Here is a 44,018-nt window from a genome sequence, read left to right on the forward strand (position 1 = left end):
TGAAATCGGTTGCGCCGAGCTCCAGTGCAACCACTTTTTCCGCCTCATCAAGCCGGTCGCCGCTGATCACTATGATAGGAACATCTGATTTTGTCGCCAGATTGCGGACGATCGCAAGTCCATCCTCCCGGCCTAGGTTAAGGTCAACAACCACGAGATCGACTGGCTCACGTGAAAGAACATAGTCAAACTGCTTGCTATCGTGGACTGCGGTTACCTTCAGGGCATGCATCGTGAGATACTCGGCGATGAGGCGCCGCATTGCGGCATCATCGTCAATGACAAGAACATGTTTCAACGGCACACCTTCAATCTTGAATCCCCTTGTCTAAACCTGTTGCCGAGCAACCCTGGGGCACCGACCCAGAACAGCTGCTCCTTGATACCACTCGCCGTTGCGTGCGGCCAATGTGAGGCCGTGCTCGTCCTGTTCTTTTCATCCCCAGCGAATTGACCGCACCAAGGCAGCCCGTGGCCACCAGACAGGTCCCAGCGCCGACATGACCCTGCCGTGTGGTCCTTCGCTTTTTCGCTTCGAGCTCCCCCGTTGGTGCAGGCCTGCCAATATCACTCAAGTTCGACCTCATGGATGCCAAGTTTCCTGCTATGCCCTTGCATCCTGGTCATCCTGGAGTTTGCGGACCTGGATCATCTCGATATCATCCGGCTCGTGGATCCAGCTCGGACATGGTTGAGCAGCGCGGCGTTTGGCTTGATCGGAGAGGCGGTCGGCGGAAGAAGACCGTGATTCGCTGCAGCGGCCTTGTGCAAAATAGTGTGTCTCCTGCCAAGCCGGCTTCGTCCAAGGTGGCCGGCGGCCTCAAATGCTGTTCGGCGACCGGCAGGTCGCCGGTTGCGGTGAACGTCCGGGCTAACATTTCTCAGTTACTGCAACTCCTCCATCTTGAGCGTGTCACTATGCTTGTCCATTGCGCCGTCGGACTGCGTCAATGACGTGCGGTTATCTGCCGATGGGACTGTGCATGATCCACCCTTTGGCGGCGGCGGCCGAACAGCTGAACGAGGCTCGCACCAGGATGGGCTGCGCCGCCACGTCTTCCCAGTTGACCCTCGCCGCCGCGGATTTGCGCCTTCGAGCCAGCTTCGCGGACGAGCTCGCGTCTCAAGCAATGATCTGAGTATGCAGGGCCGCGCATGGCTGCTCTTTAAGGACCGGCAGCATACCGGCAAAGTTGGGCCGCTTTATCGCCTTAGTCGATTCCCCACGGTGATCCCGAGCCTGAACAAGCCCGCCAAGCTCCCCATTTTGTCCTTGGCTTGGCGCTGACAGAAGTACCGTCCATGACGCCAAAGTCGCGGCCCACACTCCAGGAGCAACGGACGGCCGGGACGAGCAATCCTGTAAAGGAGTCATTGTACCAAGATGCTCCGGATGTCGCTGGCTGATCGGGCCCGCGCCACCCACGCATGCGCAAGATGCTCACCCACGCTGATACGAACACGGTCTTTGCTTCAATTGAAACCGAAAAGCTGAACTTGAACATCACACAGTAACAAACCTCCCCGATAAGCGCGTGCCGGACAGGGCCAGAACCCGTCCGGCGGCTTGGAAAGGTAGGTGATAGGGAATGTTTATTGCAGCTTGGCCGCTGGCCATCGTCCTGATGACATCCATGTCACTCCCAGCCGAGCCCGCGCCACTTTCTCCGCGTGAGTTCCGCAGCCTGTCGCGCAAATGCGCCCCCTGGGTTGCGCCGTCCACCCTGGCCGCGATTGCCAAGATTGAAAGTGGCTTTGAAACGCTGGTGGCTCATGACAACACCACAGGTGAGCAGCTTCGCTGGATAGACCACCTGGAAGCCACGCGGGGCATCAAGGAACGCCTCGAAGCACAACATTCTGTCGATGTTGGATTGATGCAGATAAACAGCAAGAACTTTGCCATGCTCAATCTCACGCCGGAAAGGGCTTTCGAGCCCTGCGCCTCGCTTTCGGCTGCCGCCCACCTGCTTGAAAGCCGGTATGCCGGCGGCACCACTGCTGTGGCACAGCAACTGGCGCTTCGCCGTGCCATCTCGGCCTATAACACGGGCGACGTCACGCATGGCTTCGCCAACGGTTATGTACGCAAGGTCGAGTCGGCCGCAAAGGACATCTCAAGTCTCCTTGAGAGAACGCTGGAGCCGACTGCTCGAGATGTGCCGCACCTTGAGGCACCCGGTCGGAAAGCCGTGCCGCCTCTGCTCCAGCAGAGCCAACAGGCCAATAGAAAGAAGCAGCCCAACCAAGATTCTTGGGACATCTGGGGCTCGTATCAGCCAGACCGCTCCGGGGCCGATCCCTCCGATCCGACAGGCAGCCAGGCTGCGAAAGCACGGGAACCCTCGAACCCGAACAAACTCGTATTCGATTGAAACATGGAGATGCAATGATGACGCCACTCAAGATACTTCGTGCGCTTAAAACGCGTGTTCCTTCGCCTTTTTCCATGCTGCGCATGGCGGCTGAATATGTACCGGCCGCTGCTGCAGGCGCGGCGTGGACGGTCTTCTACAGCGGGCCAGCCGCGGCTCAGGTGACCGGAGGGACGGATCCTGCCAAGATGGTCCAGAATATCTGCACGTTCATACTTGGCCCCTTTGGACAATCACTGGCCGTGCTCGGGCTCGTAGCCATCGGTATCTCTTGGATGTTCGGTCGTGCTTCACTTGGCCTGGTTGCGGGTGTCGTTGGAGGGATCGTCATCATGTTCGGGGCCAGCTTCCTGGGCAAGGCGCTCATAGGCGGCGGCTGATGAGCGACCGGTTGGAAGTGAGCACCCTCTATGTGGCGGCGACGCGCCCCGCACTGTTTCTGGGGGTGCCGCTGACGCTGGCCGGATTGCTCATGATGTTGGCTGGGCTTGTTATCATTATCCTTCAGAACCCGCTCTACGAAATCGTTCTCGTGCCACTCTGGTTCGGAGCACGGCTGGTTGTTGAGCGTGACTATAACGCGGCAAGCGTCGTGCTGCTCTATTTGCAGACGGCCGGCAGAAGCGTGGACGGGCCGGTCTGGGGAGGCGCAAGCGTCAGCGCCAATCCGATCAGAGTGCCGAAACGCGGAAGAGGAATGGTGTAATGTTCGGCGCCAGCGGCCGGACCGAGAGGTCTGGCGAGATCTACCTTCCGTATGTTGGTCACGTAAGCGATCAGGTTGTCCTTCTGGAAGACGGATCGATCATGGCCATGGCACATGTGAACGGTGTGCCCTTTGATTTGGAAGACGCTGAGATGCGCAACTCGCGCTGCCGCGCGTTCAACACTCTCTTGCGCAACATCGCCGATGACAATGTCTCGATATACGCTCATCTTGTGAGACACAACGATGTGCCGGCGCCGGCGCCGCGCCAGTTTCAAAGTGCATTCGCTGGCAGTCTGAGCGAGGCCTACGAGCGTCGTGTGCTGTCGGGAAAGCTCTTTCGCAACGATCACTTCCTCACTTTGATCGTGTCCCCCCGCACCGCAATCGGCAAGATCGGCTTGCGGATTGCCAAGTCCCGCAGACGGAATGAGCACGATCTAGCCACCCAAATGCGGAGCCTGGAAGACCTCTGGCACATCACTGCTGGCGCACTCGGCGGTTACGGTCTGCGCCGGTTGGGCATTCGTGAGAAAGGCAACGTGCTCTTCACGGAAATCGGCGAGGCGCTTCGGCTCATGATGACTTGCCGGTTTCTTCCGGTTCCGATGGTTACCGGCTCACTTGGCGCCTCGATCTACACTGACCAGGTCATCTGCGGGAAGCGGGCGCTTGAGATTCGAAGGCCCGGGGATAGCTCCGTCGGATCATTGTTTTCGTTCCGTGAATATCCGGCGACGACGCGGCCGGGCATGCTAAATTCCTTGCTGTCCGCCAACTTCCCGCTTGTCCTGAGCCAGAGCTTTTCCTTCCTCACTCGCCCACAAGCTCATGCCAAACTAAGCCTTAAGTCCAGCCAGATGACGAGTGCCGGCGACAAGGCTCTCACCCAGATCAATGAACTTGCCGAGGCAGAGGACGCACTGGCAAGCAACGAATTCGTGATGGGTTCGCATCATCTGAGCCTGTGCGTCTATGCCGACAGCCTCAATAGCCTTGCAGATCGCGCAGCAAGTGCCCGCGCACGGCTGGCCGACGCGGGCGCCGTTATCGTCCAAGAGGGCATCGGCATGGAGGCCGCATATTGGTCCCAACTTCCGGGGAACAACAGGTGGCGCACGCGCCCGGGGGCGATCACCTCACACAATTTTGCCGGGCTCGTCTCATTTGAGAACTTCCCAAGCGGTTCCAGTTCCGGCCACTGGGGCAATGCTGTTGCGCGCTTTCGCACAAACGGTGGAACTTCTTTCGACTACATCCCCCATGAGAATGACGTCGGCATGACGGCAATATTCGGGCCCGTTGGCAAAGGCAAGACGACGCTGATGACCTTTGTCCTCGCGATGCTTGAGCAAAGCTTGGTCGATCGCAATGGTGCGATCGTCTTCTTCGACAAGGATCGGGGTGGTGAACTGCTGGTGCGAGCCACGGGAGGGACATATCTTGCGTTGCGCAGAGGCGCTCCGAGCGGCTTGGCCCCTCTGCGTGGACTGGACAACACCTCCGCCTCCCGGGACTTTCTGCGCGAGTGGTTGATGGCCCTGATCGAGAGTGACGGCCGTGGTCCGATCTCGCCGGAGGAAAGCCGTCGGCTGGAACGCGGCATTGTTCGTCAGCTTTCGTTCGAACCCCCTATGCGCTCACTTGCGGGCCTGCGCGAGTTCCTATTGCACAGCCCCTCCGAGGGCGCAGGAGCACGGCTGCAGCGGTGGTGTAGAGGGGGGGCGCTTGGATGGGCCTTTGACGGCGACGTGGACGAAGTAAGGCTGGATGCCTCCATTACGGGCTTCGACATGACGCAGCTCCTGGAATATGAGGAGGTCTGTGCACCGGCCGCCGCATACCTTCTGCATCGAGTGGGCGCTATCGTCGATGGTCGTCGGTTCGTCATGAGCTGCGACGAATTTCGATTCTATCTACTCAACCCCCAATTCTCGGCCGTTATCGACAAGTTCTTGCTCACGGTCCGCAAAAACAACGGCATGTTGATACTCGCAACGCAGCAGCCTGAACACGTTCTGGAATCGCCTCTCGGAGCTAGTCTCGTTGCGCAATGTATGACGAAAATTTTCTACCCATCACCGACGGCGGACCGCTCTGCGTATGTCGATGGCTTGAAGTGCACTGCGCAGGAGTTCGAGGCAATCCGCCAGGGAATGGCAATCGGCAGCCGCAAGTTTTTGCTCAAGCGCGATAGCGGGAGTATTGTTTGCGAATTCGATCTTGGGCAGATGCGCGAGTACGTAGCCGTACTCTCGGGGCGGGCCAACACAGTGCGCTTTGCCGACCAGCTTCGTAACCAGCACGGAGACGCCCCAAGTGGGTGGCTCGACAAGTTCATGGCCCGGTACCACGAAGTTCAAGACTGACGGAGGAATATTCATGAAATTTGCCAAACTTGCAGTAACGACCCTTGCTGCTTCCCTTCTGCTTCACGGACAGGCCCGTTCGCAATTTATCGTCAGCGACCCTGTAACAGAAACACAAGCGACCTTAACAGCGCTTTCCAATGCGGCGATCCTTGAGAGGTCAATCGAGACGCTCGCTACCACGATTGAAATGGTGACAATTCTAACGTCGTCATTCGCTGTCACGGGACTGCTAAGCTCACTTAACCAAGGAAATCACTACCCGTCGAGCAATAAGCTGGAGGAGCAGATGTTTGATGCTCGGGCGCCAGCTTCGATTATGGCCCGTAACATTGCGAAGGACCCAAATCGGATAGTCAACGGCACCGATTCAGAAGCGAAACTGTTACAGGGACAAATCGCCGGGGCCGCCAATGCCGCAGCTATTGCAGCCGACACTTTGGGCATGATGGACAAGCGCCTTAAGGATAACGCCGGCACGCTTGGTCAGCTTTCCCGCTCGGGAAATATTATGCAGGCCACCGTGACCAACGGTCTGGTCCTCAAGCAGATTCACGATGCGATGATCCAAAATGTCCAGGCCACGAGTCTGCTGACAATGGCCACTGCACAAGGGAGCCTTCACGCCGTGGAGGAGGCCGCCACGCAGCGTCGCGAACATCAGGACACCGCTAATATGTTTAGCATCCTCCCGTAAACCACACAGAGTTCATCAGGCTCAGCTGCGCTGATCAGGGACACATCAGGCTCACGCCATGAATTTCAAAATTCCCGCGCCATTCACGACTATACACACGATCTTTCATGGGGCCTTCACGTCCGGGCTGCACAAAGTGCTTGAAAACGTCCAAGCGGCGGTCAGTGCGCCTCTGGTTGCGTGTGTCACGCTCTGGATAATAATCCAAGGCTGTCTGGTCATGCGTGGTCAAGTCGATGCGCGCGGGGGTATCTCGCGCGTAATCATGGTGTCGATTGTCGTCGCCCTTATCTTAGGGCAGGCCAACTATCAGCAGTACATTGAAGCGCTCTTCGACGACACGATTCCGAGGTTGGCTCACGACATCAGTGGCAGCGACTTGCCCTTCATCGGAATCCCCCAGAAGCTCGATCTCATGTTTGCTTCAAGCCAGTATGTCTTTCAGCTGATTGCTTCCGAAATTGGGCCTATGAACGGCCAGGACATACTTGCTTTCGAGGGAGCGCAATGGATTTTCTACGGCGCGCTGTGGACAGCGTTCGAGATCTACGATGCCGTTGGAATTCTGACGAAGGTGCTCTTGACGATCGGCCCCCTGGTCCTTGTAGGCTACCTTTTTGATCACACTCGAGACATAGCCACCAGATGGATCGGCCAACTGCTCTCGTACGGGCTGCTGCTTCTCCTCCTCAACATCGTTGCAACGATAGTAATCGCTGCCGAAGCAGTCTCGCTGGCAGCCATGCTTTTGATGATCAAATTCTCGGGCACGACAGCAGCCAAGATCATCGGGCTTTACGAGCTCGACATGCTTTTCCTAGCTGGTGACGCTCTGATCGTCGCGCTTCCGACGATCGCCAGCAGCATCGCCGGCGGCTCTTGGGGAGGTGCGAACCGACCTCTTAACAGCCTCAATCGCCACTTTGCCAAAACGGCGGGTGCTTAATCAATCGACAAGCTCGGTGCCAAAAACATGAAATATTGCCTACTTCTGTCAATCCTCGCTTTGGCCGCCTGCAAGACGAGCCATGGGCTTGCGACATGCGCGGGTGCCCCATTCCAACTGAACGTGGGACAATGGGAAACCACCCCTGAGGATCTTCGGGTCGAATGCGCGGAAGAGCCAAAGTGAAAGTTCCTGAACATGCCCTTCTGGTGGAGAGAGAAACGCTAGCCGCCCACTATAAGAAGGTGGAAGCGTTTCAAACTTCACGAGCGAAGTCTGCGCGGCGCCTGTCAAAGGCCCTGATAGCCTTTGCCGCAGCGGCGGTCCTAGGAAATGTTGCACAGGCATTTACCATTGCTGCCATGGTCCCGTTGGCCAAGCTCGTACCTGTGTTCCTCTGGGTCCGGCCGGATGGGACCGTCGACAGCGAAGTGTCAGTCTCTCGACTGCCGGCAACCCAAGACCGAGCCGTCATAAATGCTTCGCTGTGGGAATATGTACGCCTGCGCGAGGGGTACACAGCAGATACAGCCCAATACGCCTATGACCTCGTATCCAGTTTCAGCGCGCCGGCTGTGCGACAGCAATATCAAGATTTCTTCAACTATCCGAATCCCACCTCGCCGCAAGTCACGGTCGGCAAACGCGGCAAGCTCGAGGTCGGGCATATTTCTTCAAACGACATCAGTCCGGACGTTCAACAGATCCGTTACAAACGTACGCTTGTTGTCGATGGGCAGATGCCGATAGTGACCACCTGGACAGCTACCATCCGCTACGAGCGCTTGACGGGTCTGCCTGGGCAATCGAGGCTCACCAATCCGGGAGGTCTACTCGTCGCTTCCTATCAAAGCTCGGAAGATAGCGTATCGAACCTGGGCTATGTGCAGCCATGACAAAAAGAGCGTTTCTCGCGCTGGTCTGTTCACTCTTCTTAACGATGGAAGCGTCCGCGGAAGACACACCACTTGCCGGCAAGCATGATGCGCGCATGCGCTACCTGGCTTACCGTCCTGACGAAGTGGTGCGCCTGTCTACCGCAGTGGGGGCAACGCTGGTTGTCACATTCGCGGCCAACGAGACAGTCGCAGCCGTGGCCGTTTCCAATAGCAAAGACCTGGCTGCGCTCCCGCGCGCCAACTATCTCTTTTTTAAGGCTAGCCGGATGCTCCCGCCGCAGCCCGTCATTGTGCTGGCCGAGAGTGAGTCCGGTACACGGAGATACGTCTTCAGTATTTCAACGAGAGCGATGCCAAAACTCGATGAGAAGCAACCTGACCTATACTACAGTGTGCAGTTCACCTATCCTGCTGATGACGCTGCTGCTCAGAGAAAGGACGCAGAAAGGCGCTCGATTCTTGGTCAGGCCCGGGCGAAAGTGCTGCGCGACGAGAGAGTTCAGGATTTGTTGAATCGGCCCGCCGCAACTACCAGTCCGGACGAAAGCAATTTTCACTACGTCGCAAAGGGCGATCGATCGCTGGCGCCGCTGGAAGTTTTCGATAATGGCTTTACCACCGTATTTGGCTTCGCAAGCAATTCCCGCATACCCTCCCTCTACATTATCAATCCCGACGGCAAGGAAGCCGCTGCCAATTACACGGTCAAAGGAGACTATGTTGAAGTATCCGCAGTCGCCCGGGAATGGCGTCTGAGAGATGGCAATACGGTCTTGTCCATTTTCAACAGGGCTTATGACCCTGTGGGACGAGCGCCAGGGACCGGTACAGTGACACCCGACGTGTGGCGCGTTTTGAAAGGCCCGGCCGATGAATGAAACCGGCCCACAGTCGGGACATGATGTCCATGCCTCAGGATCGATGGTCTCGGAGCCGGCCCGCCGGCATGTTTCGGGATTGCAGAAGTTGGCCATCGCTGCACTTGTTCTCATCTCATCTCTATCGCTCATCTGGCTCGGCGGTCGTCCCAGCACACAAGACGAGCCAACTCAGCCAAAACCTGCAATTGTCGCCGACGCCGAGCCATTCCGCCCCGTGCCGATTGAGATTGCTCCCGAAGCTCCAGCACCCGTACAGGCGGCGCAGGCAGGAGATCCTGCGCCATCCATGCCGCCTCCGGCGCCAGCTGATCCGCCGCCGGAGGAAACACCAATTTTCGCCTACAGTGGCAGCGGTCAAATGCCCAACGACGGTCAGCGGAGCGAAGACAACCATAGGGATGCTCCCGCGACCTCGCATGAGATTTCAGAGGCTGGCGATCTGACGAGGCGATTGAAGCCAGATATACAGGAGCCAAGCCGGGCCACACTTTTGCCGCACCCTGATCTCGTGATTACCCAAGGAACGATAATACCCTGCATTTTGCAAACGGCAGTCGACACAAATTTACCGGGTTATGTGAAGTGCGTCTTACCTAAAGACGTCCGCGGCGCCACCAACAACGTGGTGCTTTTGGATCGCGGGACGACCGTGATTGGCGAGATCCAGCGTGGTCTCCAACAGGGGGATGCGCGTGTCTTCGTGCTGTGGACGCGCATCGAAACGCCTGACCATGCCCTCGTTTCGCTAGCGTCGCCGGGCGCTGACGAGCTCGGCCGCTCCGGAATGCCTGGCACGGTGGATAATCACTTCTGGCAGCGCTTTGGTGGAGCAATGCTCATGAGCGTCATTCAAGGCGCGTTTCAGGCCGCCGGTCAATACGCTGGCAGCTCAGGTGGAGGAAGCGGCATCAACAGCTTCCAGAGCAACGCCGGACAAGCCGTTGACACGACCCTTAGAGCAACGATCAACGTTCCGCCAACTCTGAAGAAAAACCAGGGAGATGCTGTATCGATCTTTGTGGCTCGGGACCTCGATTTCTCAGATGTATACGATCTTAGACCGATCGCCGTGGCGCCAGCCCCCCAACATCGCCAACGCCGGAGAGACAACAATGCGACCGGAGGCTGACCCTCAATTGCGTTTGCTTCTCAACCCTGTCTTGAAATGGCTTGAGGAGCCAAGGACCGAAGAGGTCGCTATCAACCGGCCTGGGGAAGCCTTTGTCCGACAGGCCGGCGTTTTCACGAAACATCCGCTACCGCTATCTTATGACGATCTGGAGGACATCGCGATCCTCGCTGGAGCGCTGCGCAAGCAAGATGTCGGACCGCAAAGCCCCCTCTGTGCGACTGAGCTGCCGAACGGAGAGCGGCTGCAGATCTGTTTGCCGCCCGCTGTTCCCTCAGGAACAATAAGCCTGACGATACGGCGTCCCTCAAGTCGTGTGACCGAACTCAAGGAAGTTTCTTCTCGCTACGAATACTCGCGTTGGAATCAATGGCGGTCACGAAAGGAGCGCCAAGAGCGGCAGGACGAAACGATTCTTCAGCACTACGACCATGGTGACTTGGAGCAATTTTTGCGAGCATGCGTTTGCGGGCGGCTCACGATGCTGCTTTGCGGACCTACTGGAAGCGGCAAAACGACAATGAGCAAGACTTTGATCAACGCTATACCCCCGCAAGAGAGGCTGATAAGTATCGAGGACACGCTCGAACTTGCAATCCCGCACGAGAACCATGTCCGATTACTCTATCCGAAGGACCGAGCAAGCGTAGGTGCGGTGACAGCCGAGCAACTGTTGCAAGCCAGCTTGCGCATGCGCCCTGATCGAATATTGCTTGGCGAGATGCGCGATGATGCTGCTTGGGCCTACCTTAGCGAAGTCGTCTCCGGCCATGCGGGATCAATATCAACGATTCATGGGGCGGATCCGGTCCAAGGCTTTAAAAAGCTCTTTTCACTCGTCAAGAGCAGCCCGCAAGGAGCTGCTGTGGAAGACCACACGCTTCTTGACCTGCTGTCGGCTGCCATTGACGTCATTGTGCCGTTCAGTACCCACGGCGACGTGTATGAGGTGGGGGAGGTGTGGCTCGCCGCCGATGCCCGGCGACGCGGAGAGACAGTAGCCGACCTTCTTAACAAGCACTAAGGCTAGAGCACGTCGGGGAACGGTAAGTCGTTTGTGATACGATGGCGTAATTTGTTCAGATTGAACCTCCACTTTGATTTGAGGGAGGTGGATAATGGGAGGAGGACTGGGCGTAGACCTTCGGTCACAAGTCTGAAGTCTTCGGGCGCCCTGTCGGCGCGGCAAGTCGCGGCACGATTCGACTGGGTGTATCGAGCGCGTCCGCTGAATTGCGCGGGCGACGCTCACCGAGCTGGTGCCGATGCCTGCTTCAAAAGCGGCACCGACACCCGGCAGGTCGTACCCTTGATTTACCTAGCCGCGCTCAATGAATGTCTTCAAAGACGCCGAACGTGGTTCGGAATGACCGGTGGTAAATCGGGAAGTGCCATATAGGGAATCCTCCTGGTATTGCCTCCAGGGGGTCCTCTCAATGAACAAAGCCGCAACCTGCCCTTGCGACCTCAGCTGGAGTTTGCGACGCAACCCATAGGAGGATCGATGCGCAGAGAAATCGCAGGCAGAGTCGGTGGCATTGTGGGCTGGCCGACCGACGGTTTCAGCCCGTCAACAGGTCTTCACGTGTTCCATCCCCGACTATTGCAGGCGTGCGGCTTGCATGCTCCCGCGATCACCCATCGGAAAGAGCGTTACGAACACTACGAAGAGTTGCGCGACTTCCGCTGTCGCCCCGGTCTTACAGCGGACGGTGACCTGTCCGACCTTGATAGGACGTGAAATGCGAACGCTGCTCATTGATCATCATGTGGATCTTACGCGCGCTGTGCGAGTTGCGCTCGGGGATAGCGGTTTTGCCGTTGATGTAGTTGGCAACCTGGAACAGGCGTCGAGGGCATTTTGTTGCGCAACCTATGAAATTCTCCTGCTGGAGTTGGCTCTGCCAGATGGCGATGGCTTGGGCTGGCTGAGACAGCTAAGGAGCAACGGGCATTCAGTTCCAACCCTCATTATGAGTAGCATCAACGATCTCGAGAAGCGGATTGCAATTTTCAACGGTGGCGCGGACGACTTTCTGCTCAAGCCCGTCTCTTTCGATGAGCTCATCGCCAGAATGAGAGCCATTCTGCGCCGGTCGACACAGGTGACCGACCCCATCGTTGTATTTGGCAATCTCAATTTCGATCCGATCGGCCGACAGGTTTCCGTCTCGGGTCATCCTCTGAAGATCGCACGCCGCGAACTATGTATTTTAGAGCATCTGCTTATCCGTGCAGGCCGCATCGTGCCTCGTGCGCAGTTGGAAGATCACCTCTATTCGTTCAACGACGAGGTATCTGCCAACGCGCTTGAAGTCGGAATCTATCGCTTACGTGGACACCTGAGTAGGTCAGGTGCAACGCCACGTATCACGACCATGCGCGGCATTGGTTACATTCTTGAATTGACTGAGGCGGCATCCGCATAGTTGGTCTAAATTGAAAGAACAGACTGCCTGCCGTCGTCAGGTTGAGCTTGTGGCCATAATGGACACCGCGGCCGCCCTTGACGATGGTGTCGGCATGCGGTTCGAACGGCTCTGTCGCAAACCTTTTTGTAAGCGAGCATGGCAAGAAAAACGCCTCAGCTGTGGAGGAGCACGTGATGTTCAAGGGCCGCCATTTCGACCAGTCGGTGATCCTGCTGTGCGTGCGCTGGTACCTGGCCTACACTCTGAGCCTGCGCGATCTGGAAGAGATGATGGCCGAACGCGTTGGAGGTCGACCACTCCACTGTGCATCGCTGGGTCGCCCACTTCTCGCCGCAGCTGCTGGAGCGCTTCAACCGGCGCAAGCGTGTGGTCGGCAGCAAACGAGACGTACATCAAGGTCCGCGGCGGTATCTCTACCGCGCTATCGACATCCTCCGCGATACGGTCGAGTTCTTCTTTAGCGAAAACCGTAACCAGGTGGCGGCCCAACGCTTCCTCCGCAAGGCGCTGACGCGCCATGGCCGGCCGGAGCGCATCGTCATCGACGGCAGCCAGACCAATTACGAAGCAATCCTTTCCTGCGACGCTGAAAGCCGGCTGCGGCAGCGATCGCGGCGACCGCTGAAGCCGATCCGCTCCGCAATAGCCGGCATCTCAACAATCGGATCGAACAGGATCACCGGCGTATCAAGCCGCATTCGATCCATGCTCGGCTTCAAGTCGCATGCGAACGACGTGGTTATCCTCTCCGGCATCGAGATGATCCACATGATGGGCAAGCGACAGGCGAGGTATGCCTACAAGTCTGTCGATCGCTGTTTCGATCTCCTCGCTGCCTGACGGACAGGCCGAAATGGCCGTTCACAACCCCATTTCCAGGTTTGCGACAGAGCCTCTTGTCGGCGTTGCCGGCTTCGAAGGGCCGGTGCGCGCCGAGCGGATCAAGATCACCCCCGGCCACCTTGCTGCGGCCACTCGCCGAGTACGGAGCGGTGGCCGGAGGGAGCTGGTGATGACGACCCTAGATCATGACCTGCTGATCGCAATCCTGGATCGGCTGAAGTTGACGGCGATCCGCGACCAGCTCGACACGCTCATGTCGAGCAAGATCGCGCAGTTCCCGTTTGTCCGCGAACTCGACGGCTTCGGCTTCGACGCGCAGCCATCGGTCTGCTTCAGCCAAACGTATTCATAGGTATGGGACAGGCTGCTATGTCCGCCACCCACGCCTGCTCCGAGGCCCTCCAGGGCAATGGTCTTCGGCGAGGAGGATGAGACGCCGCTGGAGCTCGGGTGCAAGCGCTGCCACGCCCGCTCCGAGGCCCCACAAGGCCGAAGCGCAGTCGTCGGGGTCACGAGGCCCCTCGGCCACGACGACGAGACGTTGCTGGAGCCCGGTGCAAGGGCTGCCACAGATGGCCTGAACCTGAATCCGCCTTTCTTGAGGCGTTGCGACTATCATCGCGGCGACACGCAGCTCTTGATTTGTGTGCGAAATCCTCAGCAGATCCATCGGGCTGAGCCGCTCAGCAATATCAACGAGAATGTCCAGCGGCAGATCAAGGATACTCAGAGGAGGAAACGCTCTTGAGGCTCAGAGCGCGTCTGCTCCACTATAGATCAGGATGATTCACCGGGTCCTTCAACGCCAGCCGCCGGTTCCGATGAGAGAATTGTCCCTGATATCACGCTCGATGGAGTTAAATGCCGAGATGGGCGCCTTGCCACGCTCCTCAATGCCCCTCATGATTCACCGCCTATAGCTACCAACTGAATGAATCATCGTGATTGTCGCGCAGCGGAATCCTCAAGGATCGGGCAGTTCGTAGGGGGCGCCGGTTTGACCAGGTTGAGCCCGCGAATTGCTCGATCAGACAAGATCCTAATTCTCGACCATGCGGTGAGGCTCGAACGAGATCCTCGGGACGCACTCCAAGGTTTCGATCATGTTCGGCACACAAGGAAAGGGCGGCATTGCTGCCGCCCTGTCCGCTGTAAGTTGATAGGGGCTGGATTAAAAATCCATACCGCCCATGCCGCCCATGCCGCCCATGCCGCCGCCGCCCATGCCGCCAGGCATGCCGCCGCCGGCCGACTCCTTCTTGGGAGCCTCCGCGATCATGGCTTCGGTGGTGACGAGCAGGCCGGCGACCGAGGCCGCGTCCTGGAGAGCGGTGCGAACGACCTTGACCGGGTCGACGATGCCCATGGCGATCATGTCGCCATACTCGCCGGTCTGGGCGTTGTAGCCGTAGGTCGCGCCCTTGTTGTCGAGGATCTTGCCGGCAACGATCGAAGCTTCAGCACCTGCGTTCGAAGCGATCTGACGGGCCGGAGCCTGCAGTGCACGGCGAACGATGTTGATTCCGGCAGCCTGGTCGGCATTGACGCCGGTGACCTTGATGTTGGCCGAAGCGCGCAGGAGAGCGACGCCGCCGCCTGCAACGATGCCTTCTTCCACGGCCGCACGGGTCGCGTTGAGGGCGTCGTCGACGCGGTCCTTCTTTTCCTTGACTTCGACTTCCGTCGCGCCGCCGACGCGGATCACCGCGACGCCGCCCGCGAGCTTCGCCAGACGTTCCTGCAGCTTCTCCTTGTCGTAGTCCGACGTGGTCTCTTCGATCTGCTGCTTGATCTGGGCAACGCGGCCCTGGATCTCGTCCTTCTTGCCGGCGCCGTCGACAATGGTGGTGTTCTCCTTGGAGATCGACACCTTCTTGGCGCGGCCGAGCATGTTGAGGCCGACATTCTCGAGCTTGATGCCGAGGTCTTCCGAAATGACCTGGCCACCGGTGAGGATGGCGATGTCTTCCAGCATGGCCTTGCGGCGATCACCGAAGCCCGGCGCCTTGACGGCGGCGATCTTCAGGCCACCGCGCAGCTTGTTGACGACCAGCGTGGCCAGAGCCTCGCCTTCGACGTCTTCCGAGATGATGAGCAGCGGCTTGGAGGTCTGCACGACGGCTTCGAGAACCGGCAGCATGGCCTGGAGGTTGGACAGCTTCTTCTCGTGCAGGAGGATGTAGACGTCCTCGAGCTCGGCAACCATCTTGTCGGCGTTGGTGACGAAGTAGGGCGAGAGATAGCCGCGGTCGAACTGCATGCCTTCGACGACTTCCAGCTCGGTCTCGGCGGTCTTGGCTTCTTCAACCGTGATGACGCCTTCATTGCCGACCTTCTGCATCGCTTCGGCGATCATCTTGCCGACCGACTCGTCGCCATTGCCGGCGATCGTGCCGACCTGGGCAACTTCCTCGGAGGTCTTGATCTTCTTGGCAGCGTTGCCGAGAGCCGCGACCACTTCGGTCACGGCCAGGTCGATGCCGCGCTTCAGGTCCATCGGGTTCATGCCGGCGGCAACGGCCTTGTTACCTTCCTGGACGATCGACTGCGCCAGGACGGTCGCGGTCGTGGTGCCATCACCGGCGATGTCGTTGGTCTTCGAAGCAACTTCGCGGATCATCTGCGCGCCCATGTTTTCGAACTTGTCGGAAAGTTCGATTTCCTTGGCGACGGTGACGCCGTCCTTGGTGATGCGCGGTGCGCCGAACGACTTGTCGATGACGACGTTGCGGCCCTTGGGACCGAGGGTCACCTTCACCGCGTCGGCGAGGATGTTGATGCCGTGAAGCATGCGCTCGCGGGCGTCGCGGGAGAATTTTACGTCTTTGGCAGCCATTTTTTAGCTCCTGGCAGGGGCTTGCGATCAAGCCCGAAATTCAGTTGACGGTGAGGCCGATAATCAGCCGATGATGCCCATAATGTCGGATTCCTTCATGATCAGAAGGTCTTCGCCATTGAGCTTGACTTCGGTGCCCGACCACTTGCCGAACAGGATGCGATCGCCGGCCTTGACGTCCAGCGGGACCAGCTTGCCGGCTTCGTCGCGAGCGCCGGAGCCGACGGCGATGATCTCGCCTTCCTGCGGCTTTTCCTTCGCCGTATCCGGGATGATGATCCCGCCGGCGGTCTTGGATTCGGATTCGACCCGGCGTACGACCACGCGGTCATGCAGCGGCCGGAAATTCGACTTTGCCATTTTTGGATTTCCTTGGTGCGGATGTTGAACGGTGCTCCGTTGCCGGAGCATGCCTAGCACTCAGCCGAAGCGAGTGCTAACGCGGCAATGAGATAAGCCGCAGGCTCCTGCTAGTCAAGACGGAAGAGCAAAGAGCAAAGAGAAAAGAGAAGACAGCAAAGAGCAGGCAGCAAAGAGCGTGTAAGCATCGAGCCTTTTATGTGAACAATGTCGGGTATCCGACATATATGGGGCGGCTCACCCTTTGTAATTGAGCTTTATTCAGATGGTAAGATTGGTGCAACGGGTGTTGCATTTGAACTCATCCAGAGGCTCGCACGGGTCGTGCTGCGTCAGCTTGGTCATGTCGAGCTTCAGAAGGCCATTTTTTGGCATTGGTTCTGTTGCTCCTATTGCCGTTCATGACCAATCCTGCGCGCGTGAGCCGGCCGGCTAGATTCCAACCACGAGAGCGCCGCCGCTGAGACCCGCACCCGCCGCCGCCAGAAGGATTTTCTCTCCTGGCTGGAATGGCTTCATCTGGTTGGCGAGCGAGAGCGACAGCGGGACCGTCGCGGCCGAAGAGTTGCCGTATTCGGCAATCGTCTTGACAATTGCTTGGTCCGCAATGCCGAGGTTTCTTCCGACCGCGCCGAAAATCCGAGTATTGGCCTGATGCGGCACAAACCGGCCGACATTGTGTGGCCGCACTCCCGCAGTGGCTAGCGCGGCTGTCGAGCAATCGGTCATCATCTCGACGGCTTTTGCGAACACTTCGGGCCCGTCGGTCATCGTCATCCGGGTCTGCCCGAGGTCGAGGTCGCCATGGAACGGCGTGTTGCTTCCTCCTGCGGGAATCTGGATCAGCCCGTAGCGCGAGCCGTCCGAAGCCACCGAGGCACCGAGAATGCCCCGATCAGCATCATCGCACTGACCGATCACCAGGGCGCCGGCGGCATCGGCGAACAAGACTGAGCTCGCGCGCTCGGCTGGATTGATGCGGCGGCTGAGGATGTTGGCGGCGATGACCAGCGCTGGTTTGCCATGCAGGCGGGTGAACCCGTCCGCAAACATGAGCGCATAGATGAAGCCGGCGCAGGCGCCGGTCAGATCGACCGCGCCTGCGCGGCCAAGGCCAAGCTTGTGTGCGACCAGCGGCGCGCTTGGCGGCAGAAGATGGTCGGGCGTCGAGGTGGCAAGCAACAGCAGACCGATGTCGTGGCGCGCAATACCGGCGTTCACCAGCGCCATGTCGCCAGCCCGGGTGGCAAGACCCGACAGCGTGTCTTCGTCCGTTGCCCAGAAGCGCGAACGGATTCCGGTACGCCTTTCGATCCAGCCCGGCTCGAGGCCGAGATTGCTCTCGATCTCGGCATTGGCCACCTTGCGCCCAGGCACGTGATGGCCAAGTCCGAGAATGCGCGACGACTTGCTCATGGCCTTGACCCGAAGCGTTCCCCGGCCTCCTCGATGGCGTCATAGAGTCGTTCGAGCTCGTCGCCTGCGATGCAATAGGGTGGCAGAAGGTAGAGGACATTGCCGAGCGGGCGCACAAGCAGGCCGCGCTCGAGGAAGAAAGCGCGCAGCTTCGGACCAATCTCGGCGAGATAACCTGCTGAACCGGTTCGCAGGTCGAGCGCCGCGATCGTTCCCGTGGCTCGACAGTCGGCAAAATATGGATTGTCCCGAAAGCGTTGCAGCCCGACGGCCTGCATCACGCTCAAGGCCGTGATCCGCCCGGCCACTGGCTCGTCGCGCCAGATCTCGACATTGGCGAGTGCTGCCGCACAGGCAATCGGATTGGCGGTGTAGGAGCTCGAATGGAAAAACGTCTTCTTCCGGTCCTCGGAATAGTGCGCCCGGAAGATGGCATCGGTGACAAGCGTTACGGCCAGCGGGATGGTGCCGCCAGTCAAGCCTTTGGAGGTGCACAGGATATCTGGAGAAATCGATGCCTGCTCGCAGGCGAACATGGTTCCGGTGCGTCCCCAGCCGGTCATCACCTCGTCGGCGATCAGCAGCGAGCCGGAGGCCTCAGTGATCTTCTTCAATTCGGCCAGAACCGATGCTGGATACATCAGCATGCCGCCGGCGCCCAGCACCAGCGGCTCGACGATCAAGGCTGCGGCTCGTCGATCGCGGGTCACAGCCTCGAAACGATCCAGCGTCTCCTGCTCGTGCCCCGCGGCCGGAAAGGGGATGATGTCGACCTCGAACAGCAAGGGTTCATAGGCGGCGTTGAACACGCCACGCGCACCGACGCTCATCGTTCCAATCGTGTCACCATGATAGCTGTGCTCCATGACGACGATGCGCGAGCGCGGCGCGCCGATGTTGCGGAAATAACCGAGCGCCATCTTCAGCGCGACTTCGACTGAGGTCGAGCCACTGTCGGAATAGAACACCCAGTCGAGTCCAGCGGGAGCGAGGCCGACAAGCGCCTTGGCCAAGCGCTCTGCCGGCTCGTGCGTGAAGCCCGCAAAGATAATCTGGTCGAGGCTCGACGCGGTTGTCTCGATTGCCTTCATGATGCGGGGATGGCGGTGGCCATGTGTGACGACCCACCAGGAGGAGATGGCGTCCAGGATGCGGGCGCCGTCGGCCCTGTGGAGATAGGCGCCCTCAGTCAGGACGATTTCTGGGATCGCAGGCTCGAGTGCGTGCTGGGTGAAGGGATGCCACACATGAGACTGCGACATCAGTCACCTCCAGTAATCGAGGCGAAGGCGAAGCCGGCAACCATTGCGTCCCTCAGTGTTTTGCCCGTCAGCACATCGAGGTGCGGCAGCCTGCCGAGCTGCGGGGCACCGCTGAATTCCACGATGGTCCGTTGCGTATCGGCCATCTCATCGCCGATGAAAGCGATGCCCGCCAACGGGATGGAGCGGGCGCGGAGCGCCTCGACCGATAGCAAGGTGTGGTTGATGGTGCCGAGTGTGGTGCGGGCGCACAGAATAACGGGCAGCCGCCATTCAGCGAAGATGTCGATTAACCTTGTGCGCCGGTTGAGCGGCACCATTAGGCCGCCGGAGCCTTCGATGACGAGCGGCGTCGGTAGGACGGGAAAAGCAAGATCGGCAGCCTTGATCGCCACGCCGTCGATCTCGGCCGAACGATGCGGCGACAGCGGGCTCCGCAAGCGGTAGGCTTCCGGCAGCACGCGCTCTGAGGGCAAGCCGGCAAGCCGCGCGACAACCTCGCTGTCGGTCTCGCCGTCGAGGCCCGATTGCACCGGTTTCCAGTAAAAGCCGTCCAGCAAACCGGCGAGCCCAGCCGCAAACACGGTCTTGCCAACTCCGGTATCCGTTCCGGTGATGACGATGCGCTGGGTCATATCGCCTCCGGTGATGTTTCGGCGAACACCTCGACCAGCGCCTCGACCATGGCGGAAATGTCGGCTTCGCCAATATTGAGCGTCAGTGAGATGCGCAGCCGCGACGTGCCCTCGGGCACGGTCGGAGGACGAACGCCGCGTATGTCGAAGCCGCGGGCCTGCAGGCGCGCCGCCACTGCCATGGTGCGCCTTACATCGCCGATTACTAAGGGCTGGATCTGAGAGCCACTTGGTGTCACACCCCAGCGATTGACCAACCGGCCGGCGCTGGCGACGCGTTCATGCAGCTGAACACGCCGCATAGGCTCGTCGGCGAGCATTGCGAGTGCCTCGCGCGCCACGACCGCCATCAGTGGCGATGGCGCGGTTGCGTAGATGAATGGACGGCAACGGTTGATCAGATATTCGCACAGTGCCCTCGGCCCGGTGACGAGCCCACCAGATGCGCCGAGCGCCTTGCCGCAGGTGTGGAGCGCTATGATGTTGTCGCGGCCCTCGAAAGCGGCGGCAAGCCCCCGGCCATCCGGTCCCCAGACGCCGGTGGCATGCGCCTCATCAATGACGATGAATGCGCCGTGCCGATCGGCAAGTGCGACCAGGCTCTCCAAAGGCGCGCAGTCGCCATCCATGCTGTAAAGGCTTTCCACCGCGATCCAGACGCATCCCATGCCGCCTGCGACGCGCCAACGTGTAATCGCATCCTCGACAGCGGTGGCGTCGTTGTGCGCGGCCAGCACGAACTGTGCGCGCCCGGCCTGCGCACCCTCATGCATGCTGGCATGGGCGAGCTCATCGACAACCAAAAGATCGCCCTTCTGCGGCAGGGCGCTCAGCAGAGCGAAGTTGGCGATGTAGCCGCTGCCGAAGAACAGCGCGCGGTCGGCTCCAAAGAATGCCGCCGCGTCTGCCTCGAGCTGCTCGTGTTCCGGTGCATTGCCGCGCAACAGCCGCGACCCGGTGGCGCCAACCGGCGTGCCCCGCGCAATCGCCGCCACAACCGCATCGCCAAGTCTTCTGGACGCGGCCAGCCCGAGATAGTCGTTCGACGAGAAGTCCAGCCCGGCGCGGGGCGAAAGCGTCCGCAGCCGGTCCTTGCGCGCTAGCCCCTGCAAGGTCGCATCATAACGGGCAAGCGGCGCCCCGTTCATTGCGCCTCGAGTTCCATCGGATCGATGCCAAGGCGCCGGAACAGCAGGGTATCCTTGTCCTCACCGGGATTGTCCGCCGTCAGCAGCGTGTCGCCGAAGAAGATCGAGTTGGCGCCGGCAAAAAAGCACAGCGCCTGCATCTCGTCAGTCATCGCGGTGCGGCCGGCGGACAGACGGACATGCGATTTCGGCATCATGATGCGCGCCAGCGCGATCACGCGCACGAATTCGATCGGCTCAATGGGCTTGGCGTCTGCAAGCGGCGTACCGGCGATCGGGATCAGCATGTTGATCGGAACGCTTTGCGGATGTTCCGGCAGATTGGCCAGCGTCACCAGCATGTCGATCCGGTCCACCGGCTCCTCGCCCATGCCGACAATGCCTCCACAGCAGACCTTGATGCCGGATTTGCGAACGTGGTCAAGCGTCTCGAGCCGCTCGGCAAAGCTCCGCGTACCGATGATCTCGCTATAGTAGCGTTCTGACGTATCGATGTTGTGGTTGTAGTAGTCGAGGCCCGCCTGCTTCAGTCGAGCGGCTTGCTCAAGATCGAGCATGCCGAGTGTCATGCAGGTCTCCAGGCCCAGCGCCTTGACGCCTTCGACCATCGCCACCACCGCATCCATGTCGCGCGCCTTGGGGTTTCGCCAGGCCGCGCCCATGCAATAACGGGTGGCGCCGGCATGACGCGCCTTGGTCGCTTCGGCGATGACGCGCCTGACATCCATCAGCTTGGACGCCTCCAACCCGGTTTCGTGACGCGCCGACTGGCTGCAATAGCCACAATCCTCCGGGCATCCTCCGGTCTTGATGCTGAGCAGCCGGCTGAGCTGGACCTTGTTTGGATCGAAATTCTGGCGGTGCACCGTTTGCGCCAGGAAGAGGAGATTGTTGAAGGGGGCATGGTAAAGTGCCTGAGCCTTCTCCAAGGTCCACGCTCCAGGGTCAGGGGGGTCAAGAGATTTGGCCTGTGGCGATGTCTGCGTTGAACTTGCCGTTTGCATCTCCATGCTGTTCCTCCGGTCTGTCTTGCGGGTCTTTGCTATCTGACTATGATGATCGGAAAGGACAGTTGACCCAATCCTGTTCGTTACTCAGACAATCATGAGCCCCGATGGTCGAGGCCGATATCCAGGATCGGCGCGCTGTGGATGAGTCGGCCGACCGAAATCAGATCAACGCCGGTCGCGGCAACCGCTCGCGCTGTATGGGACGTGATCCCGCCAGAAGCCTCGGTGATAGCGCGGCCACCGACCATTGCGACGGCGCGGCGAAGATCGGGGAGGGACATGTTGTCGAGCAGAACCGCATCGGGAGCGAAGCCAAGTACCTCCTCCAACTGGGCCAGAGTATCGACCTCGACTTCGATCTTGACGAGATGACCGGCCGCTCTTCGTGCTCGCTCGAGCGCTGGCCGGACGCCGCCTGCGATGGCGATGTGGTTGTCCTTGATCAAAATTGCATCGTCCAGGCCGAAGCGGTGATTGGACCCGCCACCTGCGCGCACGGCATACTTTTCGACTGCCCGCAATCCGGGCGTCGTCTTGCGGGTGCAGACGATCTTCGCGCCATATCCACGAACCGCAGCGACCATCGATGCCGTTGCTGTGGCGATGCCGCTCAGATGGCACAAAAAATTGAGTGCCGTCCTTTCGGCTGTGAGAATGGCCCGGGCCGGGCCAACCACTGATGCAATGACCTCTCCATCCACGACATTGCAGCCGTCTGCCCGCTCCACGGAGATTTCGACACCAGGATCAATCAAGCCGAAAGCGAGCATCGCCAGATCGATGCCGGCGACAACTCCGGACTGTCGCGCCACCAACACGGTTCCCGCTTGGCATTCCTTCGGGACGATGGCGTCCGTGGTCAAGTCGCCGGCTCTGCCAAGGTCTTCAAGAAGAGATGCCCGTACAAGCGGCTCAAGCAGGACCGTGGGGAGCGGTGAGAGCATCATCCCTTTGCACCTTCGGAGCTTGGCGAGTGTCCGAGTTCCCGCGCGGCCGCCAAGGCGGCTTCGAGCGTGATTTCGGACCGTCGGGCGGCAGTCGCATGATGAGGAAAATCTGTCCGGTAATGAGCGCCGCGGCTTTCTTCGCGCAACAAGGCGGCAACAGCAATCATTAGCCCGACAGCCGCCGGATCCGAGGCCGCATCCTTGCTTTCGGCGAGCGGCAATAAGGCACGCGCGGCTGCTTTCAACGCTTGACCATCCCGGACGATGCCGAGTGCGCGCGACAGAAAAACGCGCACGGCTATCGGAGCGGGCGGTGGGTAAACGTTCGCAAACGCAGGCCTTGTTCTGCGCGCAGGCGTTCCGGCGACGCTTTCAGCGACCCAGCGGGCGCACACGATTGCCTCCGTCAAGGAATTGCTGGCGAGCCTGTTGGCGCCATGCAGTCCTGTCGAAGCGACTTCGCCGCAGGCCCACAGCCCCTTGACGGAGGTCCTGCCCGAGCTGTCCACGGCAACGCCACCCATGTGGTAGTGTTGGGCCGGACGAATGGGGATGAGATCGCGCGCGGGATTGATGCCCGCTCCAAGGCAGGCTGATGCGATTGTCGGGAAATGTCGAGCGAATGCCGGGCCTGGCCGTTGTCGGGCATCGAGAAAAACATGGTGGCCGTCCGCAAGATGGTTCCACACGGCGCGGGCCAAGACATCGCGAGGCGCAAGTTCCGCCCCGGGCACGCTCTGGAGAAAAGCCTGGCCGGTTTCATCGATCAGGGCAGCACCTTCGCCTCGCACAGCCTCGCTGACCAGCGCCATAGGGCGTTCTGGGCCGTCAAGCGCGGTCGGGTGGAACTGAATGAATTCGAGGTCGGCTAGGACAGCTCCAGCGCGGGCCGCAAGCGCAAGGCCTTGTCCGCAACTGCCCCAAGGGTTCGTGGTGTCGAGAAACAGTCCCCCGATGCCACCGGTGGCGAGGACGACCCGCCGTGAGCCGAAGAAGAAAGGTGCGATCGAACAGCTCGCCCAGACGCCTCGGATCGCATTCTCTCGCACGGCGAGCCGGCGCGCTTCCACGCCCTCCACGACAACTATCGACGGAGTGGAACGCACAGCCGCGATCAGCGCACGCATGATCTCACGCCCGGTGCCGTCCCCATGCGCATGAACGATGCGACGTCGGCTGTGTGCGGCCTCCAATCCGAGGCACAGTGATCCTTCCGGCGTGCGGTCAAAGCGAACCCCAAAGCCCGCAAGCCCCTCTATGGCCTTAGGCGCGGCTTGGAGGATGCGGCTCGCCACGTCTCTGTCGCAGAGACCATCCCCGGCGGCAACCGTATCGGCCAGGTGCATTGCCGGATCGTCGTCTTCGCCGAAACTTGCAGCCAGGCCCCCCTGGGCCCAGGTGCTCGAGTTGTCAGCTCCCAGCAGCGACCTTGACAGAAGAAGCACCGGCTCCGGCGACAGTTGAAGCGCGGTCATCAGTCCGGCGATGCCGCCGCCGATGATGATGGGCCGCCCGAAGAAGCTGCGGGGGTCGGCGCTCAAACTGCCAGCATCCGTTCGACCGCTAGCCGCGCGCGCCCGGCGATCCCGGGTTCGACGGTTACGACATGGTGGTTCTGCTCGAGCGCCGTGCGGATGTTGGCAAGCGTGATCCGCTTCATATGCGGGCACAAATTGCAGGGCCGGATGAACTCGACCTCTGGGTGGGCTAACGCGACGTTGTCGCTCATTGAGCATTCCGTCATCAGCACGACTCGTGGCGGCCTTTGCCTTTCGACATAGTCGGACATGGCAGCCGTCGAGCCGGAAAAATCTGCTTCAGCCACGACGTCGGGCGGGCATTCGGGATGGGCGAGCACGACCACGCCGGGATGGCTTTCGCGCAACTCGCGGATGTCGGCCGGTGTAAAGCGCTCATGCACCTCGCAACGCCCTTTCCAGGCGATGATCTGCACATCTGTCTGAGCGGCGATATTCTGGGCCAGATATTCGTCCGGCAACATGATCACCCGGAGAACCCCAAGGGATTCGACGACCGCCTTGGCGTTGCCGGATGTACAGCAGATATCCGACTCGGCCTTCACTTCGGCGGACGTATTTACATAAGTGATGATCGGAACGCCGGGATAACGCTGGCGCATCAAGCGCACGTCTTCTGCCGTGATTGAGTCCGCCAACGAGCAACCGGCGCTGAGATCCGGAATGAGCACGGTCTTGCCCGGATTGAGGAGCTTGGCCGTTTCGGCCATGAAATGGACGCCGGCCAGCACGATGACTTGCGCCTCGACCGTCGCAGCCGTGCGGGCTAGTGCCAAGCTGTCGCCGACGATGTCGGCCACGCAGTGGAAGATCTCGGGCGTCTGATAATTGTGCGCCAGGATGATCGCGTTGCGCTCGCGCTTCAGCGCAAGGATCGCCTCGATATCCTCGGCGAAAGCCGGCCATTCAATCGGCGGGATCACTCGTCGGACGCGCTCGTAGAGCAACGCGGCCCTAGGCAGCATGGCGCCCATCGACCCCCTCCCGCTTATACTCTAACTGACAATAACCAGCATATACTTGCTGTGAGTATAAGGGATGTCAACCCCGTGCCAGCGGCAATTTTGTCCCGGCGATGAGCCTATCGTCGAGAACGGCGTGGCGGAAACGGAAAAGCTTCGCTGGCCGGCCGCCGGTCTCAGTGGTGGCCTCTCCGGTCTCCTCGACCAGCTCCTGCTGTTCGATGAGTCGGCGAAAGTTCGGCTTGTGGATGAGCCTGCCGGCGAGCGCCTCCACGGTTCGCTGCAGCTGCAAAAGCGTGAAGACCGGCGGCATCAGCTCAAAGACGACTGGGCGGTATTTGATCTTGGAGCGCAGCCGCGCAATGCCGGTCGCCACGATGCGGCGATGATCGGCGACCATGGACTTGCTGGGCACCAGCGGCGGGGGTCCTGCGTCCCGCCCTCTTACGGCCTCTTGGACCAGGCCTGCTTCGTAGACTAACTCATAGCGTTGAAGCGTGAGTTCCTCGTTCCAAAGGCGGTCGTCGAAGCCAAAGGCTATCGTCGCCCGCTGCCAGCGTTCACGTCGCGTGGCCGAATCGCCAACCCCGTTTGCCCATTCGATCAGGCGCGGCCGCAGAACGTCCAGCACGACCGCAGGCGTGCCGGAGCGGTGGTCCTCCCATGGAAAATATTCATACCAACTCTGCCATCCGCACTTGGGCGAGCCCGCTGCCTGTTCCTTGCGCGTCAATGCCAGATAGCTGATGGAGATGACGCGCTGCTGGCGCTCGGCGCCGATGCGATCCCGATCCGCGAACGTGTAGAGTTGCTCAATGTACCCCAGCCGATGGCCGGTTTGCTGCTCGACCCACCCCCTCAAGCCGGATTGCAGCGATCGGTGCTCAAGCGCAAAGGGACCGGAGGGCAAGGTGTCCGCCTGGCCGATGGTGAGGACACAGGGTTGACTGCCGTTTACGGCGACCACAAAGGCGATCAAGTCCACTTTGACGTTGTCGGCCTTGCCGGCGGCTCTGTCTTTCCTGAGTCCTATTGCCTGATCGTCCATTATTTGGCCAACTCGGGGGCACCTTAATCGATTTAGTGTAAGCGTGCCAATTGGCACGTCAACACCCCGCAGCTGCATGGCCATTTTTTTGCTCTTCGCACCTGCACAAAAATGTGCCAAAGGCGACAGCCGCAGCTGGTAACGTAGGGGAAGGAGGGTCCCATGAGCGCTTATGGTGACACCAGGGCGATCACACCGCCGGATATTCGTTCGCGCAAAGGTGGGACGCCGCTCGTCTGCCTTACCGCCTACACCACCCCAGTCGCCCGGCTTGTCGATCCCCATTGTGATGTGGTGCTCGTCGGCGACAGCGTCGGCATGGTTCTCCACGGCCTGCCCTCGACGCTCGGTGTCACGCTGGAGATGATGATCACGCACGGCCAGGCGGTGCGCCGTGGCATCAAGCAGGCGCTGATGGTGGTCGACCTGCCGTTCGGTTCCTACGAGGAAAGCCCAGAGCAGGCTTTCCGCAATGCCGCGCGCGTCATGGCCGAGACCGGCTGCACGGCCGTCAAGCTCGAAGGCGGCGAAGCGATGGCAGAGACGATCGGCTTCCTCGCCGCACGCGGCGTGCCCGTCATGGCCCATGTCGGATTGACGCCGCAGGCCATCAACACCATCGGTGGCTACCGCGTACAGGGCAGGGGCGGGGATGCCGAGCGCATCAGGCGCGACGCAATTGCGGTGGGCGAAGCGGGCGCCTTTGCGGTCGTCCTGGAGAAGGTTCCTGAGGCGCTCGCCCGCCGGATCACCAAGGAGGTGGCGACCCCGACCATTGGCATCGGTGCCTCGGCAGCCTGTGACGGCCAGATTCTCGTCGTCGACGACATGCTGGGCCTCTTCGGCGACTTCCGGCCCAAGTTCGTCAAGCGCTATGCTGAACTCCGGGAGGCGGCTGCGGATGCGATCGCTTCCTATGCGCGCGAGGTGAAGGAGCGCCAGTTTCCCGCCGCAGAGCACGTGTTTGCCGATGCGCCCAAGCCCGCCGACACGGACGCCACCAAGAGCGGAGAAGCAGCGTGAGCGTGCCGATCGTCAGGAGCGTTGACCAGCTTCGCGAAAGCGTCGCCGCATGGCGCTGCGAAGGTGTGAGGATAGCCCTGGTGCCAACGATGGGCGTCCTGCATGAGGGCCATCTCAGCCTGGTGCGCGCTGCACTCGAGAAGGCAGACCGTGTGATAGTGACGCTCTTCGTCAACCCGAAGCAATTCAACAGCCAGGCCGATCTTGCCGCGTATCCCCGCACCGAGGACGAGGATGCCGCCAAACTGGCACCGGTTGGCGCGCACCTGCTTTATGCGCCAGATGCAGAGGAGATGTATCCGGCGGGCTTCGCCACCACCGTTTCGGTTTGCGGTGTCAGCGAAGGCCTGTGCGGTACATTCCGGCCGGGGCATTTCGACGGCGTGGCGACCGTCGTCGCCAAGCTCTTCCTGCAGACCAGCGCTGACTTCGGCTTCTTTGGCGAAAAGGACTTTCAGCAAATTCACCTGGTCAGGCGCATGGCCCGGGATCTGGATATTCCAATCACCATTGTTGCCTGTCCGACAGTCCGTGAAGCCGACGGTCTTGCGCTATCATCGCGCAATGTGCGGCTCTCGCCAGCGGAACGCGCTGTTGCTCCCAAGCTATCATCGGTCCTGCTCAAGACGGCTGAGCGGCTTGAGCGCGGCTCACCCATCCTGCCAACGCTTGCAGAATCTCGCGCAGCAATTCTGGCTGCAGGCTATCGCGAGGTCGAATACCTGGAACTTCGCGATGAGGCAGATCTGCACCCGATAACAAGCCTCGATCGACCGGCACGGTTGCTTGCCGCCGCCTGGCTCGGCGGCACACGGCTCATAGACAACGTCAGACTATTTCGGATTGGTTCAACAGATTAGCCACGTTCTCGGCACGCGCCGTATTCGTCCGGGATCATCTAAAACAAGGTCTCTGCCTGGCATTGAGCGTTACGGAGGTTACGCACAGGACACATGCATCGCGTGTTTGAGAACTTCGTCGAGCAACTGTCTGCAAGTGTTGATGCTGCCGATCTCGGTGAGGCAATGGCCTCCGCTGCAGCCGGCTTCGACTTCCCGCTATTCGCCTATTTCACCTACCCGTCAGCCTCCGGCGACGCCCCCCAATTAATTTCAAACTATCCTTCATCCTGGACGTCACGTTATCTGCAACAGCGGTACCACAGTCTCGATCCGGTCATCCTGCGCGGGCTGCAAGGCTGGGATACATTCGATTGGGGTGTGGATCGCGCTCGGCACGGTCTGCCGAATTCGCAGCAACAAATTCTAGAGAGTGCGGCTGAGTTTGGCATCTGCGGCGGCCTGACGATGTCCATGCATGATCATCTCGGCCGGTTTGCTGCCCTGACCTTTGCTTCCGACGAGTCCCGTCCGCCTCTGTTGCGGTCACTGGCACGTTACGAAAAAGCATTGCAGCTGGTGGCCATCAACTTTCATATCCATGTCCGGCGAAGGCTCGCCGATCATCGCGTGGTGGATGGTGTAACGCTGACCCCGCGGGAGTTCGAGTGTCTGAAATGGGCGGCGCGCGGCAAGTCGGCTTGGGATACTAGCCAGCTTCTCGGCGTCTCAAAGCGCACCGTGACCTTTCATCTGGAAAACGCCAAGGCAAAGTTTGGCGTTCGAACGATCAACCAAGCCGTTGCACGAATGGCTGCCTCCGGCCTGACGAGATCCTGATTCTCAGCCACGATACCTGTAAACCTCTACAGGCTGCATCGCTGTCAGCTTTGCCCTTCGATGGCGGGAACACATCCCACATGGAGGCGACCATGATGCAACTGATAGCACCAGACTTTTACAGTGATTTTGCAGGCGAGCTCAAAGAGATGCACGGGCTCAGGTTTCGGGTGTTCAAGGAAAGGCTCGATTGGGAAGTTGATACCGAAGACCAGATGGAATCCGATCCGTTTGATGCTCTCAAGCCTGTCTATCTGCTCCTCAAAGGATCCGACTGGCGAATTCGCGGTTGCGTACGTCTTTTGCCCAGCACCGGACCCACAATGTTGCGCGACACCTTCCCGGTGCTGCTGGGTGCTGACGTCGTGCCCTCGACCACCGACATATGGGAGAGCAGTCGTTTCGCGCTCGATCTTCCTCCGTCGGCGCCCAAGGCAGCGGGCGGGCTGGCTCAGGCGACCTACGAGCTCTTCGCGGGCATGATCGAGTTCGGCTTGGCCAAGGATCTGACCCGGATCGTAACGGTGACGGACACGCGCATGGAGCGGATCCTCCGCCTTGCTACGTGGCCATTGTCGCGCATCGGAGAACCCAAGTGCGTCGGCAAAACGGAGGCGGTGGCTGGGTTTCTCGAGATTTCCCACGCGAGCCTTTTGCGCATCCGCAGCAGGGGACGTCTGAGCGGACCGGTACTGTGGCAACCGGTTCTAGGCCCGTCAGCATAGCGCCATTGTGGACACCTGTGCCATGAAGGATGCTGGTTTGCCCAAGGAAGCGACGGTCGGCCTTGTATGCTGGCCGGACTGGCGTCGCCAGGACGCTTACCACTACGCCAGACGATTGCCACGCACTGGCTGGGCCTGGGAGTTTCTTCGGCGCAATCCACAATTCCAGCGCGACCACGCCAAAATGGCACCGTCCGCCTGCTTCGTCGGAACCCAGGCCGACATGAAGATAATCGAGTTGACGACAGAATCAGCTTTCCTAAGACAATGGAGCCTCCTTTTTCGCGGACGCGCCACAGTCGGACGCTACATCGGCGAGGGTCTTTTGGGATCCGCGCGATTGCGCCTGTATTCTACGAGCGGCCGCGGAGCCGCTGGGGCTCGACCACGATTTTGAACCGCTTCACCTTTCTTCGCTCTCATGCTGCAAGGACATCCTGCTGACAGCTGCGGGCATGCAGCACGTGCTGCTGAGGGAGAACTGCCGGAGTCTGCAGATCGCCGTTTCCGGTGCGTCCGTCCTCCGCCCGTTGCGGCTATATGTCGACGCAATCCTTCAGCCGCAGCACCTCAAGTTCCATGTCGCTGCCCTTCAGTTCCTGAACGACATCAATGATTGCCGCCGCGTGTCAGCTGCTTGCTTTCCGCCGGAACACCGCGGAGCGCGTCTGCGTATTGTACTGCAGGCTTTGGATGGCTCGCTGGCGGGAGCATCTCATCAGGAGGTCGCCATTGCCTTGTTCGGGAGACGCCGTGTCGAAGAAGATTGGCGTCATCCAGGCGGCCATCTTCGCGATCAGGTACGTCGCGCCATCCAACGCGGCCGCTACCTGATGGGCGGCGGCTACAGACAGTTCCTGAGGTAATTGGAGTGGTTGCGATTGTCTTATACGAACGCGCAACCTCCATTTTCTCACTGCAATGGTGCGTTGCACAAAACGTGGCAAGCGCCTAGTTCTTCCGCGGCGAATCGGGTTTCGGCGAAACACCGGGACCCAACTTCGTCGATAAGTGCATTCATGACCTGAGGACCCCGATGACCGTTATGAACTCCGACAAAGCCGGCGCTGCAAGCCTTGAGACAATCGCGCGAAACGGCAGCATGCTGCGTCGCATAGCCGTACGCATTCCGACCTACCTGTCGGATATTCGCGAGAACCCGGCGTGGCTGCCCATGTTCATGTTGGCGCGCACCATGCCGGCACGGAGAATGCACTGGCGTGGTGCAAAGCCGGTCCGAAGGCCGCAAAGAGCCCAGGACACGATGTTTGCCGGTGTCAATTGCCACGACGTTGTCGACGCGCTGCGGATGGATGGGCTTTTTCCCGGCCTTGTCCTGCCTGCAATGGTGGCTGAAGATGTAGCCGCATTCGCCAGGTGCACACCTTGTTTCGGCAATTTCGATCGCCGACTCGAGTTCATGCCGGCGGAGCATGCGGAGGCTGAGGCGCGATTTGGCCGTCCGTTGCTCAGCGGCCATTATTTCGAGCGCATTCTGGGCTGTAAGTCGGCCGTTGCCATCCAAAACGATCCGCTGCTCATGGATATCGCGGCGCACTATCTCGGCGGCCAGGCGACGCTGATCACGACGCGCGTCTGGTGGAGCTTCCCGACCGGCCAGGCGTCGGACGCGGACAAGAACCTGGCTTCGCTCGGCAAATACCACTTCGACCTGGACGACTGGCGGATGCTGAAGTTCTTTTTCTATCTGGTGCCCGTCGACGAGGGGACCGGCCCGCATATCTATGTTCGCGGCAGCCATGATCGCCGCGCCCTCAAGCACCAATTTACGCTTGTCGTCGGCCATCCAGCGCAAGAGATTCTGGACGTCTACGGCAAGCAGAGTCCGGTCACGCTGACCGGCATGGCCGGTTTCGGTTTCGTCGAGGATCCGTTCGGGTTCCATATGGGCACCGTGCCGTCGCACAGGCCACGGCTGATGATGGAAGTTGGCTTCGGCGTTTCTCCTCCATCGCGCCGCCGCTTCCATGGCGAGCCTGTGATCCGCTGATTTCGAAAAGTCCCGAAACAGCCTTCCCGTTGTGAGGGAAAGATAAGGCTATGCCGCCAATCGATCTGTTCCGGGCCAAAAGCGGTTGTCTGCACATGCCCTGAACTTGGCTGGTGCAATGAGTCTCGCCATTGCTCCAGCCAGCGCATCAGTGCCTGTTTAATCGAGGTTAGATGGCAGTGCGCCCAAGAGATCCTCCTCGATATCGCCTGCCGCGCGAAGCCTCAGATGCTCTTCGAAAACCTCCTTTACGGACCAAGTCGTCTCGGGTCTCCTTTGAGTGGCCGGAAGGTGGTGCACAGCCGTATCGTGCTTCGGGATCCTGAACGAAGGCGAGGGGCGGTTTGTTCCCTCGCGCGGCGCATGCAGCGGTGCCGGCATGACAGCTTCGTCTTGGATCCCGATGCTCGGCAACGTCGGCGGTGAAGGCTCTGTCTAGGCGGCTTACGTGACTCCAATGCAGGAGATCGACCATCTCCTGTCGAGCACATTCGTTGGCGATCACCGTCGCGGCGCTACGGACGCCGCGGCGCCTGCGATCAATGCAGTTTGCCGACTAGCCGAGCGTATTCGGCTTCAGCCCTGCCATATGACCCATCTGCCAGCGCAATTAGACGCGCGCGATCAAGAATGACTACCTCTCCTCGCATTGAGCGTATCAGACCTTGGCCCTCCAAGGTTTGCAGCGCTATGGTGACGCCGGGCCGCCTGACACCGAGCATAACTGATAAGAACTCGTGCGTAATCGCAAAGCTGTTCCCGTCGACGCGATCATCACACATCACCAGCCATCTTGAGAGCCTGTCGACTATGTTCATCCGGGCATTGCTGAGCGCGGTGAAGCTTGCCTGGAGGTGAAAGTAGTGAACGTAGCGGAGCAGAAAGGTTCGCAAGGTTGGGCTTGTCAGAAGCGCCTTGGTGAAGAGGCCCGCGTCGATAACAAAGGCTCGGGCTTCTAATTGGACGTAACAATCGTGCGTTGACCGGTCATCGCCCATGATAAGCGCTGAGCCGGTCATGCCCTCACAACCAATGATTCCGATCTCAGCTTCGATACCAGGCCGCAGCTCGCCCACCACTGACCCGAGACCGCTCTCGAAGAAGTACACGGTGCTGATTGGTGACCCCGCCACTTCGAGATGCGTCTTCAGCCCAAGGGAGACGCTTTCGAAATGAGGTTGCAGCAATGCCAAATCTGCCGAGCACATTCGTAGCAGCAGCGAATTGCGATAGATCGAATTTTGGCCGGTGTCGCGTTGCGCGGCAGTGTGAGTTTGTGAACTGGAGTCTGTCATAGCTCCCTCTCCCTATTGGGGCGGAAGCATGTTGATCGCTCACAGCCGACGGACGCCCTTAGAGTTGCCGTCGATGGCACACTGTATGCCTGCCGACCGCGGATGTCCCATTTTTTAATCAATTATGTTAATCGGCCCGAGCCAAGCTTTGGCGCACCCGCTCTAACGCGGCATTCAGATGCTCCAGAAATTCGTCATCGCTTTTGGTCGCCAAGCCGACTTGTCGAGCGCGAGTTACAATGCGCTCCTGGAGTGAAACCGCTGTCTCATAGTGGTCCACGATCATCTGAAATGAAGCGCTCATTGGGGCGGATTGAAAGGGCTGTGCCATAGCACAACCCTAGCTCCACGAGGATGAGAGTTCGATGCCGGCCGCCGCTTGGGTAACAATCGTACAATATACCCAAGACTGACCGCGCTCTTTGGTTATCCTCCCAGAAATCCGGTAGCCTTGCGTGGCGCAGCTTCTCTTCCCTCTTCGACCTCCTGACCCGGCCGACCAGTCCCGGCTTCAGCCATTCCGCCTTGTCCTTCTTATGCTCCTTCGGGACCGGGACGCCGACCTCGCCCTGCACACGATCCCACAGCGTTTGCCTTTTGTCGGCCTTGACGGCTAACATCGCCCGCCCTTGTAGGACCGCTTTCAGCCATGATCACCTCGGGGGGCTGAACGAAGCGCGTGGTTGTCGACTCTGTCGGTCGTCGCAGACGCTTACGGAGGCCTCACCGCAGAGGGAGATGCGCACTCCGGCTCGACGACGGCTGTCGAAAATCAGACTGATGTGGATGCACTACCATCGATCGGCACTAAGATTCTCGACCTCGGCAATAAGCTCCTCTGTACAGCAAGCGACCTTCCTGCCTCGCAATATCAAAAGTCAAACCCCGCCGCAGATGCATATGCCTGGCAGCACGCGTCGGTCTTTGGCCGCGCATCTGCCAAACCGAAATCAAGTAGCCCGCCATCGCGCGACCCTCAACGCGATCTTGATCATTGCAGTGGGGCAATAACTTATCTCTTTGGAGCTTGGTGGTGATATATAGGCGCCCAAGCCAGCGCTAATATTGCATGGAGCTAAAATGCCCGCTAAGATTTCTTGGGTGTTGGCTGGCGGGTGTTTGATGCGGTTTCATCGTCTAGGCGCGGTCGCTCTGGGTCTGGCGTCCTTCATCAGCAGCGCTCATGGCCAAGAATCCTGCGACCCTAACTACACAGGCGCCTGTGTTCCAATCGCCAGCGATGTCGACTGTTCCTCCCGAAAGGGCAATGGTCCCGCATACGTACACGGGCCGGTCTCTGTCGTAGGCACCGATATCTATGATCTTGACCGAGACGGCGACGGAATAGGTTGCGAAAACGGCTAGAGGAGGCAAGTCGCCCTCCAACTGATGACGGCACCAGCCCATCCGCTGTTGATGGTAACGGTCACCTCCGAGTTGAGGGTGAGCAACGTTCCCAGCCATTTGCATCAAATATTAGGGCCTCGTAAATGCGACTTATGGCGACTCTGCGGTACGACGGTCGAACACCTTCCACGTCTCGACCGTCTCCTGCCTTACGTTTTGTCAATTGGTAGCTGATTGTAGAATGTGCCAGTAACTGGGATGCTCATCTCGTTCCACATGCGCGAGCCCTGATGCGCGTCAGTTATTTTTACTCTCCGGTCACGATTGAGACCACTGGCCCGGGCGATGTTCCCCGAGAAGAACAAAGAGGTAGATGGTGCCGGCATGGTCCCACCAATGCTCTCCCCTTGTGAACGGCATCCAAATTTTTCGGCGGGCTTGAACAGCGGCCACCTTTGGCGGCTGTCGAGGGCTGATAATAGATTCCATTCCAGCTCTTTCTAATGTGTCGTCCGAACAGTGAACGAAAGTAGAACATATAGTTCAAGCGCGAATCGACTGTGAGAGGGATGAGCTCCAATTTGGGTCATGCCTGACGCTGGTGGAAGACGAAATTGCGGTGGCGACTGGAAGCTCAGCGATGCACCAAATGAAACTGGGCAGCTGGTGCTGTCCGCTGCGGCGCTATGACGACAGACGATGGTATCTGCCGAATGACCTGGGGAATCTTCGGGGACGTCGAGGCCGACGTGGTCGGAAGCAAACTGAGTTGCAGGCGATGCGGCAGGAACGACCATATGCAAGCTGAGATGCCTGTCGCCGTCTCCGCGTTCCAGGCCGACGTTCTCTGCATTCGGAGGCCTGGTGAGCGATACGGGTGCGCCTGAGTGTCAATGGCGCATTTAGCAACGGCCTGGTACACGATTCACCGCGGTGCGAGCTGATCGAAACTGGCTTGGTCGATTGCATCGTAATAGCGCCGCCCACGAGGAAAGATTTTTCTATCGTTTGCGGTTGGGGTCGCATGACGCGATTGTCGGACGCAACAAGCCAGCTTGGCAATAGGCAGAGGCTGTCCACACTGTACTCCCTAATGCCAATCCATACCTAACGAGACCGCCATGCCGTCACCTCCAGATTTCACCGACGATTTTCGCTCCGAGCTGATCACGCTGCTGCGCTGGCGCAGGGATGTGCGGCGCTTCGAGCCGACGGCTCTGCCAGAGGGTACGCTGGAACGCCTGCTCGAGCTCGCCAGCATTGCGCCCTCCGTTGGCCTCAGCCAGCCCTGGCGCTTCGTAGTCGTCGAGAGCCTCAAGCGGCGCACTGCCGTGAGAGACTGCTTCGAGCGCTGCAATGCTGAGGCGCTCACGCGCTTTTCGGGAGAGCGCGCCGCACTCTATGCCCGGCTGAAGCTTGCCGGGCTCGACGAGGCGCCCTGTCAATTCGCGGTCTTCGCCGACCGCACGACCCGACAAGGCCATGGGCTCGGTCGCATGACCATGGCGGCGACCATCGACTATTCGGCCGTCATGGCAGTGCACACACTGTGGGTGGCGGCGCGGGCGGAGGGCATCGGTATGGGCTGGGTGTCGATCCTCGATGCGACCGAGATGGCCGAAATTCTCGACACGCCGCCCGAATGGACGCTGATCGGCTATTTCTGCCTCGGCTATGCCAGCGAGGAGCACGACATGCCGACCTTGGAACGCGAATGCTGGGAACATCGGCGGCCGCCGGTGGTGATCAGGCGATAGTGGGGCTGCTCATCATTCGCCTCTTCCCTGGCGATGAGCTTGACGCAGATCGGGTCGCCCTTCGCCACATTGCCATTCCGACCGAAGCCGAGGTTCGTGTTCTTGCAAAGGCCAGGAAAGAGCAGCATGACAAGCGCGACCGCAGCGAAGATGGCGCTTGCGACAACGGGCTGAAGCCGGGCATGGAGGTGGTCGACCTCTGTTGCGGGGCGGCTGTGCCGATCGCCACGATCACCCGCCATGTCGTCGCACTACGCCGACCAGCTGGAGGCCGCGCAGCGCCGGCTGACCGGCGCCGGCGCGACCAATTGCGAATTCGTCGCCGGCTACGCGCTACGAACTCGCTACTCTGGTGTCACGCCCCGTGAGTCTTCACGGCCAACGCCTTCGACGGCGTCCCGGACCGACCGCGGCTGGCACGTGCCGTGCGCGAGGCGCTCGCCCCCGGCGGACATTTGTTATCGTCAACTGACACCGGCAGCCGCGCGAGACGACGACGGTCCTGAAGCGAACTCAGGCTGTCGCCAAGACAGACCATCGCCGATGCCCAAGTCGGCGGCACCATGCTCCTAGATGCCGACTGCCTGACAAGGGGCCGCAGGCCCGTCGTCCGTCCACTGTCCAAGGCCTCCTGGCCTTTCCGAGGCCGTGATCCTGCCGCGGGTGTGAGTTTGCGATCCTCATAAGAGCGTCAGGCGCGAATAGAAGTTTGGGTCGTGGCTCCACAGCGGCCGACCTATCCATCGGGTGGATGGTAGTTATCACAACAATCAATTTTACCAATATTATGGAATTCTACTACAAGGCCGCCACTTAAAGCGGCCGGACGGGTATCCGTCTCGCGTGGGCTGGTGCTGCCCGCAAAGATGCGGAGACGAACATGTGCGGGATTGTTGGCATCGTTGGGCAACAGCCGGTGTCGGATCGGTTGATCGGCGCGTTGAAGGGTTTGGAATATCGCGGCTATGATTCCGCCGGCGTTGCGACGATCATCGAGGGTGCCTTGCACCGCCGGCGCGCCGAGGGCAAGCTCGTCAACCTCGAGAGGCGACTGAAGGAAGAGCCGCTGAGCGGCAACGTCGGCATCGGCCACACGCGTTGGGCAACCCACGGGGCCTCGACCGAACGCAATGCGCACCCGCACTTTAGCGACGGTGTCGCCGTAGTCCATAACGGCATCATCGAGAACTTCACCGAGCTGAAGGACGAATTGGCGGCGGATGGCGCCGAGTTCCAGACCGACACCGACACCGAGGTCGTTGGGCATCTCTTGGCAAGATACCGCCGAGAGGGCATGAGGCCGCAAGAGGCCACGCGTGCCATGCTGAAACGCGTCAAGGGCGCCTATGCGCTTGCCATCCTCTTCGAAGATGAACCGTCGACCATCACGGCGGCGCGCAACGGGCCACCGCTCGCGATCGGTCACGGCGACGGCGAGATGTTCCTGGGCTCCGACGCGATCGCCCTTGCTCCCTTCACCAATGAAATTACCTATCTCATCGACGGCGACTGGGCCGTTGTCGGCAATTCGGGCGCCCATATCTTCGATGTCGACGGCCGTCCCGTCGAGCGTCCGCTCCATATCTCCACGGCCGCGGCCGATCTGGCCAACAAGGGCAACCATCGCCACTTCATGGAGAAGGAGATTTACGAGCAGCCCGAGGTCATCGCCCATGCTCTCCGTCATTACATTAACATCATAGACAGTCGCGACATGGTTCCTGGCATTGATTTCGCCAAGGTCCCGAGCTTGGCGATCTCTGCCTGCGGAACCGCCTATTTCGCCGGACTGATCGGAAAATACTGGTTCGAGCGCTATGCGCGCCTGACGGTTGAAATCGACGTTGCGTCCGAATTCCGTTACCGCGAGATCCCGTTGCCGCCGCAGTCGGCAGCTCTTTTCATCTCGCAGTCCGGCGAAACCGCCGATACGCTTGCGTCATTGAGGTACTGCAAGGAGCGTGGGCTGAAAATTGGCGCTATCGTCAATGCCTGCGAATCGACCATCGCTCGCGAGGCCGATACGGTTTTCCCGATCCTTGCCGGACCGGAGATCGGCGTCGCCTCTACCAAGGCTTTTACCTGCCAGCTTGCCGTTCTAGCAGCACTCGCCATCGGCGCCGCCAGAGCCCGCGGGACGGTCCCCGAAGACGAGCTGCAGGAGCTCGTCAGGAGCCTCGCCGAATTGCCGCGCGTGATGGGCCACGTACTCGAGAGCATCCAGCCGGAAATCGAGTTCTTGTCGCGCGAACTGTCAAAGTGTCGTGACGTCCTGTATCTCGGCCGTGGCACCAGTTTCCCGCTAGCGATGGAAGGTGCGCTGAAGCTCAAGGAGATTTCCTACATCCATGCCGAGGGCTATGCAGCGGGTGAATTGAAGCACGGGCCGATCGCCTTGATAGACGAGAACATGCCGGTGATCGTCATCGCGCCCCATGACCGTCTTTTCGACAAGACCGTTTCCAACATGCAGGAAGTGGCTGCCCGTGGAGGGCGGATTATCCTCATCACCGATGAAAAAGGGGCAGCCGTATCGAAACTCGAAACCATGCACACGCTCGTGCTGCCGGTTGTCGACGAGATTATCGCGCCAATGATCTTCTCGCTCCCGATACAGCTTCTAGCCTACCACACGGCGCTCTTCATGGGGACGGATGTAGACCAGCCGCGCAATCTCGCAAAATCGGTCACGGTCGAATGATTGTGAACCTGTACAGGTGGCGATGCGCCTCCAGGAAAGCGGTACCCCTTGTCTGGATCCGAAGCCCGGATGAAACCAGATGACCATTGTTTGCTGCAATTGCGAAACTCGGTAGCGGTTACGAGCGGGTCTTTCGCTGCCTCGCCGGTGGAGATTGCCGAAGGAAGCAGTGTCCGTGCCGAAAGTTCGAGTTGCTGTTCAAGAAAGCCATCGGCGAGAATGGTCCACGAAGGATCGCAGGTCGCATGCGCTACGCCGACCAGGCTCTCAGCACGGGCAGTCTTGATACTTGATCAGAAGCAGGTGAGCCGCCATATTCCGGCCCGGCCAATTCAGCGGCCCATCCCATGCATGAGGCCGGTTCGGCCGAATGGACGACCATTTTTTTTATTTGCTAGGTGTGCGCCTCGGGAGGAATCTCCGAGGGAGCTCCCAGTTCTTGGAGATGTTTATGAAGGATTCGCGCATTCCCGAACCAGTCTTGACGGCTATGTCCCAGGGAACCCACATCGTCCGCGCTTATCGCGAGCACCTTGGATATTCGATCGACGACCTGGCCGTCGCGTGCGGCCTGGCCGCTGAGGAAATCCAAAACATCGAGCGAGGTCTGAGGTACAGCAAGGGCTATCGGGATCGGATAGCGAAATCGCTTTCCATACCTGTGGGAATTCTTGAGTCGGAGTTGGACATTTCGGACGCCGCCTGAACAGATCGGATGATCTGCAATGGGTGGACTAGCTGTTGTGATGTGAAGCTTGCAGCTGATGTCGACGCTTGATTCGATTGATGCGATGCCTTCTGGCGCAGCTCACCGAACAACAAAGCGATATAGCCGCCCGGAGTGCTACGAAACGTGCACGACGGCATCGGCTCGCGACGAAGGACTAACGGCGAACTCTTCCTAGTTCGGCAAGGCGATGCTGGCTTGAGCATCAACTCGGCCTACGAGAGTGGCTACTCCTAGGCTGAATCGTCCACCATGGCGAAGTCGCGCCGCTCTGAAAGTAACATGGCGGGCATCCTGACGTTTCCGGGTTGACTATGGGCGTTCGAACCAGGAAAAGGGGCCGCTCTTCGTGAGTGGCGTGCGCCGGCAGTCTGACCCCCAAGCCCCCCGCCCAGGCTGCCGGCGCGCTTCTAGAAAGATCGAAGTAGGGACTCGCTTGCGCTCTGCCCGCTGACACCTTGTGGTTCCTCCTGCGGGTCCAGCGGACCACCTTGGGTGTCGCCAGTTCTGGTGGTCACGCGCCTCCATTTGCGATCTCGTGTCAGTGAGTGCACCGCAAGCACCCTCTCTGCCAGCCTGAAAAATTCATGGGGGTTGGTGGATGTGGCGCAAGCCCGTTGAAATGACGTAGGATTTGGTTGCTTAAGCCGATCCGAAATTTCCCGGAGACCACACCCACCATGAACGATCTTGCGCTGCCGCTGAGCGGTTTGTCATCAGTCGGCGGCTAGTCCGTCGTCGCCCGTTTCGACGGCGGCATGCTGTCGTCCAACAGCGGCGTTCTGGCCTTGGCCGAGGTGGAAAAGCGGTTGCGGGTGGCCGAGCGTCTGGCGCGTTGCATCGACGATCCGCGCTGCCCGGACCAGGTCGTCCACAGCCTGGCGGACATGATCGACTTTCGCATGAAGATGATCGGCGCCGGCTACGAGGACGGCAACGACGCCAACCGGCTGCGCCGCGATCCGGTCTTCAAGATGGCCCAGGATGCGCTGCCGTCGGGTCGGGATCTGGCGTCGCAATCGACGCTGTGCCGGCTGGAGAACCACCCGGGGTGCGGGAGCTGGTCGCGATGGGACGGGCGATGGTCGATCTCTATTGCGCCTCGTTCCGGCAAGTGCCGAAGCGGATCGTACTCGACATTGACGACACCTTCGACGCTGTGCACGGAGGCCAACAGCTTCGCCTGTTCAATGCCCACCATACGAGTACGGCTTCCAGCCGATCGTCGTGTTCGATGGTGCGGGACGGTTCGTCAGCGCGATCCTGCGACCGGCCAAGCGGCCGAGTGGGGCTGAGATCCGCCCCCACCTGCGCCGTCTGGTGCGGGCGATCCGGATCAACTGGCCGAACATTCGAATCCTGCTCCGCGGCGATAGCCATTATTGCAACCCGCAGGTCATCGACTGGTGCTGCGCGTCGACTTCATCTTTGGCCTCGCGCCCACCACGACCCTGCGCAAGCATGTGGCGGATCTGGAGGCCAGCACGACAGCACGCCTGGAAGCGTCGGCCAAGAGAGGCAAGGTCCGCATGTTCAAGGAGCTCATTGACGGCGCCCGCGGCGCGGCCGGGCCGGCAGCACTCAGGCGACTATAACGGGCGCAGAGCCGACCCTGCGGCTTCCAGACATTGTCGTGTACAGCTTCAGACCCTCAAGCCGAGCCCGCATGGCCTCGCTTACCTTTTACGGGGCGGCGGTACGTCCAAGCCGGTTCAACAGTTAAGAATTTCGCAAAGACGATACCCCCGGATCCTCGATCTTCCGCTGCCACTTCCCGCATTCGCCGAGGCGGTCAATGACCCGCCCTTCACAAGGTTATCCGGCAAGCATCTGGATGCGAGAGATAATGTTGCCGGAAGCATCTTTCACGGCTTCTACACCTGCCTGAACGCCAGAACCGCGTTCGTGCCGCCAAAGGCGAAGGAGTTGCTCAGTGCCACGCGCACCTTGCGCTCGCGTGCCACATTGGGCGTGACGTCGAGATCGCAATCGGGGTCCAGCTCACGATAATTGGCAGTCGGCGGGACGACGCTCTCGCGGATAGCCATCACGCAGGCGATCAACTCGAGCGCGCCGGACGCGCCGAGGCAATGCGCGTGCATGGACTTGGTAGAAGAAATGGACATTGAGAAGGCGTGCTGACCGAAGACGCGCTTGATCGCCGCCGTCTCGATCTGGTCGTTGGCCTTGGTGCCGGTGCCGTGCGCGTTGAGATAGTCGACATCCTCGGCGTCCAGCCTGGCATCGGCAAGGCAGGCCCGCATTGCTGCCTCCGGCCCCTCGACAGTCGGCGCGACGATGCCGGACGCATCGGCGGAAAGGCCGACACCGGCAATTTCGGCAAGGATGGTGGCGCCCCGAGCCAAGGCATGCTCGTAGCTTTCCAGCACCGCCATGCCGGCGCCTTCACCAAGCGACAGGCCCTGGCGATCGGCCGAGAATGGCCGGCAAGTATCGGGCGAAAGCACGCGGATCGCTTCCCATGCCTTCAGCACACCCCATATGAGCGGCGCTTCGCTGCCGCCGGCAAGCATCACGTCGGCCCGGCCGAGCCTGATCTGGTCCACCGCGCAGGCAATCGCATGGTTTGCCGAGGAACAGGCGGACGTGACGCCGAAGACCGGCCCGCGCAGGCCGAGACTCATGCTGACCTGGCCGGCAGCGGCACCCGGCATTGCCTTGGGTACAGTCAAGAGAGCGGCACGCTTACCGCCCAGAAGGATGGCGCGGTAGGTTTGCTCGATCGCATCCCACCCGCAGCCGCCAACGCCCACCGTCGCACCGAAGCGATAGCTATTTCCCTCTTTGGAGGAAAGTCCGGCCTGACGCATGGCTTCGCGCGCCGCAAGCACAGCGAGCAGGCTGAAGCGGTCCATGGAGATGAGTTGCTTGCTGTCGATGTCATGCTCCGGCAGGGCCTTGATCTCGGCACCGATCCTGACCCTCAATTCATGGAACTCGGAGTTGACGATTGGGCCGATGGCGGAGCGGCCTTCTCGCATCTCTGTCCAAATGGCGGCGGCGTTGGTTCCAAGCCCGCAAATCCCGCCAATCCCAGTAATCACGACGCGCCTGTCCATTCACACCCCCGTAGGGAGCAAGCTGCGCACGGCTTCCACCATGCCCCCAACATTCTGGAGATCCGACCATGCCTCGGCCGTATTCATCTCGATCTCGATGCCGTAGGCCTGCTCCAGGTCCCAGAGAACGTCCGCCAATCCCAGTGAATCGATACCGAGCGAAGTCAGTCCCGTGGCAGCCGTTATTTCGCCGCCCGTGGCAGGCGCTATGCCGCCCTCCGACGCGGCGCGCTTCTTGATCATTGCGATTATTTCGTTGGCGAGTTGATCTGCCATCTTGTTCCTTTCCAGCTTGCGTTTTCGGCGTCGTTCAAAACCCGAGTCGCGTCGCGTTGCCAAAATTGCCCCTCATAGAGCCTGTGCGCCGACCAAGCCCAATGCCCATAGGAACCGGACGAGTTCCGGCTTCTGCGGCGTCAGCCCGATGACGAAGAAAAGTCGCCGGCCTCCCGCTTTTGCGCCAGCACATCAAGAATCTGCGTGTAAATGGATAGGAACCGTCGTCAAACGTCAGCTAAACGCTGCGACGGTGGGTGCTGTCAGCGTATTCACTCGGCACCTCATGTAATCGAGATGTTTCATAGCTCCGGACCAGTTGCGATCAACTATTGTACCGGTCGCCATTCGTCGGAGAGTTCGACATGATTTGGAGCGCTGCCTCTATTCCCAGTACAATCTCCACCGCACGCGACAGATTTCCTCTTTCGAGCTCTTCTCAAGGGACTCGCCACGCGATAGAGGCAGTGATCGGCGCACGTGAGATCCTGCCAGGTCCATGCGACATTCCGGAGAATTGGTAAAATCGTTTGTTTCAATCAAATTCATCCACGCTATGGATAGCTAAGACATGCGTTTCAAAGGGCTCGATCTGAATCTTCTCGTCGTTCTCGACGCGCTGCTTAGCGAGCGCGGCCTCACGGCGGCGGCACGCAGCATCAACCTAACCAAATTCATGGGGGTTGGTGGATGTGGCGCAAGCCCGTTGAAATGACGTAGGATTTGGTTGCTTAAGCCGATCCGAAATTTCCCGGAGACCACACCTACCATGAACGATCTTGCGCTGCCGCTGAGCGGTTTTAGTCGGCGGCAAGTCCGTCGTCGCCCGTTTCGACCGCGGCATGCTGTCGTCCACAGCGGCGTTCTGGCCTAGGCCGAGGTGGAAAAGCGGTTGCGGGTGGCCGAGCGTCTGGCGCGTTGCATCGACGATCCGCGCTGCCCGGACCAGGTCGTCCAC

The 44,018-nt window shown here is 60.0% G+C and carries 38 protein-coding genes and 5 pseudogenes; 28 read left to right on the plus strand and 15 right to left on the minus strand.

Annotation, left to right across the window (positions count from 1 at the left end; genetic code table 11):
- Window positions 1-298: pseudogene (gene virG / locus NKJ64_RS28545) on the minus strand (two-component system response regulator VirG); the annotation flags it as partial.
- A gap of 1,291 nt (window positions 299-1,589) precedes the next feature.
- Here virG and NKJ64_RS28550 point away from each other — a divergent pair.
- The 14 genes and pseudogenes from NKJ64_RS28550 to NKJ64_RS28615 form a co-directional block, all read left to right on the plus strand.
- Window positions 1,590-2,375 carry a type IV secretion system lytic transglycosylase VirB1 gene (locus NKJ64_RS28550; protein WP_023673708.1) on the plus strand — a complete coding sequence of 262 codons (786 nt, stop codon included), beginning with the start codon at window positions 1,590-1,592 and terminating at the stop codon, window positions 2,373-2,375.
- A 74-nt stretch (window positions 2,376-2,449) separates the two neighbouring features.
- The gene (virB2, locus tag NKJ64_RS28555; RefSeq protein ID WP_023673707.1) at window positions 2,450-2,755 is read left to right on the plus strand and encodes a pilin major subunit VirB2; all 306 of its coding nucleotides are present in this window, start codon (window positions 2,450-2,452) and stop codon (window positions 2,753-2,755) included.
- Window positions 2,755-3,081, plus strand: a complete 327-nt coding sequence (locus NKJ64_RS28560; protein WP_023673706.1) for a type IV secretion system protein VirB3 — start codon at window positions 2,755-2,757, stop codon at window positions 3,079-3,081. The genes virB2 and NKJ64_RS28560 overlap by 1 nt, the downstream gene beginning before the upstream one ends.
- The gene (gene virB4, locus NKJ64_RS28565; protein ID WP_023685155.1) at window positions 3,081-5,450 is read left to right on the plus strand and encodes a type IV secretion/conjugal transfer ATPase VirB4; all 2,370 of its coding nucleotides are present in this window, start codon (window positions 3,081-3,083) and stop codon (window positions 5,448-5,450) included. Before NKJ64_RS28560 ends, virB4 begins: the two co-directional genes overlap by 1 nt.
- 13 nt (window positions 5,451-5,463) lie before the next feature.
- On the plus strand, window positions 5,464-6,147 hold the full coding sequence (locus tag NKJ64_RS28570) for a TrbJ/VirB5 family protein (RefSeq protein ID WP_023673704.1): 684 nt from the start codon (window positions 5,464-5,466) through the stop codon (window positions 6,145-6,147).
- A gap of 58 nt (window positions 6,148-6,205) precedes the next feature.
- Window positions 6,206-7,093 carry a type IV secretion system protein gene (locus NKJ64_RS28575; protein ID WP_023673703.1) on the plus strand — a complete coding sequence of 296 codons (888 nt, stop codon included), beginning with the start codon at window positions 6,206-6,208 and terminating at the stop codon, window positions 7,091-7,093.
- 27 nt (window positions 7,094-7,120) lie between these two features.
- The gene (locus NKJ64_RS28580) at window positions 7,121-7,279 is read left to right on the plus strand and encodes a type IV secretion system lipoprotein VirB7 (protein WP_081726271.1); all 159 of its coding nucleotides are present in this window, start codon (window positions 7,121-7,123) and stop codon (window positions 7,277-7,279) included.
- Window positions 7,276-7,989 carry a type IV secretion system protein VirB8 gene (locus NKJ64_RS28585; protein ID WP_023707035.1) on the plus strand — a complete coding sequence of 238 codons (714 nt, stop codon included), beginning with the start codon at window positions 7,276-7,278 and terminating at the stop codon, window positions 7,987-7,989. The genes NKJ64_RS28580 and NKJ64_RS28585 overlap by 4 nt, the downstream gene beginning before the upstream one ends.
- Window positions 7,986-8,870, plus strand: a complete 885-nt coding sequence (locus tag NKJ64_RS28590; RefSeq protein WP_023690639.1) for a TrbG/VirB9 family P-type conjugative transfer protein — start codon at window positions 7,986-7,988, stop codon at window positions 8,868-8,870. The genes NKJ64_RS28585 and NKJ64_RS28590 overlap by 4 nt, the downstream gene beginning before the upstream one ends.
- Window positions 8,863-10,002 carry a type IV secretion system protein VirB10 gene (gene virB10 / locus NKJ64_RS28595; protein WP_031203435.1) on the plus strand — a complete coding sequence of 380 codons (1,140 nt, stop codon included), beginning with the start codon at window positions 8,863-8,865 and terminating at the stop codon, window positions 10,000-10,002. The genes NKJ64_RS28590 and virB10 overlap by 8 nt, the downstream gene beginning before the upstream one ends.
- On the plus strand, window positions 9,986-11,026 hold the full coding sequence (virB11, locus tag NKJ64_RS28600; RefSeq protein WP_023673699.1) for a P-type DNA transfer ATPase VirB11: 1,041 nt from the start codon (window positions 9,986-9,988) through the stop codon (window positions 11,024-11,026). The genes virB10 and virB11 overlap by 17 nt, the downstream gene beginning before the upstream one ends.
- Before the next feature lie 718 nt (window positions 11,027-11,744).
- Entirely contained in the window at window positions 11,745-12,431 is a 687-nt protein-coding gene (locus tag NKJ64_RS28605) for a response regulator (protein WP_023679590.1), read from the plus strand.
- Between the two features lie 306 nt (window positions 12,432-12,737).
- Window positions 12,738-13,274 (plus strand): DDE-type integrase/transposase/recombinase, encoded by a 537-nt coding sequence (locus NKJ64_RS28610; protein ID WP_198025870.1) that lies wholly within the window; start codon window positions 12,738-12,740, stop codon window positions 13,272-13,274.
- A 172-nt stretch (window positions 13,275-13,446) separates the two neighbouring features.
- A pseudogene (locus NKJ64_RS28615) lies at window positions 13,447-13,605 on the plus strand (ATP-binding protein); the annotation flags it as partial.
- 843 nt (window positions 13,606-14,448) lie between these two features.
- On the opposite strand, the gene groL reads toward NKJ64_RS28615, so the two are convergent.
- From groL to NKJ64_RS28675, 11 genes are all read right to left on the minus strand, one after another.
- Complete coding sequence (gene groL / locus NKJ64_RS28625) at window positions 14,449-16,113, minus strand: chaperonin GroEL (protein WP_286460910.1); 1,665 nt, start codon at window positions 16,111-16,113, stop codon at window positions 14,449-14,451.
- 63 nt (window positions 16,114-16,176) lie between these two features.
- A complete protein-coding gene (gene groES, locus NKJ64_RS28630) occupies window positions 16,177-16,473 on the minus strand; it encodes a co-chaperone GroES (RefSeq protein ID WP_019863563.1) in 297 nt (98 codons plus the stop codon).
- A gap of 432 nt (window positions 16,474-16,905) precedes the next feature.
- Complete coding sequence (gene bioZ, locus NKJ64_RS28635; RefSeq protein ID WP_023685574.1) at window positions 16,906-17,889, minus strand: 3-oxopimeloyl-[acyl-carrier-protein] synthase BioZ; 984 nt, start codon at window positions 17,887-17,889, stop codon at window positions 16,906-16,908.
- Window positions 17,886-19,151: an adenosylmethionine--8-amino-7-oxononanoate transaminase gene (locus tag NKJ64_RS28640; RefSeq protein WP_023673641.1), complete on the minus strand. Its 1,266-nt coding sequence runs from the start codon at window positions 19,149-19,151 to the stop codon at window positions 17,886-17,888. The genes bioZ and NKJ64_RS28640 overlap by 4 nt, the downstream gene beginning before the upstream one ends.
- Window positions 19,151-19,786, minus strand: coding sequence for a dethiobiotin synthase (gene bioD / locus NKJ64_RS28645; RefSeq protein WP_023673640.1), 636 nt, complete (start codon window positions 19,784-19,786; stop codon window positions 19,151-19,153). Before bioD ends, NKJ64_RS28640 begins: the two co-directional genes overlap by 1 nt.
- Complete coding sequence (locus NKJ64_RS28650; RefSeq protein WP_023685573.1) at window positions 19,783-20,934, minus strand: 8-amino-7-oxononanoate synthase; 1,152 nt, start codon at window positions 20,932-20,934, stop codon at window positions 19,783-19,785. Before NKJ64_RS28650 ends, bioD begins: the two co-directional genes overlap by 4 nt.
- The gene (gene bioB / locus NKJ64_RS28655) at window positions 20,931-21,944 is read right to left on the minus strand and encodes a biotin synthase BioB (protein WP_031198739.1); all 1,014 of its coding nucleotides are present in this window, start codon (window positions 21,942-21,944) and stop codon (window positions 20,931-20,933) included. The genes NKJ64_RS28650 and bioB overlap by 4 nt, the downstream gene beginning before the upstream one ends.
- A 92-nt stretch (window positions 21,945-22,036) precedes the next feature.
- A complete protein-coding gene (gene nadC / locus NKJ64_RS28660) occupies window positions 22,037-22,891 on the minus strand; it encodes a carboxylating nicotinate-nucleotide diphosphorylase (protein WP_023673637.1) in 855 nt (284 codons plus the stop codon).
- Window positions 22,888-24,432 (minus strand): L-aspartate oxidase, encoded by a 1,545-nt coding sequence (locus NKJ64_RS28665; protein WP_023697791.1) that lies wholly within the window; start codon window positions 24,430-24,432, stop codon window positions 22,888-22,890. Before NKJ64_RS28665 ends, nadC begins: the two co-directional genes overlap by 4 nt.
- On the minus strand, window positions 24,429-25,403 hold the full coding sequence (gene nadA / locus NKJ64_RS28670; protein WP_023724715.1) for a quinolinate synthase NadA: 975 nt from the start codon (window positions 25,401-25,403) through the stop codon (window positions 24,429-24,431). Before nadA ends, NKJ64_RS28665 begins: the two co-directional genes overlap by 4 nt.
- Window positions 25,404-25,470: 67 nt before the next feature.
- A complete protein-coding gene (locus NKJ64_RS28675; protein WP_023673634.1) occupies window positions 25,471-26,439 on the minus strand; it encodes an NUDIX hydrolase in 969 nt (322 codons plus the stop codon).
- Between the two features lie 162 nt (window positions 26,440-26,601).
- Here NKJ64_RS28675 and panB point away from each other — a divergent pair, with 162 nt between their 5' ends.
- The 7 genes from panB to NKJ64_RS28710 all read left to right on the plus strand — a co-directional run bounded on the left by panB (window position 26,602) and on the right by NKJ64_RS28710 (window position 31,877).
- Entirely contained in the window at window positions 26,602-27,462 is an 861-nt protein-coding gene (panB, locus tag NKJ64_RS28680; protein WP_352463725.1) for a 3-methyl-2-oxobutanoate hydroxymethyltransferase, read from the plus strand.
- Window positions 27,459-28,322, plus strand: coding sequence for a pantoate--beta-alanine ligase (gene panC, locus NKJ64_RS28685; RefSeq protein ID WP_023740408.1), 864 nt, complete (start codon window positions 27,459-27,461; stop codon window positions 28,320-28,322). The genes panB and panC overlap by 4 nt, the downstream gene beginning before the upstream one ends.
- A 93-nt stretch (window positions 28,323-28,415) precedes the next feature.
- The gene (locus NKJ64_RS28690; RefSeq protein WP_023708081.1) at window positions 28,416-29,141 is read left to right on the plus strand and encodes a LuxR family transcriptional regulator; all 726 of its coding nucleotides are present in this window, start codon (window positions 28,416-28,418) and stop codon (window positions 29,139-29,141) included.
- A gap of 92 nt (window positions 29,142-29,233) precedes the next feature.
- Window positions 29,234-29,866, plus strand: coding sequence for an acyl-homoserine-lactone synthase (locus tag NKJ64_RS28695; protein WP_023707030.1), 633 nt, complete (start codon window positions 29,234-29,236; stop codon window positions 29,864-29,866).
- A gap of 22 nt (window positions 29,867-29,888) precedes the next feature.
- Window positions 29,889-30,263, plus strand: a complete 375-nt coding sequence (locus tag NKJ64_RS28700) for a transcriptional regulator domain-containing protein (protein WP_352461172.1) — start codon at window positions 29,889-29,891, stop codon at window positions 30,261-30,263.
- A gap of 58 nt (window positions 30,264-30,321) precedes the next feature.
- Entirely contained in the window at window positions 30,322-30,732 is a 411-nt protein-coding gene (locus NKJ64_RS28705; protein ID WP_023673629.1) for a DUF2285 domain-containing protein, read from the plus strand.
- A gap of 179 nt (window positions 30,733-30,911) precedes the next feature.
- On the plus strand, window positions 30,912-31,877 hold the full coding sequence (locus NKJ64_RS28710; RefSeq protein WP_023820363.1) for a hypothetical protein: 966 nt from the start codon (window positions 30,912-30,914) through the stop codon (window positions 31,875-31,877).
- A 539-nt stretch (window positions 31,878-32,416) separates the two neighbouring features.
- On the opposite strand, the gene NKJ64_RS28715 is transcribed toward NKJ64_RS28710, so the two are convergent.
- Window positions 32,417-33,172: a Crp/Fnr family transcriptional regulator gene (locus NKJ64_RS28715; RefSeq protein WP_023731597.1), complete on the minus strand. Its 756-nt coding sequence runs from the start codon at window positions 33,170-33,172 to the stop codon at window positions 32,417-32,419.
- Between the two features lie 2,468 nt (window positions 33,173-35,640).
- On the opposite strand from NKJ64_RS28715, the gene bluB reads away from it, so the two are divergent.
- From bluB to NKJ64_RS28740, 5 genes and pseudogenes are all read left to right on the plus strand, one after another.
- On the plus strand, window positions 35,641-36,276 hold the full coding sequence (gene bluB / locus NKJ64_RS28720) for a 5,6-dimethylbenzimidazole synthase (protein ID WP_023694898.1): 636 nt from the start codon (window positions 35,641-35,643) through the stop codon (window positions 36,274-36,276).
- Window positions 36,234-36,644 (plus strand): hypothetical protein, encoded by a 411-nt coding sequence (locus tag NKJ64_RS28725; RefSeq protein WP_352463726.1) that lies wholly within the window; start codon window positions 36,234-36,236, stop codon window positions 36,642-36,644. Before bluB ends, NKJ64_RS28725 begins: the two co-directional genes overlap by 43 nt.
- A gap of 512 nt (window positions 36,645-37,156) precedes the next feature.
- Entirely contained in the window at window positions 37,157-38,977 is a 1,821-nt protein-coding gene (glmS, locus tag NKJ64_RS28730) for a glutamine--fructose-6-phosphate transaminase (isomerizing) (protein ID WP_023707023.1), read from the plus strand.
- A 451-nt stretch (window positions 38,978-39,428) separates the two neighbouring features.
- Window positions 39,429-39,683, plus strand: a complete 255-nt coding sequence (locus tag NKJ64_RS28735) for a helix-turn-helix domain-containing protein (RefSeq protein WP_031197535.1) — start codon at window positions 39,429-39,431, stop codon at window positions 39,681-39,683.
- A 701-nt stretch (window positions 39,684-40,384) separates the two neighbouring features.
- A pseudogene (locus NKJ64_RS28740) lies at window positions 40,385-41,260 on the plus strand (IS1380 family transposase); the annotation flags it as partial.
- A gap of 318 nt (window positions 41,261-41,578) precedes the next feature.
- Here the strand turns inward: NKJ64_RS28740 and NKJ64_RS28745 are convergent.
- On the minus strand, window positions 41,579-42,784 hold the full coding sequence (locus NKJ64_RS28745) for a beta-ketoacyl-[acyl-carrier-protein] synthase family protein (RefSeq protein ID WP_023707447.1): 1,206 nt from the start codon (window positions 42,782-42,784) through the stop codon (window positions 41,579-41,581).
- A complete protein-coding gene (locus NKJ64_RS28750) occupies window positions 42,785-43,060 on the minus strand; it encodes an acyl carrier protein (protein ID WP_023673543.1) in 276 nt (91 codons plus the stop codon). It lies immediately after the preceding gene.
- Window positions 43,061-43,631: 571 nt separating this feature from the next.
- Here NKJ64_RS28750 and NKJ64_RS28755 point away from each other — a divergent pair.
- Both NKJ64_RS28755 and NKJ64_RS28760 read left to right on the plus strand, forming a co-directional pair.
- A pseudogene (locus NKJ64_RS28755) lies at window positions 43,632-43,733 on the plus strand (LysR family transcriptional regulator); the annotation flags it as partial.
- A 96-nt stretch (window positions 43,734-43,829) separates the two neighbouring features.
- A pseudogene (locus NKJ64_RS28760) lies at window positions 43,830-44,018 on the plus strand (IS1380 family transposase); the annotation flags it as partial.

It is taken from the genome of Mesorhizobium sp. M0062, assembly GCF_040323125.1.
GTDB lineage: Bacteria > Pseudomonadota > Alphaproteobacteria > Rhizobiales > Rhizobiaceae > Mesorhizobium.

Bases quoted from the DNA above. Each gene is read 5' to 3' on its own strand.
- glmS (WP_023707023.1), top strand. From the start codon at position 37,157: ATGTGCGGGATTGTTGGCATCGTTGGGCAACAGCCGGTGTCGGATCGG.
- groES (WP_019863563.1), bottom strand. From the start codon at position 16,473: ATGGCAAAGTCGAATTTCCGGCCGCTGCATGACCGCGTGGTCGTACGC.
- NKJ64_RS28650 (WP_023685573.1), bottom strand. From the start codon at position 20,934: ATGAACGGGGCGCCGCTTGCCCGTTATGATGCGACCTTGCAGGGGCTA.
- NKJ64_RS28725 (WP_352463726.1), top strand. From the start codon at position 36,234: ATGCTGGGAACATCGGCGGCCGCCGGTGGTGATCAGGCGATAGTGGGG.
- NKJ64_RS28715 (WP_023731597.1), bottom strand. From the start codon at position 33,172: ATGACAGACTCCAGTTCACAAACTCACACTGCCGCGCAACGCGACACC.
- bluB (WP_023694898.1), top strand. From the start codon at position 35,641: ATGCCGTCACCTCCAGATTTCACCGACGATTTTCGCTCCGAGCTGATC.
- NKJ64_RS28700 (WP_352461172.1), top strand. From the start codon at position 29,889: ATGAAGGATGCTGGTTTGCCCAAGGAAGCGACGGTCGGCCTTGTATGC.
- panB (WP_352463725.1), top strand. From the start codon at position 26,602: ATGAGCGCTTATGGTGACACCAGGGCGATCACACCGCCGGATATTCGT.
- NKJ64_RS28735 (WP_031197535.1), top strand. From the start codon at position 39,429: ATGAAGGATTCGCGCATTCCCGAACCAGTCTTGACGGCTATGTCCCAG.
- NKJ64_RS28580 (WP_081726271.1), top strand. From the start codon at position 7,121: ATGAAATATTGCCTACTTCTGTCAATCCTCGCTTTGGCCGCCTGCAAG.
- NKJ64_RS28640 (WP_023673641.1), bottom strand. From the start codon at position 19,151: ATGTCGCAGTCTCATGTGTGGCATCCCTTCACCCAGCACGCACTCGAG.
- NKJ64_RS28560 (WP_023673706.1), top strand. From the start codon at position 2,755: ATGAGCGACCGGTTGGAAGTGAGCACCCTCTATGTGGCGGCGACGCGC.
- virB4 (WP_023685155.1), top strand. From the start codon at position 3,081: ATGTTCGGCGCCAGCGGCCGGACCGAGAGGTCTGGCGAGATCTACCTT.
- NKJ64_RS28695 (WP_023707030.1), top strand. From the start codon at position 29,234: ATGATGCAACTGATAGCACCAGACTTTTACAGTGATTTTGCAGGCGAG.
- nadC (WP_023673637.1), bottom strand. From the start codon at position 22,891: ATGATGCTCTCACCGCTCCCCACGGTCCTGCTTGAGCCGCTTGTACGG.
- virB10 (WP_031203435.1), top strand. From the start codon at position 8,863: ATGAATGAAACCGGCCCACAGTCGGGACATGATGTCCATGCCTCAGGA.
- NKJ64_RS28570 (WP_023673704.1), top strand. From the start codon at position 5,464: ATGAAATTTGCCAAACTTGCAGTAACGACCCTTGCTGCTTCCCTTCTG.
- NKJ64_RS28710 (WP_023820363.1), top strand. From the start codon at position 30,912: ATGAACTCCGACAAAGCCGGCGCTGCAAGCCTTGAGACAATCGCGCGA.
- groL (WP_286460910.1), bottom strand. From the start codon at position 16,113: ATGGCTGCCAAAGACGTAAAATTCTCCCGCGACGCCCGCGAGCGCATG.
- bioZ (WP_023685574.1), bottom strand. From the start codon at position 17,889: ATGAGCAAGTCGTCGCGCATTCTCGGACTTGGCCATCACGTGCCTGGG.
- bioB (WP_031198739.1), bottom strand. From the start codon at position 21,944: ATGGAGATGCAAACGGCAAGTTCAACGCAGACATCGCCACAGGCCAAA.
- NKJ64_RS28605 (WP_023679590.1), top strand. From the start codon at position 11,745: ATGCGAACGCTGCTCATTGATCATCATGTGGATCTTACGCGCGCTGTG.
- NKJ64_RS28575 (WP_023673703.1), top strand. From the start codon at position 6,206: ATGAATTTCAAAATTCCCGCGCCATTCACGACTATACACACGATCTTT.
- NKJ64_RS28550 (WP_023673708.1), top strand. From the start codon at position 1,590: ATGTTTATTGCAGCTTGGCCGCTGGCCATCGTCCTGATGACATCCATG.
- bioD (WP_023673640.1), bottom strand. From the start codon at position 19,786: ATGACCCAGCGCATCGTCATCACCGGAACGGATACCGGAGTTGGCAAG.
- nadA (WP_023724715.1), bottom strand. From the start codon at position 25,403: ATGGGCGCCATGCTGCCTAGGGCCGCGTTGCTCTACGAGCGCGTCCGA.
- NKJ64_RS28690 (WP_023708081.1), top strand. From the start codon at position 28,416: ATGCATCGCGTGTTTGAGAACTTCGTCGAGCAACTGTCTGCAAGTGTT.
- NKJ64_RS28750 (WP_023673543.1), bottom strand. From the start codon at position 43,060: ATGGCAGATCAACTCGCCAACGAAATAATCGCAATGATCAAGAAGCGC.
- NKJ64_RS28745 (WP_023707447.1), bottom strand. From the start codon at position 42,784: ATGGACAGGCGCGTCGTGATTACTGGGATTGGCGGGATTTGCGGGCTT.
- NKJ64_RS28590 (WP_023690639.1), top strand. From the start codon at position 7,986: ATGACAAAAAGAGCGTTTCTCGCGCTGGTCTGTTCACTCTTCTTAACG.
- virB2 (WP_023673707.1), top strand. From the start codon at position 2,450: ATGCTGCGCATGGCGGCTGAATATGTACCGGCCGCTGCTGCAGGCGCG.
- virB11 (WP_023673699.1), top strand. From the start codon at position 9,986: ATGCGACCGGAGGCTGACCCTCAATTGCGTTTGCTTCTCAACCCTGTC.
- NKJ64_RS28705 (WP_023673629.1), top strand. From the start codon at position 30,322: ATGCAGCACGTGCTGCTGAGGGAGAACTGCCGGAGTCTGCAGATCGCC.
- NKJ64_RS28675 (WP_023673634.1), bottom strand. From the start codon at position 26,439: ATGGACGATCAGGCAATAGGACTCAGGAAAGACAGAGCCGCCGGCAAG.